55 protein-coding genes and 1 tRNA gene (1 of these 56 only partly in view) are annotated in these 53,218 nt (G+C 51.8%); 35 read left to right on the top strand and 21 right to left on the bottom strand.

What is annotated here, in order from left to right:
• Positions 1 to 86: 86 nt before the first annotated feature.
• Positions 87 to 1,283, bottom strand: a complete 1,197-nt coding sequence (gene tyrS / locus DDY07_RS23505) for a tyrosine--tRNA ligase (RefSeq protein WP_171697654.1) — start codon at positions 1,281 to 1,283, stop codon at positions 87 to 89.
• A gap of 144 nt (positions 1,284 to 1,427) precedes the next feature.
• On the opposite strand from tyrS, the gene DDY07_RS23500 reads away from it, so the two are divergent.
• Positions 1,428 to 2,720 carry a peptidoglycan DD-metalloendopeptidase family protein gene (locus DDY07_RS23500; protein WP_319963137.1) on the top strand — a complete coding sequence of 431 codons (1,293 nt, stop codon included), beginning with the start codon at positions 1,428 to 1,430 and terminating at the stop codon, positions 2,718 to 2,720.
• A 4-nt stretch (positions 2,721 to 2,724) separates the two neighbouring features.
• Positions 2,725 to 3,840: an anhydro-N-acetylmuramic acid kinase gene (locus tag DDY07_RS23495; RefSeq protein ID WP_171697653.1), complete on the top strand. Its 1,116-nt coding sequence runs from the start codon at positions 2,725 to 2,727 to the stop codon at positions 3,838 to 3,840.
• Here the strand turns inward: DDY07_RS23495 and erpA are convergent.
• Positions 3,832 to 4,164: an iron-sulfur cluster insertion protein ErpA gene (gene erpA, locus DDY07_RS23490; protein WP_033159303.1), complete on the bottom strand. Its 333-nt coding sequence runs from the start codon at positions 4,162 to 4,164 to the stop codon at positions 3,832 to 3,834. The genes DDY07_RS23495 and erpA overlap by 9 nt on opposite strands.
• A 237-nt stretch (positions 4,165 to 4,401) precedes the next feature.
• On the opposite strand from erpA, the gene DDY07_RS23485 reads away from it, so the two are divergent.
• Positions 4,402 to 4,899, top strand: coding sequence for a histidine phosphatase family protein (locus DDY07_RS23485; protein WP_171697652.1), 498 nt, complete (start codon positions 4,402 to 4,404; stop codon positions 4,897 to 4,899).
• Between the two features lie 16 nt (positions 4,900 to 4,915).
• On the opposite strand, the gene nirJ is transcribed toward DDY07_RS23485, so the two are convergent.
• From nirJ to DDY07_RS23440, 9 genes are all read right to left on the bottom strand, one after another.
• On the bottom strand, positions 4,916 to 6,055 hold the full coding sequence (gene nirJ / locus DDY07_RS23480; protein WP_171697651.1) for a heme d1 biosynthesis radical SAM protein NirJ: 1,140 nt from the start codon (positions 6,053 to 6,055) through the stop codon (positions 4,916 to 4,918).
• 3 nt (positions 6,056 to 6,058) lie between these two features.
• The gene (locus DDY07_RS23475; RefSeq protein ID WP_171697650.1) at positions 6,059 to 6,538 is read right to left on the bottom strand and encodes an AsnC family transcriptional regulator; all 480 of its coding nucleotides are present in this window, start codon (positions 6,536 to 6,538) and stop codon (positions 6,059 to 6,061) included.
• Positions 6,538 to 6,981: an Lrp/AsnC family transcriptional regulator gene (locus DDY07_RS23470; RefSeq protein WP_171697649.1), complete on the bottom strand. Its 444-nt coding sequence runs from the start codon at positions 6,979 to 6,981 to the stop codon at positions 6,538 to 6,540. Before DDY07_RS23470 ends, DDY07_RS23475 begins: the two co-directional genes overlap by 1 nt.
• 2 nt (positions 6,982 to 6,983) lie before the next feature.
• Positions 6,984 to 7,550, bottom strand: a complete 567-nt coding sequence (locus DDY07_RS23465) for an AsnC family transcriptional regulator (RefSeq protein WP_171697648.1) — start codon at positions 7,548 to 7,550, stop codon at positions 6,984 to 6,986.
• Positions 7,543 to 7,998, bottom strand: coding sequence for an Lrp/AsnC family transcriptional regulator (locus DDY07_RS23460; protein WP_171697647.1), 456 nt, complete (start codon positions 7,996 to 7,998; stop codon positions 7,543 to 7,545). Before DDY07_RS23460 ends, DDY07_RS23465 begins: the two co-directional genes overlap by 8 nt.
• A gap of 1 nt (position 7,999) precedes the next feature.
• The gene (locus DDY07_RS23455; RefSeq protein ID WP_171697646.1) at positions 8,000 to 9,178 is read right to left on the bottom strand and encodes a cytochrome D1 domain-containing protein; all 1,179 of its coding nucleotides are present in this window, start codon (positions 9,176 to 9,178) and stop codon (positions 8,000 to 8,002) included.
• 84 nt (positions 9,179 to 9,262) lie between these two features.
• Positions 9,263 to 9,565 (bottom strand): cytochrome c, encoded by a 303-nt coding sequence (locus DDY07_RS23450; RefSeq protein WP_171697645.1) that lies wholly within the window; start codon positions 9,563 to 9,565, stop codon positions 9,263 to 9,265.
• 3 nt (positions 9,566 to 9,568) lie between these two features.
• Entirely contained in the window at positions 9,569 to 9,880 is a 312-nt protein-coding gene (locus DDY07_RS23445) for a cytochrome c (RefSeq protein ID WP_171697644.1), read from the bottom strand.
• Positions 9,877 to 11,457, bottom strand: coding sequence for a nitrite reductase (locus tag DDY07_RS23440; RefSeq protein WP_171697643.1), 1,581 nt, complete (start codon positions 11,455 to 11,457; stop codon positions 9,877 to 9,879). The genes DDY07_RS23445 and DDY07_RS23440 overlap by 4 nt, the downstream gene beginning before the upstream one ends.
• A gap of 205 nt (positions 11,458 to 11,662) precedes the next feature.
• Here DDY07_RS23440 and DDY07_RS23435 point away from each other — a divergent pair, with 205 nt between their 5' ends.
• From DDY07_RS23435 to DDY07_RS23385, 11 genes are all read left to right on the top strand, one after another.
• The gene (locus DDY07_RS23435; protein ID WP_253734776.1) at positions 11,663 to 12,235 is read left to right on the top strand and encodes a MarR family winged helix-turn-helix transcriptional regulator; all 573 of its coding nucleotides are present in this window, start codon (positions 11,663 to 11,665) and stop codon (positions 12,233 to 12,235) included.
• 86 nt (positions 12,236 to 12,321) lie between these two features.
• Positions 12,322 to 13,299, top strand: coding sequence for a 4-hydroxythreonine-4-phosphate dehydrogenase PdxA (gene pdxA / locus DDY07_RS23430; protein WP_171697642.1), 978 nt, complete (start codon positions 12,322 to 12,324; stop codon positions 13,297 to 13,299).
• A gap of 53 nt (positions 13,300 to 13,352) precedes the next feature.
• Positions 13,353 to 15,068 (top strand): DUF262 domain-containing protein, encoded by a 1,716-nt coding sequence (locus DDY07_RS23425; RefSeq protein WP_171697641.1) that lies wholly within the window; start codon positions 13,353 to 13,355, stop codon positions 15,066 to 15,068.
• A gap of 42 nt (positions 15,069 to 15,110) precedes the next feature.
• Positions 15,111 to 15,902, top strand: coding sequence for a 16S rRNA (adenine(1518)-N(6)/adenine(1519)-N(6))-dimethyltransferase RsmA (gene rsmA / locus DDY07_RS23420; RefSeq protein WP_171697879.1), 792 nt, complete (start codon positions 15,111 to 15,113; stop codon positions 15,900 to 15,902).
• A 163-nt stretch (positions 15,903 to 16,065) separates the two neighbouring features.
• The gene (adk, locus tag DDY07_RS23415) at positions 16,066 to 16,704 is read left to right on the top strand and encodes an adenylate kinase (RefSeq protein ID WP_171697640.1); all 639 of its coding nucleotides are present in this window, start codon (positions 16,066 to 16,068) and stop codon (positions 16,702 to 16,704) included.
• A gap of 96 nt (positions 16,705 to 16,800) precedes the next feature.
• Positions 16,801 to 18,207 (top strand): 3-isopropylmalate dehydratase large subunit, encoded by a 1,407-nt coding sequence (leuC, locus tag DDY07_RS23410; RefSeq protein WP_033159289.1) that lies wholly within the window; start codon positions 16,801 to 16,803, stop codon positions 18,205 to 18,207.
• A gap of 3 nt (positions 18,208 to 18,210) precedes the next feature.
• Positions 18,211 to 18,849: a 3-isopropylmalate dehydratase small subunit gene (leuD, locus tag DDY07_RS23405; RefSeq protein WP_171697639.1), complete on the top strand. Its 639-nt coding sequence runs from the start codon at positions 18,211 to 18,213 to the stop codon at positions 18,847 to 18,849.
• Between the two features lie 21 nt (positions 18,850 to 18,870).
• Positions 18,871 to 19,950 carry a 3-isopropylmalate dehydrogenase gene (gene leuB / locus DDY07_RS23400; RefSeq protein WP_171697638.1) on the top strand — a complete coding sequence of 360 codons (1,080 nt, stop codon included), beginning with the start codon at positions 18,871 to 18,873 and terminating at the stop codon, positions 19,948 to 19,950.
• Between the two features lie 5 nt (positions 19,951 to 19,955).
• The gene (locus DDY07_RS23395; protein WP_033159286.1) at positions 19,956 to 20,978 is read left to right on the top strand and encodes an aspartate-semialdehyde dehydrogenase; all 1,023 of its coding nucleotides are present in this window, start codon (positions 19,956 to 19,958) and stop codon (positions 20,976 to 20,978) included.
• A 69-nt stretch (positions 20,979 to 21,047) separates the two neighbouring features.
• Positions 21,048 to 24,062, top strand: a complete 3,015-nt coding sequence (locus DDY07_RS24370) for a FimV/HubP family polar landmark protein (RefSeq protein WP_171697637.1) — start codon at positions 21,048 to 21,050, stop codon at positions 24,060 to 24,062.
• Between the two features lie 319 nt (positions 24,063 to 24,381).
• Positions 24,382 to 25,884 carry a B12-binding domain-containing radical SAM protein gene (locus DDY07_RS23385; protein ID WP_171697636.1) on the top strand — a complete coding sequence of 501 codons (1,503 nt, stop codon included), beginning with the start codon at positions 24,382 to 24,384 and terminating at the stop codon, positions 25,882 to 25,884.
• A 49-nt stretch (positions 25,885 to 25,933) separates the two neighbouring features.
• On the opposite strand, the gene DDY07_RS23380 is transcribed toward DDY07_RS23385, so the two are convergent.
• The 7 genes from DDY07_RS23380 to flgA form a co-directional block, all read right to left on the bottom strand.
• The gene (locus tag DDY07_RS23380; protein WP_171697635.1) at positions 25,934 to 26,791 is read right to left on the bottom strand and encodes an SDR family oxidoreductase; all 858 of its coding nucleotides are present in this window, start codon (positions 26,789 to 26,791) and stop codon (positions 25,934 to 25,936) included.
• Between the two features lie 241 nt (positions 26,792 to 27,032).
• A complete protein-coding gene (locus DDY07_RS23375) occupies positions 27,033 to 27,539 on the bottom strand; it encodes a hypothetical protein (protein WP_033159282.1) in 507 nt (168 codons plus the stop codon).
• An 886-nt stretch (positions 27,540 to 28,425) separates the two neighbouring features.
• Positions 28,426 to 28,502: transfer RNA gene (locus DDY07_RS23370), tRNA-Arg, on the bottom strand.
• 32 nt (positions 28,503 to 28,534) lie between these two features.
• Positions 28,535 to 29,314, bottom strand: a complete 780-nt coding sequence (locus DDY07_RS23365) for a flagellar brake protein (RefSeq protein WP_171697634.1) — start codon at positions 29,312 to 29,314, stop codon at positions 28,535 to 28,537.
• Positions 29,315 to 29,347: 33 nt separating this feature from the next.
• Positions 29,348 to 29,842, bottom strand: coding sequence for a flagella synthesis protein FlgN (locus DDY07_RS23360; RefSeq protein WP_033159270.1), 495 nt, complete (start codon positions 29,840 to 29,842; stop codon positions 29,348 to 29,350).
• A gap of 4 nt (positions 29,843 to 29,846) precedes the next feature.
• Positions 29,847 to 30,152 carry a flagellar biosynthesis anti-sigma factor FlgM gene (gene flgM, locus DDY07_RS23355; protein ID WP_101052429.1) on the bottom strand — a complete coding sequence of 102 codons (306 nt, stop codon included), beginning with the start codon at positions 30,150 to 30,152 and terminating at the stop codon, positions 29,847 to 29,849.
• 69 nt (positions 30,153 to 30,221) lie between these two features.
• On the bottom strand, positions 30,222 to 30,911 hold the full coding sequence (gene flgA, locus DDY07_RS23350) for a flagellar basal body P-ring formation chaperone FlgA (RefSeq protein ID WP_171697633.1): 690 nt from the start codon (positions 30,909 to 30,911) through the stop codon (positions 30,222 to 30,224).
• 117 nt (positions 30,912 to 31,028) lie between these two features.
• Here flgA and DDY07_RS23345 point away from each other — a divergent pair, with 117 nt between their 5' ends.
• The 14 genes from DDY07_RS23345 to DDY07_RS23280 all read left to right on the top strand — a co-directional run bounded on the left by DDY07_RS23345 (position 31,029) and on the right by DDY07_RS23280 (position 43,479).
• The gene (locus DDY07_RS23345; RefSeq protein WP_020483236.1) at positions 31,029 to 31,961 is read left to right on the top strand and encodes a chemotaxis protein CheV; all 933 of its coding nucleotides are present in this window, start codon (positions 31,029 to 31,031) and stop codon (positions 31,959 to 31,961) included.
• Positions 31,962 to 31,999: 38 nt separating this feature from the next.
• Complete coding sequence (locus DDY07_RS23340; RefSeq protein ID WP_171697632.1) at positions 32,000 to 32,866, top strand: protein-glutamate O-methyltransferase CheR; 867 nt, start codon at positions 32,000 to 32,002, stop codon at positions 32,864 to 32,866.
• A gap of 178 nt (positions 32,867 to 33,044) precedes the next feature.
• Entirely contained in the window at positions 33,045 to 33,440 is a 396-nt protein-coding gene (flgB, locus tag DDY07_RS23335; RefSeq protein WP_033159267.1) for a flagellar basal body rod protein FlgB, read from the top strand.
• 2 nt (positions 33,441 to 33,442) lie between these two features.
• On the top strand, positions 33,443 to 33,859 hold the full coding sequence (gene flgC / locus DDY07_RS23330; protein WP_033159266.1) for a flagellar basal body rod protein FlgC: 417 nt from the start codon (positions 33,443 to 33,445) through the stop codon (positions 33,857 to 33,859).
• 7 nt (positions 33,860 to 33,866) lie between these two features.
• Entirely contained in the window at positions 33,867 to 34,547 is a 681-nt protein-coding gene (locus DDY07_RS23325; RefSeq protein ID WP_101052426.1) for a flagellar hook assembly protein FlgD, read from the top strand.
• Between the two features lie 13 nt (positions 34,548 to 34,560).
• A complete protein-coding gene (gene flgE, locus DDY07_RS23320) occupies positions 34,561 to 35,892 on the top strand; it encodes a flagellar hook protein FlgE (protein WP_033159264.1) in 1,332 nt (443 codons plus the stop codon).
• A 16-nt stretch (positions 35,893 to 35,908) separates the two neighbouring features.
• Positions 35,909 to 36,652 (top strand): flagellar basal-body rod protein FlgF, encoded by a 744-nt coding sequence (gene flgF / locus DDY07_RS23315; RefSeq protein ID WP_171697631.1) that lies wholly within the window; start codon positions 35,909 to 35,911, stop codon positions 36,650 to 36,652.
• Between the two features lie 51 nt (positions 36,653 to 36,703).
• Positions 36,704 to 37,492, top strand: a complete 789-nt coding sequence (flgG, locus tag DDY07_RS23310; protein ID WP_033159262.1) for a flagellar basal-body rod protein FlgG — start codon at positions 36,704 to 36,706, stop codon at positions 37,490 to 37,492.
• Positions 37,493 to 37,507: 15 nt separating this feature from the next.
• Entirely contained in the window at positions 37,508 to 38,212 is a 705-nt protein-coding gene (gene flgH, locus DDY07_RS23305; RefSeq protein WP_051670499.1) for a flagellar basal body L-ring protein FlgH, read from the top strand.
• A 22-nt stretch (positions 38,213 to 38,234) separates the two neighbouring features.
• Complete coding sequence (locus tag DDY07_RS23300) at positions 38,235 to 39,323, top strand: flagellar basal body P-ring protein FlgI (protein WP_171697630.1); 1,089 nt, start codon at positions 38,235 to 38,237, stop codon at positions 39,321 to 39,323.
• Positions 39,324 to 39,368: 45 nt separating this feature from the next.
• Positions 39,369 to 40,418: a flagellar assembly peptidoglycan hydrolase FlgJ gene (gene flgJ, locus DDY07_RS23295; protein WP_171697629.1), complete on the top strand. Its 1,050-nt coding sequence runs from the start codon at positions 39,369 to 39,371 to the stop codon at positions 40,416 to 40,418.
• Between the two features lie 9 nt (positions 40,419 to 40,427).
• Entirely contained in the window at positions 40,428 to 42,095 is a 1,668-nt protein-coding gene (gene flgK / locus DDY07_RS23290; protein WP_171697628.1) for a flagellar hook-associated protein FlgK, read from the top strand.
• Between the two features lie 9 nt (positions 42,096 to 42,104).
• Positions 42,105 to 43,013, top strand: coding sequence for a flagellar hook-associated protein FlgL (flgL, locus tag DDY07_RS23285; RefSeq protein WP_171697627.1), 909 nt, complete (start codon positions 42,105 to 42,107; stop codon positions 43,011 to 43,013).
• Between the two features lie 145 nt (positions 43,014 to 43,158).
• A complete protein-coding gene (locus tag DDY07_RS23280) occupies positions 43,159 to 43,479 on the top strand; it encodes a hypothetical protein (RefSeq protein WP_253734585.1) in 321 nt (106 codons plus the stop codon).
• 218 nt (positions 43,480 to 43,697) lie between these two features.
• Here DDY07_RS23280 and DDY07_RS23275 read toward each other — a convergent pair whose 3' ends face one another.
• Together DDY07_RS23275 and DDY07_RS23270 are read right to left on the bottom strand one after the other, a co-directional pair.
• A complete protein-coding gene (locus DDY07_RS23275) occupies positions 43,698 to 45,122 on the bottom strand; it encodes a hypothetical protein (RefSeq protein WP_171697626.1) in 1,425 nt (474 codons plus the stop codon).
• Positions 45,119 to 46,813 carry a VPA1262 family N-terminal domain-containing protein gene (locus tag DDY07_RS23270; RefSeq protein WP_171697625.1) on the bottom strand — a complete coding sequence of 565 codons (1,695 nt, stop codon included), beginning with the start codon at positions 46,811 to 46,813 and terminating at the stop codon, positions 45,119 to 45,121. Before DDY07_RS23270 ends, DDY07_RS23275 begins: the two co-directional genes overlap by 4 nt.
• Before the next feature lie 481 nt (positions 46,814 to 47,294).
• Between DDY07_RS23270 and DDY07_RS23265 the strand changes: the two genes are divergently transcribed.
• From DDY07_RS23265 to DDY07_RS23250, 4 genes are all read left to right on the top strand, one after another.
• Positions 47,295 to 48,938 (top strand): Mu transposase C-terminal domain-containing protein, encoded by a 1,644-nt coding sequence (locus DDY07_RS23265; protein WP_171697624.1) that lies wholly within the window; start codon positions 47,295 to 47,297, stop codon positions 48,936 to 48,938.
• Between the two features lie 38 nt (positions 48,939 to 48,976).
• A complete protein-coding gene (locus tag DDY07_RS23260; protein WP_235048920.1) occupies positions 48,977 to 49,834 on the top strand; it encodes a TniB family NTP-binding protein in 858 nt (285 codons plus the stop codon).
• Positions 49,835 to 50,191, top strand: a complete 357-nt coding sequence (locus DDY07_RS24525) for a TniQ family protein (RefSeq protein WP_020485767.1) — start codon at positions 49,835 to 49,837, stop codon at positions 50,189 to 50,191.
• A 269-nt stretch (positions 50,192 to 50,460) separates the two neighbouring features.
• Positions 50,461 to 50,697: a hypothetical protein gene (locus tag DDY07_RS23250; protein ID WP_152429037.1), complete on the top strand. Its 237-nt coding sequence runs from the start codon at positions 50,461 to 50,463 to the stop codon at positions 50,695 to 50,697.
• Positions 50,698 to 50,922: 225 nt separating this feature from the next.
• Here DDY07_RS23250 and DDY07_RS23245 read toward each other — a convergent pair whose 3' ends face one another.
• On the bottom strand, positions 50,923 to 51,798 hold the full coding sequence (locus DDY07_RS23245) for a LysR family transcriptional regulator (RefSeq protein WP_171697623.1): 876 nt from the start codon (positions 51,796 to 51,798) through the stop codon (positions 50,923 to 50,925).
• 115 nt (positions 51,799 to 51,913) lie between these two features.
• Here DDY07_RS23245 and DDY07_RS23240 point away from each other — a divergent pair, with 115 nt between their 5' ends.
• The 3 genes in view from DDY07_RS23240 to DDY07_RS23230 are tightly spaced (at most 44 nt apart) and all read left to right on the top strand, a layout consistent with a single transcriptional unit that may run on beyond the window.
• Positions 51,914 to 52,240, top strand: a complete 327-nt coding sequence (locus DDY07_RS23240) for an EthD family reductase (protein WP_064037762.1) — start codon at positions 51,914 to 51,916, stop codon at positions 52,238 to 52,240.
• A 44-nt stretch (positions 52,241 to 52,284) separates the two neighbouring features.
• Positions 52,285 to 52,872: a hypothetical protein gene (locus DDY07_RS23235; RefSeq protein ID WP_020485764.1), complete on the top strand. Its 588-nt coding sequence runs from the start codon at positions 52,285 to 52,287 to the stop codon at positions 52,870 to 52,872.
• 34 nt (positions 52,873 to 52,906) lie between these two features.
• Positions 52,907 to 53,218, top strand: partial view of a PHB depolymerase family esterase gene (locus DDY07_RS23230; protein ID WP_020485763.1) — the 5' portion only. 573 nt of this gene lie beyond the right edge of the window; only the first 312 of its 885 coding nucleotides appear in the window; it begins with the start codon at positions 52,907 to 52,909; the stop codon falls past the right edge of the window.

Raw genomic sequence — 53,218 nt, 5'->3', positions numbered from 1 at the left:
CCGAACTAAGCCGACCGCTTCACCACCAAAACTTAAAAGCCAGAGCAGTGAAGAGCCGCTCATTCTAATCACACAACATACTCGCGTCAAGAAATTATTTCTATTCGCGCAAACTTTCTTTTCCCTACTTGATAAACATGCCTCGCAGGCGCCGAAATTAAAGCTTTGGGATCCTCCAGTTTTTCACCATCAATCTTTACTGCACCTTGTTTGATCAAGCGTAGCGCTTCAGAAGTACTTTCCACTAACCCAGCATTTTTCAACACATTGGCAATCGGCATTCCCTGTTCATCGACTTTAATTTGAACCTCCTCGATAACATCCGGTAGCGCCCCGCGCTGAAACCGGGCCTCAAAACTTTCCAGAGCCGTTTTTGCAGCCTGCAACCCATGAAATCTACCAACAATCTCCTGCGCAAGCGCAACTTTGTAATTTCTTGGGTTCTCACCACTCTCGCACGCAGCCCGCCAACTTTCTATTTCAGTCATTGGCTTAAAGCTCAATAATTTAAAATAACGCCACATGAGCTCGTCGGAAATCGACATGATCTTGCCGAACATCTCGTCAGGCGCGTCCGCAATGCCTATGTAGTTATTAAGTGACTTGGACATTTTCTGTACACCGTCAAGTCCTTCCAATATCGGCATAGTTAGAACGACTTGCGGCTTTTGTCCATAGCCTTCCTGCAATTGCCTACCCATCAACAAGTTAAATTTCTGATCCGTACCACCCAGCTCGACATCCGCTTTCATTATCACCGAGTCATAGCCTTGTATTAAAGGGTACAAGAATTCGTGAATTGCAATCGGTTGACCACCCTTATATCGCTTACTGAAATCATCACGCTCCAGCATTCTCGCCACGGTGTTTCTTGCCGCCAACTGGATTAGCTCAGCACTGGTCATCACCCCCATCCACGCCGAATTAAACTTCACCTCGGTTCTTTCGGGATCAAGAATCTTGAACACCTGTGCCTGATAGGTTTTCGCGTTTTCCGCCACTTCTTCACGACTCAACGGCTTACGGGTGACGTTTTTGCCAGTCGGATCACCTATCATCGCGGTAAAATCGCCGATCAAAAATTGCACGTTATGCCCGGCATCCTGAAATTGCTTCAGCTTATTAATCAGCACAGTATGCCCAAGATGCAAATCGGGCGCAGTCGGGTCAAATCCGGCCTTGATTGTTAGCGGCCGATTTTCCTCCAATTTTTTGACCAAATCAGATTCCAGCAAAATTTCTTCAGCGCCGTAACGCAACTGAGCCAAGGTTTCTTGCAACAATTTATTCTCCAATTAGCCTTAAGTTTTGGCCGCGCATTATAAGTGATGGAATTGTAGGGAAGGATAAAAAATGGCCTTTTGTTGGCCTTATGCACCAAAATTCCCTACAATGAAACGCTCGACAAACAATGAAGTGTGATTACTGTGAAGAACAGAATACTCAAGTCGGTGCTTTTAGGCACCTGCACCGTTGTTGCCGCCAGCGCAAGTTACGGATTGATACCGCATAAAGGTTTTGAAGACGCAAAAACCTTGGAGCAAGATAGACTGATCTCGTCCAAGATCAACCAATACACCAAATACGTAGAACCTCCCGAAGCGCAACACCTCAACATCACCGAGGAACTTGAACACACCGTCAAATCCGGCGAGAACCTCTCCAGCATTTTTTCCGCACTCAATTTAAGCCGGGAAGATTTGCATAAAATCATCCACGCCAACCCTACGGGCAAACAATTCGCGGACGTCGAACCAGGTCAAGACGTCGTCGCTACGTTGAACGCTTCTGGTGAACTGGAACAGTTGACTTACAGCAAAAATCCGTTCGAAACATTGATAGCCACGCGGCATGACGACAATTTCGACGTGGAACTACTCAGTAAAAAAGTTGATTACCAAATTGCCAGCGCCAAAGGCTCTATCGATTCCTCACTGTTCGAAGACGGCAAGGAAGCTGGCCTGCCGGAAAAACTAATCCTGAAACTGGCTGACATCTTTGCCTGGGACATCGACTTCGCACTTAATTTAAGAGACGGCGACCAATTTACCGTCGTCTATGAAAAGCTTTTTGTAGACGGCAAAGAATTCGACACCGGCGAGATTCTGTCAGTTGAATTCGTCAACCAGGGCAAGACTTATACCGCAGTGCGCTTCGAAGACAACCAAGGCAACACCGGTTATTACACCCCCGACGGCAACGGCCTGCGCAAAGCCTTTCTGCAAACGCCGATGGATTTTGCCAAAATCAGCTCGCACTTTGATTTGCACCGCAAGCATCCCATCCTGAACACCATACGCGCTCACAAAGGCGTCGATTATTCCGCAGCCATCGGCACACCAGTTAAAACCACCGGCGACGGCAAAATCGTCTTCCGCGGCGTGAAAAACGGCTACGGCAATGTAGTGGAAATCGAACACGGCCAAAAATACTCAACTTTGTACGCCCACCTATCCGGTTTCAAATCCGGTCAAAAACTCGGTAGCGCCATCAAACAAGGCGACGTGATCGGTTATGTCGGCAAAACCGGCTTAGCTACCGGCCCGCATTTGCATTATGAATTCCGTATCGGTGGCATGCATGTCAACCCGGTTACCGCCAAAATACCGCACTCTATGCCTATGGACAAAGCCTTATTGGCCAAATTCAAAGCACAAACCCAGCCATTTTTGGCGCAACTGAAACAAGCCAAAGGCGACGCAATGGTTGCTCAAAACTAATACAGTGTCCGAGCTTTATATAGGCTTAATGTCAGGGACCAGCGTCGATGGTATCGATGCTGGTCTTGTGGATTTTAGCAACGGCAAAATACAACTTGTCGCATTCCATTACCAACCATTCCCCCCCGAACTCCGGCAAAAAATTCACAAGCTTAGTCAAGCGAATCAACCTGTTTTATTAACAGATTACGGCTCGCTGGATAGCCAGATCGGTCGTTTATTCGGCGAAACCGCGCTGACTTTATTAAGTAACGCTCAGATCCCAGCGAGCGCAATCAAAGCTGTCGGTAGCCACGGCCAAACCGTTTATCACGCCCCGGAGACTGCCAATGGCTTTTCTCTGCAAATCGGCGATCCGAATCGCATCGCCGAAATCACCGGCATCACCACCGTCGCCGATTTTCGCCGCCGCGATATTACCGTCGGTGGCCAAGGCGCGCCGCTGGTTCCAGCCTTTCATCAAGCGGTTTTTAGCGACGAAGCACAAGCCACAGTCATCGTCAATATTGGTGGCATCGCCAACATCACGGTGTTAAACGATAAACCGGTCATCGGCTTCGATACCGGCCCCGGCAATGGTTTGATGGACTGGTGGTGTCAAAAACATTGCAACCAGCCTTATGACCGTAATGGCGATTGGGCAGCCAAGGGCAAAGCCCACCTTGCCTTGCTCGATGCTTTAAGTGACGACGATTATTTCCGGCTAGCGCCACCGAAAAGCACTGGCAAGGAATATTTTTCGCCTGCATGGTTACAGCAAAAGCTCAGCTTATTTCCAGACCTTGAGCCCGAAGATATTCAAGCCACACTCTGTCAATTCAGCGCCGATACTATCGCCGATGCCATTCGCCAATATGCGCCAAATACCTTGCAAACCTTGATTTGCGGCGGCGGAGCACATAACGGCCAATTGATGAAGCTGTTACGGAAAAGTATGGATATGTCTGTAACGTCGACAGCGGAACGGGGAATCGACCCGGACCATGTCGAAGCGATTGCTTTTGCCTGGCTGGCACGGCAAACCCTGAACAATTTGCCGGGAAATCTATGCAGCGTCACGGGCGCAGCTACGCCCGTGGTATTAGGTGGGATTTATCCGGGTAAAAACGGCTTAAGCTGAGAAAGACGAGCCGCAACCGCAGGTAGTGGTCGCATTTGGATTGCGAATCACGAATTGCGCACCAGACAAGTCCTCCTTGTAATCGATTTCGGCACCGCTAAGATACTGAATACTCATCGAATCGATCAGCACTGTCACACCGTCTTTGAGGATTTGCGTATCGTCGTCATTCACCTCTTCGTCAAAGGTAAAACCATACTGAAATCCGGAACAGCCGCCACCGCTGATATAAACTCTGAGCTTAAGATTATCGTTACCCTCTTCCTGAATTAAACCCGCTACTTTTTGCGCTGCACTGTCGGTAAAAACAATAGGATCGGACATATAAAACTCTATAAGCAATTGAAAGATTGAGCGATTATGACTATACCTAGTAATTCAGTCAAGAATTATCCACTATATTTCCCAGGCTAGAGGTTAAAGCCCTAAAGGCGTAACAACCAGGCAACTATTTGCGCTAAATTTAGCTGGAACTTAAACACACTCCGTTGCTTCGCCGAAAGCCCAAACGTGTCGATAACCGAAGATTCCAGTTAAAACTGTCCGACAAGGAGACCAACCATGCTTATCACCTTCCTCAGACACGCTACAGCAGAAGTTGGCGGCTTATCGCTGCCCGACGCGGACAGAGCCTTAATCGATAAAGGCGAAAAGCAGGTAAAACGCATCGCTGCATTTTGTTTGGCCAACGGCTTAATTCCGGAATCAATTTATTGCAGTCCGCTGTTACGCGCCCAACAGACCGCAAGGATTCTCAACCAAAGCCTGCCTGGCAGCCCAGCCCCGCAAACCGTTAGTTGGTTGGCAATCGAAACAGCTACACCCACTATACTCACCGAACTTAGCAAACTCGCCCAGCGCGGCATAAGCGACGCATGGCTAGTCGGGCACGAACCGGACTTTTCGATTACCATTTCCCGGCTTCTGGGCATGACTGCCGACAACATTGTTATCAAAAAAGCCTCTCTGACTCGATTGGATGCCGATTTTTCGGCTCAAGCTTCGGCTAAATTGCTGTGGAGCATCCCATGTGCATTGATGCACCAAGGTCAAACCTAACCAAACTCAAGCCCATCTAAGCAAAAATTTCTTCGTCCAACAGATAACAGCCCGGGTCCTCGGCCCAAAAATCGCCCGTCATTTGCTGCGCGCGAACCCGCGTATTACCGTTGCAGATGCGTTGATAATGACATTCACCACAGCGTCCCTTCAGCGGCCGCGGCGACGCTTTCAATCCGGCCATCAACGGATCATTGACGTCCACCCAGATTTCGGAGAAAGGTCGTTTACGCACATTGCCCAAGCCGTAATGCCACCAAAACGTATCTGGATGGACATTACCGAGATTGTCAATATTGGCGACGTTGACGCCGGAGGCATTGCCTCCCCATTGTTCCAGTTTGGTTCGAATATGCTCTGCGCGCTCAGGAAAGCGGCGCTTGACCCAATGTAGAAAATACACGGCGTCAGCGTCGTTGTTACCGGTCACTACCTCGCGGTGCAAACCTTGCTGCTCCCAATTTAAAGACTTTTCGAACAAGCTGTCCATGACTTTGCGGGTCAACTGAAACTCGGCGTCGTCCTTACGGTTTTTGTTACCGCGACCGCCGTAATTCAAATGCGACAGGTAGAATTTATCTATGTCTTCGTCGTCCATCAATTGCAACAGACCTTCGAAATCGTGGGCGTTGTCTTGAGTTAGCGTAAACCTGACGCCGGCTTTAATATCGTGTTCACGGCATAAACGAATACCGGCCAGCGACGCCTCGAACGAACCTTGCTTCTGGCGGAACGTGTCATGGGTCTGGCCAATACCATCCAGGCTAACGCCGATATATTGGTAGTCAATGGCTGCGATTTGCTTGATGTTAGATGGATTAATTAAGGTGCCGTTACTCGACAAAGCGACATAAAACCCCATGTCGCGAGCACGTTGCGAGATAGCAAAAATATCCGGATGCAGCAGCGGCTCGCCGCCGGACAGAATCAGCACAGGAACTTTAAACGCCTTCAGGTCATCCATCACCGTGTAAATTTCCGGCGTGCTCAATTCGCCGGGGAAATTGATGTCGGCAGAGGTAGTGTAGCAATGCTTGCAGGTTAAATTGCAACGGCGGATCAAATTCCAGATCACCACAGGTCCCGGCGGCTTGCGTGGCGCCGTCAACGGGGTTGGATGCAGCAGTTCGCGCATGTATTGGCTTAGTCTGAACATGCTTTATCCTCCGATTCTTAAACCGGTTTTTTTTAGAATTTTAGTGCTGTACAACACCTCGTGGCTGCGTGCTTGCGCACCCAATAGTTCGGCAATGATAGCCACTTGCTCGCCGGCATCCTGTTCGGTCTTGCCGTGCACCATGGCGAACAGGTTGTAGGGCCACTCCGGCAAATGCCGGGGGCGCTGATAGCAATGACTGACAAACGGTAGCATGGCCACTTTTTGTCCCAGTTCGTCGACGTACCCATCTTCGACATCCCAGACCGTCATACCGTTATAGCGGTAACCCAGTTTGTAATGATTGGGCACCGCAGCAATGCGGCGGATAACTCCGGTCTGTTGCATCTCAGCCAGGTGCAACATGACAGCTTGGACAGATAAGCCAAGTTGCTCGGCAACGGCTTGATACGGTTCGCGAACTAACGGCAATCCAGACTGGGTGGCTTGGATAATTTGGCGGTCTATCTCGTCGATGGGCATTAGGCTTCCAATTGCAGGCCAACGTAGTATTCGCTGATCTTCGGCATGTTGTAGACAGTCAGACCGGTTAGGCGTTCGATTTCCGCGATGACCGTTGCTACCTGTTCGGGTTGCTCGGTCGCCAACACAAACCACATATTTAATAAATGATTGCGGGCATAGTTATGCGCCACTTCCGGGAAGCTGTTGACGATTTCGGTTACTTCGTCGAAGCGCGCCTCCGGTACTTTCAGGGCCGCCAAAGTCAAGGCGCCGCCCATTTGTTCGGCATGATACATAGGCCCAAAGCGCGACAACACACCATCGGCCAGCATGTTTTGCAATCTTGAGAGTAACTCGGCTTCCACAAGCCCCAATTCCTCGGCAACTCGTTGATAGGGTGCTGCGCAAACCGGGAAGCCTTGTTGCAGGCGGTTGATAATGGCTTTGTCTATGGCGTCCATGTTTAGGCGAAGTGCATACCAAAAGACTGCTTGTTTTTAATCTCCTCAGTCCTGCTCTCTCCGGCAATAGAGGGAACGGCCCCATCGCGATTGGGGCGAGCATATAGAGCACCACGCTGTTTAAAACAGCGCCGGCTAAACAATACTTCGAATGGATACTCGCATAGATTGCAGGCATGCCGCAGTTCGGCCCATTGTTCCAACACCACGTCCCGGGTCTTGCCATGAATCATGCAATACAGGTTATACGGCCAGATTTCGCCTTGGCGCGGGCGTTGATAACACAGATTGACGCAAGCTTGCTGACTGATCAACGCGCCGACCCAAGCTACCCGCTCGTCCGGAACATCCATCACAATCATCGCATTGGCCCGGTAACCCAGTTGGCGATGCTTGACCACCACGCCCCACCGCTTGATTAAACCCTGAACCTTCAAGCGGGCCAAACGCTCGATTACATCCTGCTCGCTTATAGCCAATTGCTCCGCTATTGCGGCATATGGCCTCGCCGCAATTGGCAAACCGGTTTGAACGGCGGCAATTAGTTGATAATCGATCGCGTCAATCATGCAGGTTTAGCTCAAATCCCAGGTTGATGAAATAGTCGGCCAGCATCGGTAGCAGCATCGCCGGATAGCCGGTTTGAGTTTCGATATCCGCAATCACAGATTTAAGATGAGCCTCACTGTCCGCAATCAATACAAACCACAAATTGAAGCGATTTTCGCGCTCATAGTTGTGATTAACTTCTGGATAAGCACTAACCAACTCGGCGACCCTCGCCAAATCAAATTCCGGCACCGCCATCGCCACCAGCGCGCTATTACCGATGCTATTGGGCGCGATAACCGGACCGATGCGGCTGATCATCTGCTGTTCGGATAAAGTTTGAAACGCATTTAACACCTCATCCTCGCTGACGCCAAGCTGTTCGGCAATGTCGCGGTAGGGGGTCGGGCTCAACGGAAAATCCTGTTGATAGTCGTTGAGCAAGCGTTTGTGCAAGGGTGCCAACATGTTACCAACCTATGCGATTGGCGCGATCAGTGAAGAAAATCCCACTGGGTTTTTGCGCCGGCAGGCGGGCGGTTTCGGCAAAGGTCTCAGTGTCATAAACCATCACCCGGTCCTCGTCGCGCACCGCCAGCCATACCGATTCGCCGCGCGGACTGAATTCCATGTGCAGCACGGCCTTGCCGGGCTGCAGTGTTTTAAGCACATTAAAATCTTTCAAATCGATCACTTGCACGGTTTGATTGTCCGGAAAGGCGAAATTCACCCAAACTTGCCGACCATCCGGCCGCGAGGTAACAAACACGGGCTGGCCAGCCACCGGAATACGCTTGACCAACTCCCATTCGCGGGTGTCGATCACCAACACCTCATGCAATCCCACTGCCGGCACCAGCAACCAGTCGCCGGCCACGGTCCAACCTTCCAGGTGCGGCATCTTATAGACCGGCATTTGTTCATCGTCTTTGCCGTAATCTTCGAGAATATGTTCGACACCTTTTTCCGGCTGCCACAAATCCAGCAAAGCCAAACCTTTTTCACCAAACAATCCAGCGCCATAGTAATGGCCATCCGGCGTCAATAAGGCGTCGTAAGGTTGTTTGCCGATGTCTTTAAATTTTTTCACGACGGGCTGACGCGGATTTTTAGCATCAATCAGCCAAATTTCGTTGCCTTCGAACAGACTGCAAACGAAGCGTTGACCAGGCGCGTCAACCAAGCCGACCACTTTGGATAATTTATTGTCTTCGCCGTAAATCGCGGGGATTTCGGCCAGTTGTTCCAGCGTCACCGCGTCGAACAGCTTAACGCCGCCGGGTGTGTAATTAGAAACCGCAATCACTTTGCCGTCCTGAGAAATCGCTCCGCCGATGCTGTTGCCGGCCTGGATGATGCGTTTTTCGATTTTGTCTTGCAGCAAATCGATCTTGGTCAAACCGCCATCGCGGCCGAATATATAGGCGTAGCGCTGATCGCGGGAGAACACTATCGAAGCGTGAGACAAATCGCCCAAGCCTTGGATATGGCTCAACGAGGCGGGCTTCGTGGTATTGACGATCTGGATGCTGCCGGTTTCGCGTTCAATCACTACGCCGAGATCGCCGGTGGCTCTGAGCTCCGCATGACCGGGTAGCGCAGACGACAACAGGAAAATCAGGAGACTTCGGGAATAAGAAAGTTTCATAGGGCGCGTGTTATTTAGCGTCGATCATTCAAGAAGTAAATCTGCCCATTAGGCGATTAGGCCTAGCTACTGCGAAAACAGCCTTCAGCGCGTTCTTAGTTGTTGAATCAGCCAAGCAGTTTCATCGACAGTCAAAAAACTCGTCCACGGCGGCATAGCCGTGCCTGCTCGACCGTTTTGAATCGCATCCGCCAACAGAGCGTCGCTTTTGCCAGCCAGCGCTTCCGGCATCAACGACGGCCCCAAGCCGCCTTTCGGCGGCAGGCCATGGCAGGAGCCGCAATCATGCTTGAGCATATTCAACAGCTCCTGCTGCCGTTGCGGATTGGGTTGTTCCGCAACGGCGCAGGTGGATAGCAAGCCGATCAACACCCAGCAATAACGCATTGACTAGGGCTTAACGCTGCCGTAATACGCGGCGATGTCGTTGATTTCGGCATCGGTCAGCGAACCGGCGATCGCATTCATAATGTCGGATTTCCGAGTTTTGTCGCGATATTGTTTGATCGCGGTTTTCAAATACTCGGGATCGCGGCCGCCCAACGGTGGAAACGGCGCGTCGGCGCTGGGCATTCGAATACCGTGACATTGCGCGCACACCGTACCGGCCTTGGCTTGACCGACATACAAACTGGTAGCCTGCGCGCTACCGGCGGCAAGGAGCCCCGCCAGCAGCGACACTGTAAAATGAGTCATCTTCATTTTGATTGCTCCATTTCGTCGGGCGACAAGCCGCGGGTCATGTATTTAACCCGGCCGCGCGAGAAGATACCTGCGGGGCTTTCCATCGGTACGCTGGCGACTTTTTGCAAGGTGTTGGAATCGTACACCACCACTTCGTCGCCGTTGTAACCGGCACTGATATACAGGAATTTGCCATCGGCGCTATATTCCGGGAAGTAGGCGTGGCCGCCGACATCCAGGGTTCTAGCCACTTCCAGGGTTTTCTTGTCGATCAACTGTACAGTGCGGGCGCGTCTATCCTTGCTGATGATGTCAACCGCCACATAAGGGGCGTTGGCATGCGCAGCGGGCGATTCGGTGCCGCCGGAAACCGGTACTTGTTTGACGACTTCCATTTTGTCCAGGTCCCAAACGCTGACCACCGTTTTATCGCAATCACCGAAATTGGTACCAAAGCCCAAAGTACGTCCGTCAACTTTCACCGCAGAACCGCCGCCCACATGGGGCACACAACCGGCTTCCAGTTTTTTAATAATCTCGCGCTTTTCCAGGTCGATGGCCGCAACGATGCTGTCGTCGTAAGAAGCAATCATCAATTTTTTGCCGCCGTGGGTCAGGAAGGCATCATGCAAATGTCGACCGACATTCTCGATCCGGGTGACCGGGAAACCCTCTTTGTTCAAATCAATCACCCAAACCTGTCCGGCATTTTCCAGCGCAATCGCGAAAATGTCCGCATACGGGGTGCCGATGATCATGCCGGAGTCAGAGGAAACGTGCTTGCCGTCGGGATCGGTGCCTTCTAGTTCAAAGGTTTTCAACGGCTCCAGAGTGTCTGCATTCAGAATCACGGCGTTATGCGGAACGAAAGAACCGGCCATGATGTATTTGCCGTCGCGCGAAACGCCCATGCCTGGGCCGTTCCAGCCGGTTTTGATGCTGCGCACCGCTTGCATGGAATACAAATCGACTTTAAAAATCTCGGCGGTATCGGTTTTTACATAAGCCCAGCGCGGATTGGCCGGGTTGAAATCGATAATATGCGCAGCGGTGCCGGTCGGTACTTCGCCGACTTTTTGATGGGTGGAGCTGTTAATAAAGATGGCTTTGGAGCCTTCGCCACGGCCATATTTGCCGCGCGCCGCGACGCCAATCAAGTTTTCAAATTTATCGTCAATTTGAAAAGTCGGCTTGGCCGGTAATGTACTTTCGTCTTTGACATAGACTTTCAACGACTTTTTCATATCGTCTATCGTCCAAGCCGGATTGGGTTGTTTTGGCGTTTCTTGCAGATGTTTGATCACGCCGCGAATTTCGTCGTCGCTCAGTTTGCCGTAGAACGGAGGCATCAAGGTGTCGAAGCTGCCGGCCATTACGATGGTGCGCAAAGCGGTGGGACTGCGGCCTTTCAAAGTCGCCGAGTTCAGCGCCGGCGCCAGATAACCGCCATGATCGGAACCGTGGCAGCTGGCACAATTGTCTTGATAGAGTTTATGAAAGTCGTCGGATTTTGCCATCGCCACTCCGGATGACAACAGCATGGCGATAGAACTCGCCAGTAGGGATTTATTCAGCATTTTTATAGTATTTTTCATTTAAAATTCCTGCCACCCGCAAGTTAAAAAAAAGAGCCAACTTGGTGCATTAAACCATAAAAGATCAGGACGAACAGACACCCGATTTAGCATGGTAAAATAACAGCTTGTTGACTCCAGGCCGATGTCATAAAGTAAAGTTTCGATTCGCTATCAATTTACTCCCTAAACTATCGCCTTGTCAACCTAGTGGGTCACGATGAGAATGCAATTTATGCAACAAACTGATATTTACGAACTTATTGAGTGCATGACTACATTGATCCGCTCCGAAGAGCGGAAAAAATGTACGGAACTGGGCTTGCAGCCGGTACACTTCCAAGTGCTCAATTACCTCTCGCGCTGCAATAAATATAGCAACACCCCAGCGGCTGTCGCCAATTATCTGGGCATGACTCGCGGCACCGTTTCGCAATCGCTAATTATTCTCGAGAAAAAGGGCTATATCGGTAAAACGCCGGATGCCAACGACAAGCGCGTGGTGCATTTGCAGTTGCTGGCGGACGGCGCAGCCATACTCAAACAAGCGCGACCGTCTGATTTATTCCACGGCGCCACGGCCATCCTGCAAAGCAGCGATTCACCGCCTTCAGACGCTAATGTGTTTCAGCAAGCCCTTACCGCGCTGCAAAAAGCAAATCAGTCGCAATCATTCGGCGTTTGCAAAACCTGCCGCAATTTCAGCGAAAAAGACGGCGGCTTTTTCTGCCAGCTAACCCAGGAAAAGCTCAGCACAGCCGATAGCGAGCAAATTTGCCAGGAACACAACCCTGTTTAACTGTCCGGCCAATGCACAGATAGACAATAAACAAGTCTTGGCTCGGTTTACGCTGCATCATTCACCGGTTCGATTTGGGAGTTAATATGTCTATACCTCGCATCGCCTTGACGCCCGGCGAACCGGCCGGCGTCGGCCCGGACTTATGCATACAATTGGCGCAGCAGGAACAAGCTTGCCAACTGATTGCCATTGCCGATCCGGAATTATTGCAGCAACGGGCCGAACAACTGGATTTACCTCTAACAATTCAACTTTTCGACATTGATCACGCTGTCACAAAACAGTCAGCAGGGACCTTAACCGTACTGCCCATCAGCCTAAGCGAACCAGCCGTTTGCGGACGCCTGAATCCCATCAATAGCCGATACGTTCTGGAAACCATCCGCCAAGCCACTCTGGGCTGCATGAGCGGCGTATTTGCCGCAATGGTGACCGGCCCGGTCCACAAAGGCGTGATCAACGACGCAAATATTCCCTTCAGCGGCCACACCGAATTTATCGCCGAACTGACCAGCGGCACCCCAGTCATGATGCTGGCGACACCCGGCCTGCGCGTCGCTTTGGCGACCACGCATCTGCCGCTGTCAGAAGTAAGCGCCGCCATCACCTCGGATGCATTGGCGACCGTTATCCGGTTGCTGGACCGCGACCTGCGCCAACGCTTCAACATTACCGACCCGAAAATCTTGGTCTGCGGCCTTAACCCGCACGCGGGCGAAAGCGGCCATCTCGGCCGGGAAGAAATCGAGATTATCGAGCCGACGTTGGAGCGCCTGCGTTGCGAAGGCATTCACCTATACGGCCCGCTACCCGCCGACACCCTGTTTACACCCAAATACCTGGAAACCGCCGACGCGGTGCTGGCGATGTATCACGACCAAGGCCTACCAGTCCTGAAGTACAAAGGCTTCGGCCAAGCTGTGAATATCACGCTGGGTTTACCTATCGTCCGCACTTCGGTCGACCACGGCACAGCCTTGGAACTGGCCGGCACCGGCAAAGCCAATCTCGGCAGTCTGCGATTTGCATTGCAGACTGCACTGGATATGATTCCAGTATAAATACCGTAAACAACTTAAAATCCAACAGTTGCCAAGAAAATGGAGCCAATGGCATGTCCGCTACTAACTTCAAAACAGAAAACAACACCTACCGCAAACTGATTGGCAACGGCCTCACCTATAACATTCCTCGCTTCCAGAGAGATTACAGTTGGTCTGAGGATGAGTGGGAAGACCTATGGGTGGATATTCTCGGCACTATTCAAGAAGGGGGAGAACCCGCTCATTACATGGGTTACTTAGTGCTTCAATCCCAAGACGAAAAAAGCTTCGATGTTATCGACGGCCAACAACGTCTTACAACTCTAACCTTAATCGTTCTCGCGACGCTTAAAAACCTGAAACGCCTTATCGAAGAAGGCAAGAGTTCAGAACAGAATCAACAGCGACTTGACCAAATACACCAAACCTATATTGGCTATCTTGATCCTGTCACTTTGATATCTCGAACGAAACTAACACTAAACCGAAACAACGATAATTATTTTCAGAATTACCTGGTGCCTTTAGGCCATCTGCCTGTAAGAGGATTTCGTGCGTCTGAACATAGCTTGCGGAAAGCATTTGAATGGTTTGAAAAGCGCGTACGGGATTACTCTAAAAAGACGAGTGTTGATGAAGGAATTGCGCTTGCCACTCTGGTAGAAACCATGAGCGACCGCCTTTTTTTCACCGTTATCAGTGTCACAGACGAACTCAACGCTTATAAGGTATTCGAAACACTCAATGCTCGTGGAGTAAGACTGTCATCGACTGATCTATTAAAAAATTATCTATTTTCAGTCCTTCACAAAGACAATGTTCTGCCAAACGAAATGAAAAATCTGGAGGACCGGTGGGAATCCATGGTTACTCGCCTTGGCAGTGAAAGTTTCCCCGATTTTTTAAGAACCTTCTGGATCAGCCGTAGAACGTTTGTTCGCCAATCCGAGCTATTCAAGACCATCCGTACAAAGGTTTCTAATCGTAAAGCGGTGTTTGATCTACTACGCGGCATGGAAGAAGATATGGATATTTATTTGGCTCTAACCAGTCCGGAAGTATCGCATTGGTCAGCCGAACTCAAGGGCTATGCACAAAATTTAAAAATGTTTAATGTGCGCCAACCCTTTCCAATTATTCTCGCAAGCAGCCGGGTTCTCAGTACTCCAGATCTTACAACAATCATACGCAGTTGCGTGATGATCTCGTTTAGGTACAACGTCATCGGAAACCAGCCAACAAACGAACAAGAAAGGGTTTACTACGCAGCAGCCCAAAAATTAAATAACGGCGATATCAGCACAGCCAACCAGTTACTTGAATCGTTGCGTAGCGTTTACCCCACGGATGAAAACTTCAAGTCAGCATTTGCGGAAAAAGTTATTCGTACCACCAACTCTCGTAACAACCGAATTGCTCGTTATATTCTGTGCGAATTGGAAAAGCAAGCCCATGGTAACGCATATGAATTTGATAGCGACATGTTCAATATCGAGCATGTCTTACCTCAAAATCCTGAACAAGGCTGGGATCAATTTAGCGATGAAGAGGCTGACGCTCTGGCATACCGCATCGGCAATCTGGCCCTGCTTGCAAAAGGAGCCAACAAAGGACTCGGCAATGCAGACTACACCACTAAAAAACCTATACTCGCTAACAGTGACTTTGGTCTGACCCGCCAATTAGCTGAAGAAAATTCAGATTGGACACCTGAGCGAATTGCAGCTCGACAAAAGGCCTTAGCTAGATTAGCTACCTCGGTCTGGCGAATCGCCCAGTTATCATAAAGTGATTTGAACAACAACTTACTACCTAAGTTTTTACAAAAAATGATCCACACCGCCCGCAAACGTTTCGGCCAGAATTTTCTGCACGATCACAGTATCATTTACAACATTCTAGCCAGTGCCCATCCGCAGGCTGGCCAACATTGGGTGGAAATCGGTCCCGGCCTGGGTGCGCTGACTCTGCCTTTGCTGGAATCGGGCGCTAAACTCGATGTGGTCGAGTTGGACCGGGATTTAGTGAGCCGCCTGCAAAAACAGTTTGCCGGCCACAGCAATTTGACCGTGCATAGTGCGGATGCCTTGAATTTCGATTTTGCCGCACTGGCAAAAGCCGGCGAGAAACTGCGCATCATCGGCAACCTGCCCTACAACATCTCCACACCACTAATGTTTCATCTGCTGGAATCCACCGATTGCGTGGAAGATATGCTGTTCATGCTGCAAAAAGAAGTGGTGGACCGCATTTGCGCCGAGCCCGGCAGCAAGACATACGGCCGGTTGAGCGTGATGATGCAGTATTACTGTGAAACCGAATTGCTGTTCGACGTGCCGCCGGAAAGTTTCGATCCGATTCCGCAAGTGATGTCGGCCATCGTCCGCCTGACCCCTCACAGCCAACCGCCGGTCGACATTCCAGACCTAAAAAGCTTTAGCCAATTGGTGACCCAAGCTTTTTCGCAGCGCCGAAAAACCATCCGCAATTCGCTGAAAAACTTCATCTCCGAGCAGCAGATTATCGAACTTGGCATCGACCCCAATCTACGCGCCGAATCGATCAGCCTGGCCGAGTTCGCCCTGCTCAGCACTCACAGCCAAGCAAGCACCGCCAGTTAAGTTCGCAACTCCCCGCGCCGCCGGCTCGACAAGATTTGGCGGCATTCGCATGGCAAGTGCGATAAAATGCCGCATTTTTCCGCCAGGCTCACGAACTGATGCGCTTGAGCCGGCTCTCTTTATATAAGGCAACCAACCTGATTCATACACTGGAGTGATTGATATGCGCATTATCCTGTTAGGCAGCCCCGGCTCGGGCAAAGGCACCCAAGCCCAGTTCATCACGGAGAAGTTCGCGATTCCGCAAATTTCCACCGGCGACATGCTGCGCGCCGCCGTCCGCGAAGGCACCCCGCTGGGTATTGAAGCCAAAAAAATCATGGATGCAGGCGGCCTGGTTTCCGATGACATCATCTTGGGTTTGATTAAAGACCGCATCACTCAGGACGATTGCAAAAATGGCTTTTTGCTCGATGGATTTCCGCGCACGATTGCACAAGCGGAAGGTCTGGCAAAAATGGGCGTAGAACTGGATTACGTCGTGGAAATTGCCGTCGATGACGAAGAGATCATCAAACGCATGAGCGGCAGGCGCGTGCATATGGCCTCGGGCCGTACCTATCACGTGGTGTTCAATCCACCGAAACAGGAGGGCTTGGACGATGTTACAAACGAGCCTTTGATCCAACGCGACGACGATAAAGAAGAAACCGTTCGCAAGCGCTTAAGCGTGTATCACGAGCAAACCAAACCGCTGGTCGGCTTTTATTCCGCCCCCGGTCAAAGCGCCAAATTCGCGTCGATTGCTGGTGTCGGTTCGGTGAGCGAAATCACCGACAAAGTGTTAGCGGTGTTGGCATAAAAACTTCGTAGGGTACCCAACACGTACCTTTTAGCTTTCGGTACGCGATACCCCAAAGGGCATCAATGCGTACACCACCTAAAAAGAGAAATCCAAATGGCAGGTAAAACCTTATACGACAAACTCTGGGACGACCACGTCGTCCATACCGAAGACGACGGCTCGTGCCTGATCTATATCGACCGGCAGTTGCTGCACGAAGTGACTTCACCGCAAGCTTTCGACGGCATGCGCATGTCCGGCCGCCAACCGTGGCGGGTCGCCCGCAATCTGGCCGTCGCCGACCATAACGTGCCGACCTCCGGCCGCGCGCAAGGCATCGCCGACCCGGTTTCCCGTCTGCAAGTACAAACCCTGGAAAACAACTGCGCCGAGTTCGGCATCACCGAATTCGATATGGCCGACATCCGCCAAGGCATCGTCCACGTGGTCGGCCCGGAACAAGGCGCCACCCTGCCCGGCATGACCGTGGTCTGCGGCGACTCGCACACGTCAACCCACGGTGCCTCTGCCGCACTGGCCTTCGGTATCGGCACCTCGGAAGTGGAACACGCCCTGGCCACCCAAACGCTGGTGCAGAAAAAAGCTAAAAACATGCTGATTAAAGTCAACGGCAAAACCGGTCCGGGCGTCACCGCCAAAGACATCGTGTTGGCGATCATCGGCCAGATCGGTACTGCCGGCGGCACCGGTTACACCATCGAATTCGGTGGTGACGCGATTCGCGCGCTGAGCATGGAAGGCCGCATGACGGTCTGCAATATGGCTATCGAAGCCGGTGCCCGTGCCGGTTTGATTGGTTGCGACGAGAAAACCATCGAGTTTTACCAAGGCCGGCCTTATTCGCCCAAAGGCGAGGACTGGAATATGGCGGTCCGTTACTGGGAAAAACTGCATTCCGACGCCGACGCCAAATTCGACAAAGTCATCGAATTCGACGCGGCCGCGATCAAACCGCAAGTCAGCTGGGGCACGTCGCCGGAAATGGTATTACCGGTCGATGCATCCATCCCCGATCCTGTTCAGGAAGCCGATCCGGTCAAGAAGCAAAGCATCGAACGCGCCCTGCAATACATGGGCTTAACAGCCGGCCAAAAAATCACCGACATCAAGCTGGATAAGGTGTTTATCGGTTCCTGCACCAACTCGCGCATCGAAGATTTGCGCGCCGCGGCTGCGGCGATCAAAGGCCGCAAAAAAGCTGCGTCGGTCAAACAAGTGTTGGTAGTGCCCGGCTCGGGTTTGATCAAACAACAAGCCGAAGCAGAAGGCCTGGACAAAATCTTCACCGCCGCCGACTTTGAGTGGCGGGAACCGGGTTGCTCGATGTGCCTGGCGATGAACGCCGACCGTCTGGATGCCGGCGAACATTGCGCTTCGACCTCGAATCGTAACTTTGAAGGCCGTCAGGGCTACGGCGGCCGTACTCACTTGGTGAGTCCCGCCATGGCTGCCGCTGCTGCGATTGCCGGCCACTTTGTCAACGTCGCCGAGGAGGCTTAAATCATGCAGGCTTTTACCACTTTAACCGCCCTGGTGGTGCCGATGGACCGCGCCAATATCGACACCGACGCGATCATCCCCAAACAGTTTTTGAAATCGATCCGCCGCGCCGGCTTCGGTCCATATTTGTTCGACGAATGGCGTTATTTGGATCATGGCGAACCGGAAATGGATTGCACCAACCGTCCGTTGAACAAGGATTTTGTTTTGAACCAACCGCAATACAAAGGGGCGCAAATTCTGCTGACCCGGGAAAACTTCGGTTGCGGTTCATCGCGCGAACACGCACCGTGGGCACTGGAAGACTACGGATTCCGCGTGATCATCGCGCCGAGCTTTGCCGACATTTTCTTCAACAACTGTTTTAAAAACGGCATTCTGCCGATTGTGTTGCCGGCGGAAACCGTGGACCTGTTGTTCAAGGAAGTTGTCGACGGTTACCAATTGACGGTCGATCTGCAAAGCCAAACCATTACCACACCAAGCGGACAAAACATTGCCTTTACTGTCGATGAAAACCGCCGCTACCGCTTGCTGAACGGCCTGGACGACATCGCACTTACCCTGCAACATGCCGACAAAATCAAGAGTTACGAAGCCGAGCGCGCCAAACGCGCACCGTGGTTGTTCAAAGACGCATAAGCGCCACTGAAAGGTAAAAAAATGCCCAAAAAAATAGCAGTCCTGGCTGGCGACGGCATCGGACCGGAAATTGTCGCCGAAGCGCTCAAAGTACTAAGCTTTCTAAATACCGACATGAATCTCGGGTTGGTATTCGAGAACGCCTTGATTGGTGGCGCGGCGTATGACGCTTTCGGCACTCCCCTGCCGCAAACCACGCTGAATCTGTGCAAAAACGCTGATGCGGTGCTGCTGGGTGCGGTCGGCGGCCCTAAGTGGGAGCCGCTGGCCCATGCAGTGCGTCCGGAGCGTGGCTTATTGGGCATTCGCTCCGAGCTAAATCTGTTCTCTAACCTGCGTCCGGCGATTTTGTATCCGCAATTGGTCGACGCATCGACCTTGAAACCGGAAGTGGTGTCGGGCCTGGACCTCATGATCGTCCGCGAATTGACCGGCGGCATTTATTTCGGCCAGCCGCGCGGTGTGCATGTCGCCGAAAACGGCGAGAAAGTCGGCATCAATACCAAGATTTACAGCGAATCTGAAATCCGCCGCATCGCCCATTCCGCATTCAAGATTGCGCAAAAACGTCACAAAAAACTGTGCTCGGTCGATAAAGCCAATGTACTGGAAGTGACCGAACTATGGCGCAGCGTGATGACCGAAGTGGGTAAGGACTATCCGGACGTACAACTGAGTCATATGTATGTCGATAATGCTGCGATGCAACTGGTACGGGCGCCGAAACAATTTGATGTGATCGTCACCAGTAATATGTTCGGCGACATTCTGTCCGACATCGCCGCAATGCTGACCGGCTCCATCGGCATGCTGCCGTCGGCTTCACTGGATGCCAATGCCAAGGGCATGTATGAACCGATTCACGGTTCCGCGCCGGACATCACCGGCCAGGGCATCGCCAATCCCTTGGCGACGATTTTGTCGGTCGCGATGATGCTGCGTTACACCTTTAACCAGCCGGAAGCCGCCGAGCGTATCGAACGCGCGGTGAACAGCGCATTGGATAGTAAAGTCAGAACCGCTGATATTTATTCGGAAGGCATGACCAAAGTCAGCACTTCTGGCATGGGCGATGCTGTTCTTAACGCCTTAAAAGGATAAGCAATATGTCTAAAACTTATGATGTAGCAGTCGTCGGCGCCACTGGCGCGGTCGGCGAAACCATGATTTCCATTTTGGAAGAACGCAATTTTCCGGTGGGCAAAGTCTATGCATTAGCCAGCGAGCGCTCGGCCGGCAAACGTATCCCGTTTAAAGACGGGTCGCTGGTGGTGGAAGATTTGGCGACCTTCGATTTCTCGAAAGTGCAGATCGGCTTATTTTCTCCCGGCGCGTCAGTGTCTGCGGAGTATGCGCCCAAAGCCGCCGCGGCCGGCTGTGTGGTGATCGACAACACCTCGCAATTTCGCTACGACGACGACATTCCGCTGGTGGTGCCGGAAGTCAATCCGGAAAAAGTTGCCGACTACAAAAATCGCGGCATTATCGCCAACCCCAATTGCTCGACCATCCAGATGTTGGTGGCCCTGAAGCCGATCTACGATGCGGCAGGTATCAGCCGCATCAACGTTGCCACCTATCAAGCAGTGTCCGGCACGGGCAAGGAAGCGATTGAGGAATTAGCCACGCAAACCGCGAATTTGTTGAATGCCAAGCCGGTCGAGCCTAGCGTGTATCCAAAGCAAATTGCTTTCAACGTGTTGCCGCAAATCGATGTCTTCATGGATAACGGCTACACCAAGGAAGAGATGAAAATGGTCTGGGAAACTCGAAAAATCCTCGGTGATGCCGATATTCTGGTCAACCCCACAGCGGTGCGGGTGCCTGTGTTTTTTGGACATTCGGAAGCCGTGCATATTGAGACTAAAACCAAGATTTCCGCTGAGCAGGTTCGCGAGCTGTTGGCGTCTGCCCCCGGGGTAACGTTGTTGGACGAACGTGAGAACGGCGGTTATCCGACGGCGGTGACGGAATCATCCGGCAACGACGATGTATTTGTCGGCAGAATCCGCGAGGATATTTCCCATCCGACCGGCATAGATCTATGGGTAGTGAGTGATAACGTCAGAAAAGGTGCTGCGCTTAACAGTGTGCAAATAGCCGAAGTGCTGGTAAAAAGCTACATCTAGTCTACGCTTAGCTCTGTGTTTTATAGTGGGTCAGTAAGTACCGAGGTATTACAAGTGAAGGAAAGCAATGTGAGCAATTTAACTAAAGCCTTAGCGGTTGTATCGTTACTGGCACCAGTCAGTGCCCAACCCTTAGGTATCGGCGAAATTGAATTACATTCTGCCCTAAACCAAAAACTCAATGCCGAAATCAGACTCAGCGTCGCACCGGGCGAAAACCCGGCCGATGTCTCGGTAAAATTGGCCCCGCCGGAAAAATTTGACCAAGCCGGCGTAGTTTGGAATTATTTTCTGTCCAAGATCAAGTTGGAGCCGGTTGTGCAAGCAAACGGCTCCATCATCGTAAAAGTCTCCTCAAGGGAAGCGTTGACAGAGCCGTTTCTGGATTTCCTTTTGGAAGTCACTTGGCCGCAAGGCAGCATGATGCGCGAGTTCACATTGCTCATCGACCCACCGGCCGCTTATAACCAACCGGTCACGCCTGTCGTGGAAACCAGCGGTTACAGTGCCGAACCCATTGAGCCACTAGAGCACCCGGTCAAGAGAACTAGAACCGCACCAAAGCGAGCAGTGCGAGCCGCCCCTGCCGACAACATTACGCCAGAAACACCCACTAGCGGCGAATTCGGCCCTATCCAAAAATCGGATACTTTATGGAGTATCGCCACCCAAGTGGGCCAGGAAAAGAACATTCCGACCCAGAAAATGTTGACCGCTTTGTACAGAGCCAATCCGGACGCATTTAACAACGGCAATATCAATTCGCTGAAAGAAGGCGCCACCTTAAAGATTCCTGAGCCGGATGCAATTATGAATCCGGCGCAAAGACAAGCGCAAAATGAGCGAAAAGCCGCCAATAAGCAGGTCAAACCCGAGACCGCACAAGCAGAAACCACCAAGAAAGCGCTCGAATTGGTAGCACCTACCGAAGCGAAGGCCGCCGGCACGGGTTCAACAAAAACCGAACAAAATTCGGCTGCGTCAGCTAATCCTGCTTTAAATAGTGCTGCCGATCAAGCCAGCGAAGGGAAAGACCTGGAGTTACAAGCTCGCATCGAAAAGCTCGAGCAACAACTAGGCATGATGCAGCAATTGCTGGCCTTAAAAGATCAGCAACTAGCCACTTTACAAAACAATAAACCAGCAACAGCCGAGCCGAGCCCTCAGACCACGCAACCGGCGCCTCAGCCACCCGTTGCCAGCCCCGAGGCCCCAGCTCCGGCAGTAACGCCGACTCCGACTCCGCAACCATCGGTTTCCGAACCTGCAGTGGTGACACCACCGGCGCCCAAGCCTATTGTTCCACCCGCACCCAAAGTCACCCCACCGCCACCTCCACCGGTTGTTGCAGAAGACGAAGGTTTATTTGGCTCGGATGCTTATTACTGGGTTGCCGGCACCTTAGGCACTGGTATTTTGGGCTTGCTGGGCTGGTTGTTATGGCGCAAACGTAAAATCGACGAACGCACCAACACTGAAAGCATGTTCGCATCGGCCAGTCAAATTCGGCTGCCCGATTCTGAGAGCAGCCTTTCCGTGCCGATTATGGACATCAGCAGTACCGATGAATACGACGTCGGCACTGTAGGTGAAAGTTCGTTTATCAGCGACTTTACTCCTAGCGATTTCGATGCCTTCGACACCGATCAAAATGAAGTTGATCCGATCTCGGAAGCCGACGTGTACTTGGCGTATGGCCGCTATCAACAAGCGGAAGAACTGATCCGCCATGCAATAAGCGAACAGCCTAACCGCGACGAATGCAAACTGAAATTACTGGAAATCTATTACGCCAGTGAAAACAAAGACGGCTTTGCCGGTTATGCGCAAGAACTGGCCGACGCCGGCAAACAAGCCGATAAGCCATTCTGGAAAAAAGTCACGGATATGGCTAAAGAAATCGTCCCCGATTTAGCCTTGTTTGGCGGCAGTTTTGCCGCTACCACAGCGCCTATCAGCAAAGACGATACTAGTGTTAGCGCAGCGAGTTCCACCGCGGCTGATACGGAAATTATCGATTTGGATAAGGGCTTTGCGCAGCTCGACGACGATTTGTCGGATCTGAATATCGATAAAGATTTGGCGCTCGAAGACAACAGACTGGATTTTGATTTGGGAAGTTTCGGCGGCAGCGCCAGGTCACCGCTTGAAAGCAAGCAAACCGATGCAAATATCGAAAGTATTGATTTCGATCAGCCACCTGCTTCTAAATCTGCGGCGAAGACTATCGAAACCACGGAAAGTGCCGCAGTTTCCAGCAACGATGACATAGAATCGTTCGACTTCGACTTTGCGCTAGATTCTGACTCGGAAAAAACTGAAGCGGATTCGGCTGCTTTGGCGCTTGAATCTTTGGATTTTGCCAGTTTTGCCGAAATTGCTGCGGATACTGAATCCGAAACGACTGACAACAAAGAGGAGATGGAAACAAAATCTCCTAACTCGATGGATGCTTTGGAAAGTTTCGATTTTAACTTCGATGTCGACAATGCAACTCCGGAAGCAACTGCGGATAAATCTAACGAGGATGCCGCAAAAGCCGAGATATCAACAGATATAGAATCATTCGACTTTAGCGATTTCGATGGCATAAAAAAGACTGCTTCAGACCTTACGGACGGCAGCAAAGAAGCGTTAGCGGACACAGACAGTTTCGATTTCGACTTCGACAGCATCACCTCCAAAGCACAAACTGACGATAGCCTAAGCATCGAACCTGAACTGAATTTAGAATCGCAGTTGAAACTGGAAACATTCGATTTTTCCGATTTTGACAATATCACCCCGAAATCAGCCCAATCTTCAGATCAGGTTTTGGAAACATCTGTGCAACCGAGCGGCGAGTTCGATTTTAACTTCGACTTTGACACGCCAATCATCAGCACTACAGACACCGACGAGTTTGAGTTGGGGGTTTCCGATTTGACCGATATGGACGAATTCGAAACCAAAATCGATTTGGCGAAAGCCTATATCGATATGGGCGACACCGAGGCGGCAAAATTGATAGCCGAGGATGTCTTGTCCAAAGGCTCAAAACAACAACAACAAGCCGCACAGGCTTTACTTGACGAACTTAAATAAGCATCGATTGCAGCAGCCGATTCGTCTAAATTGTTAGATCCCGCTTTTTGGAAAAATCGGTAGCGGCTCAGTTATTTCATAGGCCGTTTAGCACAAGCGTTTTATTCCCAAACTATCGCCGGCCTAATCAGAACTCGGCAACATCGCTCACCCAACCAAGCTGCTACAGCCGGGCATTTTCAGCACAATGCCAGTTTCCACAATAGTTTGCACTAGCGCGTAGCCTGCATTTGCAGACCAGCCGAGAGCAGCTTCCAACACCAAATTGATGCTATGCTGGCGCATTACCGCAATTTAGAAGCCATCCGCCACATCAGACATGCCCCGTATCGTTATATCTACCCTCAACGCCCGATACATTCACACTGCTTTTGGCTTACGCTATCTCTACGCCAACATGGGCACGTTGCAAACAGACACGGTCTTATTAGAATTCGGCATCCAGCAGCGCCCAATCGAAATTGTCGAAAAACTACTGCAACAACAAGCGCGGATTATCGGCCTTGGCGTTTATATCTGGAATGTGGCGGAAATCAGCGCCGTGATAGCCATCCTGAAACAAGTCGCACCGGACATTATCATCGTACTTGGCGGGCCGGAAGTCAGTCATCCGCCCGATTTACCAAGCATTGCCGAATCGGCGGACTATGTCGTCACCGGTAACGGCGAATTAAGTTTTCCGCAATTATGCCGGCAGTTGCTGTCAGGATTTAAACCAACCGAAAAAATCGTGGCTGGCGAGATGGCCGCATTGGACACCCTGGCGTCGCCATATCCACACTATACGGAAACCGACATCCGTCAACGGATTATCTACGTGGAAGCATCGCGCGGCTGTCCGTTCAAATGCGAATTTTGCCTGTCGTCGCTGGACACTACCGCCAAACCGTTCAACTTAAACGGCTTTTTGCGCGAAATGGAAATTCTATACCGGCGCGGTGCACGACACTTTAAGTTCATCGACCGCACCTTCAATCTAAAAGTAGACAACAGCGTTGCTATCCTTGAGTTTTTTTTGGCTCGCTTGAGCGAAGATCTATATTTGCACTTTGAAGTGATTCCGGACAATTTGCCTGAACGTCTGAAGCAGGCCATCAGCCAATTTCCGCCCGGTGTACTGCAATTTGAAGTGGGTGTGCAAACCTTTGATCCTGCCATCCAACATCTGATCAGCCGCAAACAGGATAACCAGAAAACCGAAGCCAATTTAAGCTGGCTCCGGCAACATTCCAACGCCCATATTCATGCCGATTTAATTGCCGGCCTGCCTGGCGACACTCTTGCCGGCTTCGGTGCCAGTTTCGATAAGTTGTTTGCGCTGAATCCCCAAGAAATTCAGGTCGGGATTTTAAAACGTCTGCGCGGCGCACCAATCAACCGACACAATGAAGCGTACCAGCTACGTTATGACCCGCAGCCACCCTACGCCATTCTCAGCACGCGAGATATAAGTTTTACTGACTTGCAACGTATTACGCGATTCGCCCGCTTTTGGGATTTGATCGGCAACTCCGGCCGGTTTGCCGCAAGTTTGCCGCTCATTGTCGCCGAACAACCGTTTACCCGCTTTTTACAATTTAGCGATGCGCTATACGCCTTAACGGACAGTACCTGGCAAATTGCTTTGAAACGCTTATTCGAATTAACCTACTCGGTCATGACTGACACACTATTTGTACCGCCAGCCGAAGCGATGGCAGCGTTAGACGAGGACTATCGAAGGAGCGGCGAAAAAAGTCGGCCGGCGTTCTTACAACAAGCCGCAACAGTGTTCGCGACGAAGCGCGGTGTGGCGAATAAACGGCAAACTCAACACCTATAAACTTGCTTGAGCTTGAATAACATGAAGAGGGCATCAAAAGTCATTGAGCTCAGTCATCCGCGCCCGGCAACGGTCGCACGGTTGCATAACCATCCCGATAACTAGGGTACAAAAAGCGGTAACCCAAGGCCTTGAGCCTGGTGTTGCGACAGCGTTTGTTTTGTGGGGCATCTGGAGCTAATGACAACGGTGAAGGCTGAGGACAAGCAAATTGTTCGGCCAACCAACTCATCACTTCCCAAAGCGGGGCCGGTTCATCGTCGGTCGCCAGATAGCAAGGCTCCAAGGCTACACCTGCGAGTTGTTTTTCCAGTAAAAATAACAACACCGCCACACAATCCTCCGAGTGAATGCGGTTGGTATAACTGGGCGGTTGCTGTTGGATGCCCTCCCCTCGCTCCGCTCGGCGTAATAACCAATCACGACCCGGTCCGTAAATCCCGGAAAAACGCACGACGCAACTGCGGTCACTCGCAATCCACAAGCGTTTCTCCGCCGCAGCCAGCCAGCGGCTCGTGGCGCTAGCCGGCTCAGTGACACTGGTTTCATCGACCCATTCGCCACGATTCTGTTCGTAAACACTGGTAGAAGACACCATCAACCAACTGAGTGATGTTTCAGCTGCCGCAAAATGCGCTAACAAATTGCGCAAACCAACATCATACAGCGCTTGATATTCCTCAGCTTGTCGACTAACGGGAGCTACGATAAATATCACCGCATCAAAGCTGCTTGGTAAAGCAACCAATGACGAGGCCAATCTTATATCGGCAATAAAAATGGGAAACGGGGTCGAGGTAGCCGGCGCGCTGCGCTTCAACCCGGTTACCTGATGCCCCTGCTGGTGCAAGCGCAAAGCCACCGGATAGCCAATATCTCCACAACCGATCACTAGTATTTTCGCCATAGTATTTACCCAAGATAATCTGCACACCGCTTATTATGGCCTGCCGCAGCAAGATAAACGCTATAAAAACCGTGTCTCGAACGCATTCGAAAATGAGCGCGCTGATTTTGGTGCGTTGCCGGATTTGCTCACAACTTTGTGTAAGCACTTATGAACAAACCGGCCTCTGTTCAATAGGCATAAAAAAACCGGGTGGAGTACTGGACTCCAACCGGCCTAAAAGCCCAATGATAGCTTGGGATTAAACGACCTGTTTACGACGACCTATATACAGAAAGCCCATCAACGCACTTGTCATAAACCATACAGAAGCGGGGAGAGGCACGCTAGTGACAGGATTTTGATTAGCGGCTGCTTTCAGATCAAATCCAAACAGAAAGCTTAAGTTGTTGGTAATCACGCCAGGTTTTACAAAGGACAACAAGAAGGTATTAGGAGCGCTCAACTCGTAATTACCGGCTTCACTAACCCAACCGCTTGCTGTCAACAGGCCCAATTTAAAAGGGCTAGCAGAGGCAAAGCTACCTACACCGTTAAAAGTGTACACAGGTGCATCAGCAGCCAGATCAGCGGTAGCAGCAAAGATACCGAAGGTGTCACTTGAAGTAAATGGGAATGCACTAGAGCCGAAGGAGATAAAATTACTATCGCCGTCAGTAGCTTCCCAAATGATGCCTGCTGAGCTTGCAGTCGAAACTGCAAACAGGCAAACAGCAAGCCAAAGTTTTAAAGATAAAAGCATTTTCATGGATTGTTCCCCATTTTCACTTACGTTAACAAACGGCTATCCTTTAGCCACCTTATACTCCGAAGCCGATATTGCATAACAACATCAGCTTTAGCAGAGTTCTGTCTGCTTACTACGAGTCTTCAACTCTCGTAAGCCGCTACTGCCGAACATTCGTTGATCGCAAGGCAATAGCTCAAAATGGTTAATCCCTGAAACAGAGATCAAGTTCAATAGATGAATTGATATATTCAAACGACTTTACTGAAACGGCGCTTTTTACAAAGGCATGGCAACCACTTGAATAACCTGGCTACATAGGGTGCATACCCCTTCGGCTTTCTCCCTAGACTTATCCCTATACAACGGCATAAACCACTGAATGCAAGCCCCGCTACCCACCACCAATCGCCCCCAACTCTACCGCGCAATATAATGCGCCACAATCCATTGCTAAGACAGAAACGCCTTCCATCTTTATGAATAGTCGTGCATCTGTCGGACAAATCGGTTGTTCAAGGCTAAAAACCGCAATTAGAAATTGGGTATGCCGAGATTCTACAGCCGGCAACTTAATCCTTTATTAACAAAATATTAAGTTTTGATTAAAGCCTTTAACGAACGATGCCTTGCTGGCTGGGCTACCACCTTGTAAGACCAACTATTGAAGTTCATCAGCGTGCCAGACTGGCAAGAATCATGGCCGCTACAAAACTCATAATGAAGATAGCGGATGCGCAAAAAATAAGCGCGCACGGGAAAACTATTTCAAAACGCTATCAGCGTTGAGCGCACATGGGATTTGGATTTGCAAAAAACTATGCCTCATGTCCAGACTTTAAACCGGCGTTTGATACAACGATTGCGAGAGCTTTGGTCAGCCAAAAGCAGTTCGTAACGGCTGTTATGGCGTCCCGGAGACGATTCGAACGTCCGACCTGTCCCTTAGGAGGGGACCGCTCTATCCTGCTGAGCTACCGGGACCTTAGAGGGTGATTTTACCACAGGCCAGAAGACTAGGCTTTCTGTTTTCTAATCTCCACGCGCTCAAGTGAAGTGATGAAATAGGACAGCTTGGATTGGCTTTTTGCAGACAGATTTTCGAATAATCCGCCGATTTGCACTTTGGCTGATGCCGCCGACACCGGCTTTACAAAGCGTACGGACAGATCAAAATCCATAACATAATCTTCAAAGGTGATTTGGCAGTTTTTGACGGTATCGCCGCGCTGAACCCGCGCCCTATTAACGGGAACGGTAATCCCCGCTCCGCCTCTGGATAAATCGAACAGACTACCTCCAACCGAAATACCCGTGCGCTGCACAACGCCGGAAAACGGAATATCGATACTGCTAATTTCCAGACGAGGGGTGCGTCGCCGCTGGGGATAAAACACGCGATCAGGGAACGGGGCTTTGTAGTAATTGATTCCCCTTGAATGACCGACTTCGATTCCCGCCAGATTAAACGATAAATGAATACCCTTATGAAAGGTAGAGAGTTTCAGCGAGCGATTAAGCAACAGAAAATCGTTACCGTATTTAGGCATCAGTTCGTCGAGGATAATGACCTTCTTATCCAGTTTGACTGCCAATATTGAAGAACTAAAGTCCTCGCCCTCAACCTGAACGGTACATAGCGGCGAACTATTTTCAATTTCCCCCAGTAATTTGGCAATCTTGTCGGAATCGGTAATAAAGTTGGGGTTCTCAAAACTCAATAGCTCGTCATCGTCATCGTGAGCGGGCTCCGTCGGCAACGGTTTTGAAAATAAATGCTTGAGTTTTCGCAGCATATAAGCGACCTGTCTGGTTATTCGTCGCTCAGTCTACACCGAAATTAATGTATGCGAAAACAGCTCGTTGCGGGTAACGCCATCAGGCCCATAGGTAGCAGCTAACGGCGACTTGCCTCTTAAGATTTGCAGTGATCTTTGCGTATGTCGACTCAATAACGCAATGCTGGCACCGTTTTGTTCGTTAATTGTACGACAGGTTTGGGAGAGCCTAACGATGTGATTCCAATAATTCCAGGACTCGGAAATATTGATACCGGCGGATTTAGCTTTGACCAGATAGGCTTTCATGCCATCGTTACTCACCACCAGTTGCTCGGTGGCGAGTACCTGCCCAAGTTGCTTGGTGAATTGCTCAAGCTGGGCAACCAGATCTTTTTTGTGGGTAGCGATTGCCGATATGGCATCCGCATCGGTTTTTTGTTTCAGGTTTGCGGCTTCGGCGTTCAGCAGCTCGTGCAAACTTTGCGTTGCTTTTAAACCGTTATTTAGTAGTTTTTCGGTGATTTGATAAGTTTTCTCTATCATGACGTCATGTGCTATTGGTTAGTTGACCTTCAAATTGCAACATTTTCTCGGCAACGCGCTCGGCGTTGACTTGATAGCTGCCGTCCTGCACAGCGGCTTTTATGGCCGCCACACGGTCTTCGTTCACCACGGGGGCGGTAGCGCTTGCAGCAGTTGCCGATTTAATGTCCAGAGCGGTCGCTGTGATGTTGACTGTGTCCGTGGAGGCGCCGCTGACGGGCTTCTCTTTAAGTTCGGCCGAGTCCTTAACCGCTGGTTTTGCCGGTAGCGGTGTGCTAACAGATTTGCTGGTGATAGGGTCGATAGCCATGACGGTATTCCTAAATTAGTTTTATCTGTAGCATTTAGCGGCATCATCATAAATTCCTTTAACGCTTTATCAAAAATAAACCGATACCTGACCGGAATCCACCACGGTGGCCTGGATTACCCGTTGCGAAGACAAGTTTTTTACATTGATTTTCTGACCTTTTGCACCATCCGCCATCGCCGTGCCGACCGCGCTAATCAGCACTCCGGCCTTGCCCGATTGAATATTCACCCGCTCGCCCCGCTTGACCAACGTCAACTCGGTAACGTGCAGCTTACTCAACACACTTCCGGCGGGAATATTACGTACCGCCTGCTTATCAACGACATCATCCAAGTCAGTCAGATAACCTTGTTGCAACAAGCCAATATCGCGAGTTTCCGCAGTCAAATACTCGGCACGAATCACATCATTGCGCTGTAATGAACGATTCAGGACCAGTACGTCTTTAAACGACCTTACCGATACCATGCTGTAAATCGTCCAGCCTCTTTCGCCTTGGCATCGCACCCCCACCGTATTCCTGCCCGGCTTTATTTCGCCGGATTGTGTAAATACTTGTAATGGTTGTTCGCACTGCGGCAATTGCAAACGCGGATCAATTTGCGCGCCGCCTATTTCGTACTTGCCGCCTGGAGCAAGATTGGTGCTGATGTATTGGTTAACCGCATCCTGGATTAACGGCACCGACTGCATCGGCCCCGCTAACGCTGTTTCGCAGACCAACAGCCAAATCACTCTCAAATTTTTGATCTTCATTGCAGTCGCCATTTTTTTGACTTTTGCAAGAATACAGCACGAAACATACCAGTAATTTTATAAAGTAAAAAAAAGCAAAGTGTCTATAATTGCAAGCAGTATATTTCAGGGGGTTTTATGGCCGGAGTCTTAGACGGAGTCGATCAGCGCACCAAACTGGCGGGGCACAACAGATTCGAACTCTTGTTGTTTAAACTTGTTAGTAAACAACGCTTTGGGATTAATGTTTTCAAAGTTCAGGAAGTGATTCAATGCCCGCCCTTAACGCAAATTCCCAATTCGCATTCGGTGATTTGCGGCGTTGCTCACCTGCGCGGTAAAACCATTCCCGTACTCGATTTGTCGATGGCTATCGGCATGAGACCCTTGGTCCGCGACGCCGGCTGCTACGTCATCGTCACCGAATACAACCGTTCCATTCAAGGCTTTCTGGTCGGCTCGGTAGACCGGATCATTAATATCGGTTGGGAACAAGTAAAAGCCCCACCTACCGGCACCGGCAAAGAAAGCTATCTAACCGCAGTGACTGAAATCGACGGTGAGCTGATAGAGGTGATTGACGTCGAAAAAGTGATGAAAGAAGTCATCGGCGGCCGCGAAGAAGCTTCTGCAGAAATCATTGACATGGAAGTAACCAGCAAAAACGATCATATCTTGGTAGTGGACGATTCATCGGTGGCCAGGAACCAAGTTAAACGGGTCTGCCAGCAAATCGGCATCGAATGTACGCTGCTAAAAGACGGCCAAGAAGCCTGGGATCATTTAAACGCGCTGGTGGCCGACGGCATCGATATTCAGGACAAATACTCGATGATCATTTCCGATGTAGAAATGCCGCGCATGGACGGCTATACCCTAGCTACCAAAATCAAGGCCGACCCCAACATGAAAAAAATCTATTTGATTTTGCATACTTCATTAAGCGGCGTGTTTAACACATCAATGGTCCAAAAAGTCGGCGCTAACGAATTTCTGGCCAAATTTGACCCAGACTCGTTGATGAATTCCATTCAGCATCAGCTCAAACTTTATCATGCAGCCCATTCCTGACCGATACTCGAGACGCCGTCCAGCCGCAAAGCTTAGACATGTTGAACCAGGCTGAACCGGGTAGTCCGGCGGGTAAAATTATCGACATTTCCGCCGCGGAGTACCAAACCATACAACAATTCCTCAGCCAGAGCTGCGGCATCGAGTTGGGCGACAGCAAACAATACCTGGTAAAAAGCCGATTATTGCCCTTGATGGGCAAATTTGAATTCACAAGTTTCGCTGAACTAGCCAATAGCCTGCAATCCGCGTCATTTTCCGCGCAAAAAATCAAAAGCGCCGTCATCGACGCGATGACCACCAACGAAACTTTCTGGTTTCGCGACGAACGGCAATTCGTCGAACTCAAAGACCAAGTCCTACCCAACTTGCTAAATCGCAAAAACGGCAACATCAGAGTTTGGTCCGCCGCGTGCTCATCCGGCCAGGAACCCTACTCGATAGGCATCTGCGCCCTGGAAGCCATCAGAGCCTCCAGCAAATCCCGCTCCGTGCAAATTATCGGCACGGACATCTCGGAAGCTATCCTCGAAGAAGCCAAGCGAGCGGTTTATTCAGAAGCCGCACTATCTCGCGGCCTGGATAGCGCGGCAAAAGCCCGGTATTTCCACAAAAATTACGACGGCTACTTACTTAGCCCGGAAGTCAGCCAGCTCGTGCGTTTTCAACAATTCAACCTGCTCAAATCGTTCACTGCCTTGGGCCGTTTTGACCTGATCTTCTGTCGCAACGTCCTGATCTATTTCTCCGATCAAGTTAAACGCGACATCCTCTCCCGTATGGCTGACAGCCTGGAACCCGGCGGCTATCTGTTTCTAAGCAGTACCGAAGCGATGCCGACAGGCTTAAACAGCTTTGAATTGGTTCGCTCCGGCTTAACCAGCTACTTCAAAAAAGTCGGTTAAGTCGCTCGTCAGTTTATTGACGACTTAACACAACGGCAGCATTTTGCCGCCCCGCCCGAAACACTGTTTTTTGACACTCTCGCCATCCCTCAAATCCGCTACACAAATGAAATAACAGCACATTTATTTTATGGCACATATACTGCTTTAAGGTTTAAAAAACCCAAAGGTGGCAATTATGGCTATTAATTTCGACAGTGCCTTAGGCATTCATCCGCAAGCATTAGCGTTGCGCGAAAAGCGCAGCGAGATTCTGGCGTCAAACCTGGCCAACGCCGACACGCCCGATTACAAAGCCCGCGATCTGGACTTCAAGTCGGTGTTTCAACAAACCCTGGCCGGGGCAGGATCAGAGCTGAAACGCAGCCAGCAAGGCCATCTGTCTAGCCAGAATAATGTACTCGGCGCAGACCTGCTGTACCGCAATCCGCAACAAGCCTCGCTGGACGGCAATACCGTCGAATCGCACATCGAACAAGCCAAATACGCAGAAAACGCCGTGCAGTACGAAGCCAGCTTACGGTTTATCAACAACAAGTTTTCCGGCCTGATGTCGGCCATTAAAGGAGAATAACCATGTCTGCATTTCGCATCTTCGACGTCGCCGGCAGCGGTATGAACGCGCAAAACCTGAGACTCAATCTGGTCGCCAGCAATATTTCCAACGCCAACAGCGTCAGCAGCAGCATTGATCAGGTCTACAAATCCCGTCAACCGGTGTTTGCCGCCGAACTGAAAAATGCAATGGACAAGAACAGCACCGCCAGCGGCGTCAACGTGCTGGGCGTCGTCGAAAACCAAGCGCCGCCGGTGATGGAATATGCCCCCAATCATCCGTTGGCGGACGCGACCGGCTACATCTATAAATCCAACGTCAACACCGTGGAAGAAATGGCCAATATGATGTCCGCTTCCCGCTCCTACGAAAACAATGTAGAGGTGTTGAATACTGCTAAAAACCTGATTTTGCAAACCCTGAAAATGGGACAGTGAGGCATTTATGACCAGCGCAATAGACACCTTTAAAAGTCTCGGCTTGGCCACTACCAGCTCCGACACATCAAGCGGCGTAAAAAAACAAAGCTTGGGGCAAGACCAGTTTCTGAAACTGCTGACCACGCAAATGACGCATCAAGACCCGATGAAGCCCATGGACAACGGCGAATTTCTTGGCCAGATGGCGCAATTCAGCACCGTATCGGGTATTCAAGATCTACAGGCTTCGTTCAAAGAGTTTGCCAGCTCGCTCAGCTCAGACCAAGCCCTGCAAGCAGCCGGCTTGGTTGGCCGCCATGTTTCGGCACCCTCCAAGGAAGCATTGCTGGGTGCCGGCGGCAGCGTCTCGGGCGATTTCGAAATGCCCAGCAGCTCGCCGAATGTCAGCGTGAAAATCATAGACCCGCAAACCGGCGCCACCATCAGAGAAATCGATATGGGCGCACAGTCGGCGGGCACTACCACCTTCGAATGGGACGGCAAAGACAGCAATAAACAATTTGCCGACCCTGGCGTCTACAAAATTCAAGCGGAAGCCAAAATTGACGGCGTCAATACGGTATTAGCCACCAATATTAAATCGCTGGTGAAAAGCGTGACGATGGGCAGCGGCAGCAGCGGCCTGCAAGTCAATCTGGACGGCGTCGGCACCGTAAAATTCAGTCAAATTAAACAAATCTTGTGAAGGAGAAGGCATCATGGCTTTTACAACAGCATTAAGCGGCTTAAACGCCGCATCCAACAATCTGGCGGTGACCGGCAATAACATTGCCAACGCCAACACCGTAGGCTTTAAAAAGTCGCGCTCGGAATTTGCCGACGTTTACGCCTCCAGTCTGGGCGGAGTCAGCAACACCACGGCCGGCGCCGGCGTCAGAGTTGCCAACGTCGCCCAACAATTCAACCAAGGCAGCTTGTCGTTCACCGACAACAATCTGGATTTGGCGATCAGCGGCGAAGGCTTCTTTACCATGGCCAAAAGCCCAACAGAAACCAATGACATCACTTATACCCGGTCCGGCGAATTCAAACTGGACAAGGACGGCTATCTGGTTAACAACCAAGGCAAATCACTGATGGTATATAAACCCAACGGCACTGCAGTCTCCGACGGCTTCAGTACCGGGGTGACGCAACCGGTGCAGATCAATACCCTCACCGGCTTACCCAGCGCCACAGACACTGTCTCTCTGGCGGTAAATCTCAACGCCAACGAAACCGTTCCCAGCGTAACTCCGTTCGACCCAACCAACAATAACTCCTACAACTCGCAAACCTCGGTGACTGTTTACGATTCGCTGGGTTCGCCGCATATTCTCTCCACCTATTATGTAAAAGGCGCCTCGACAGCCTCCACTACGAATTGGAGTGTGTATCATTTTATGGCCGAGCCAGCCACCCCAAACGCCCGAACCTCCATCAATGCCGGCACCTATGGCACGGCAGTCGCCGCCCCGGCCACGACCACCACTTTGCCGACGCCGGCCGTGATGACTTTTGATTCCTCCGGCAAATTACAATCCCCGGTGTCCGGACGCTTCGCCTTGAGTGATTACACCATACTGCCGGCGACCGGCGCGGCCCCTGTGAAGGTAGGCACCATGGACTTCTTCGGTTCCACCCAGGTTCAGGAAAAATTCAGCGTGAATACGATGACGCAAAACGGCTTACCGGCCGGACGCTTGACGGGCATTGATATTGACGACGAAGGGGTGATATTTGCCCGCTTCAGTAACGGCGGCTCGCAAACCATGGGTAAAGTGGCATTGACCCGCTTCGCCAATACCAACGGCTTGGCCAAAATCGGCGACACCGCTTGGGGACAAAGCGCCAACTCCGGGGAACCGATTCCCGGTGAGGCCGGCGCGAATAACTTCGGCCTGATTCAGGCCGGCGCGCTTGAAAGCTCGAATGTCGAGCTATCCGCGCAACTGGTCAACCTGATCGTCGCCCAACAGCATTACCAGGCCAATGCGCAAACCATCACCACCGAAAACAGCATTATGCAAACCATACTGCAGATTCGGTAATTAATGGGGAATAACCATGGACCGTAGCCTATACATTGCGATGAACGGCGCCAAGCAGACCTTGCTGGCGCAAGGCGCCAACGCCAATAATCTGGCCAACGCCCAAACCACCGGTTTCAAGGCCGATTTCGAGCAATTTCGCGCGATGCCGGCTTTCGGTCCCGGTTATCCATCAAGGGTCTATTCGATGACCGAACGCCCCGGCACCAACATGGCCAGCGGCAGCATCCATACCACCGGCCGCGACCTGGATGTCGCCATCAACGGCCAAGGCTGGATCGCGGTGCGTAATGCAGAGGGCCAGGAGGCCTATACCCGAGCCGGCGATTTGCGCCTCACCCCGGAAGGCTTACTGCAAAACGGCGCAGGACTCTCGGTGCTTGGCGAAGGCGGCGAAGCGATCACGATTCCGCCCGCCCAAAAACTGGAAATCGGTACCGACGGCACCATCTCCATCGTCCCGCAAGGCGTCAATGCCACCAATAGCGTGATTGTTGAACGGATCAAGCTGGTCAACCCCGATCCGGCCAATCTGGAAAAACGCGAAGACGGCTTGATGCACGCCAAGCAAGCCGGCGCCATACCGGCCGACGCCACTGTCACACTGATTCAAGGCTCGCTGGAATCCAGTAACGTCAATGCTTTGGCGGCGATGGTGGAAATGATAGAGCTGTCTCGAAACTTCGAATTGCAATCCAAAGTCATGAAAAACATTGATGACACATCAGGCGCCAGCGCCAAGCTGATGCAAGTGGCATAGTTTCTGCTTTACTCCTGATAAGACAAAAAATTGTCAGATTAGGAGATTGTCATGACAGAACGAGCATTATGGGTCGCAAAATCCGGTTTGGATGCCCAACAAACCCGCATGGCGGTTATTTCCAATAACCTGGCCAACGTCAACACCACCGGCTTCAAGAAAGCCAGACCGATTTTCGCCGACTTGATGTATCAAAACGTCCGTCAAGCCGGCGCACAGTCTACCCAAAACACCCAATTACCCACCGGCTTACAGCTAGGCACCGGGGTGCGCACGGTGGCGACCGAAAAACTGCACACCCAAGGCAATATTCTACAAACCGGCAACTCGCTGGATATAGCGGTCAGCGGACGCGGGTTTATGCAGATTTTAATGCCCAACGGCGACATCAACTACACCCGTGACGGCTCGTTCAAAATGGACTCCACCGGCCAAGTGGTCACCTCCAACGGCATGCCGCTGGAACCGGCCATCACCATTCCGCAAGACGCGCTGAGCGTCACCATCGGCCAGGACGGCACGGTATCGGTAACCCAACCCGGCGCGGCGGCGGCGAATCAAGTAGGCCAAATTCAAATCGCCGACTTCATCAACACCGCCGGCTTGGAGCCGATTGGCGACAACCTGTTCCGGGAAACTGTAGCCAGCGGTGCGCCGATTATCGGTGCGCCCGGCGAGAACGAACTCGGCACCATGATTCAAGGTTCCTTGGAAACCTCAAACGTCAACGTCGTGGAAGAGCTGGTCAACATGATAGAAACCCAGCGTGCTTATGAGATGAACTCCAAAGCCATTTCCACCACCGACCAGATGTTGTCCTTTGTCACGCAACAACTTTAATTCAGGACAAAGCTCATGAATACATTCATCACCCGGCAAGCAGGCGGCAAAATTTTGCTGGTAGCGGCAATCGCCTTGCTGGCAGGCTGCGATACCTTGCCAAAACGCGACCCCGACTTCGCCCCGGTACAACCCGCCGATCTGCGTCCGCCCCAACAAAGCAACGGCGCGATTTACCAGGCCGGCTACGACATGCGTTTATTCGAAGATCATGCCGCGCGCCGGGTCGGCGATATTTTGACGGTAACCTTCGACGAAAACACCAACGCCACCAAGCAAGCCAATTCCAAGGCCAGTAAAAACTCTGACATCAATATCAAAGGCTCCGCCCCAACTCTATTCGGCGTCGCCAGCGAGGCTTTGCTTGGACATGACCTAGCCTCATCGCTCGAATACAGTACCGACCGCAGCAGCGAAGGCAAAGGCGACTCCCGGCAAAGTAACCGGCTGACCGGCAGCATGAGCGTGACCGTGGTCGATGTGTTGCCCAACGGCAATCTGCGCGTGCGCGGCGAAAAACGTGTGACGCTGAACGACGGCAGCGAATATATCCGCCTGTCCGGCATCGTAAGGCCTATCGACATCAACGTCGCCAACACCCTGGCCTCCAGCAAAGTAGCCGACGCCACAATTATGTACACCGGCGACGGCGCCTTGGCCGACAGCAGCAAGCCCGGCTGGATCTCGCGAATTCTTTCCAGCCCCTTGTTTCCTTTCTAGCCGAGGCTGACGGAGAAATCTGATGAACAAAATACTCTTTTCAATCGCCTTGCTGCTCTTGGCAAATACCGCGCAAGCGGAACGCATCAAAGACATCGCCGCCATCGCCGGCGTGCGCACCAACCAATTGGTGGGCTACGGTCTGGTAACGGGTCTGGATAAAACCGGCGACAAAACCAAATTTACCGGCCAAAGCCTGCGCAGCATGATGGGCAAGCTGGGTCTGACTTTGCCGCCCGATACCGATCCCAAAGCCAAAAACGTCGCATTGGTCAGCATTCACGCCGACCTGCCCGCTTTCGCCAAACCCGGTCAAAAAATTGACGTCACGGTCTCCTCGATAGGCGATGCCAAAAGTTTGCGCGGCGGCTCGCTGTTGATGAGCCCTTTACGCGGTGCCGACGGCAATGTGTATGCGGTGGCGCAAGGGAATTTAGTGGTGGGCGGTTTGGCCGCCGGCGGTCAGGACGGCTCGAAAGTGACCGTCAACAACCCCTTGGTGGGCCGGGTGCCTAACGGCGCCACGGTGGAACGGGCCGTACCTAGTTCATTCGATCAAAGCGCTGACTTGGTGTTTAATTTGAACTCGTCGGATTTCACCACCGCGCAGCGCATGGCGGACTCGATCAACAAGGCTTTAGGCGCCGACACCGCGCAAGCCGTCGATGCTACTTCGGTCAGCGTCAGAGCGCCGGTTAATCCCAATCAACGGGTCGGTTTTGCCTCGGTTATCGAAAACCTGGAACTGGCCCCCGACGATGCCCCAGCCAAAGTGATTGTCAATTCGCGCACCGGCACCGTGATTATCAACAGCAAGGTCAGAGTACAACCGGCCGCGGTGTCTCATGGCAGCCTGACGGTGACGATCAGCGAAAACCAACAAGTCAGCCAGCCCAACCCCTTATCCGGCGGCAGTACCGTAGTCACACCGCAATCCAACGTCTCGGTCAAAGAAGACAAGAACCACATGTTTGTCTTCAACCCCGGCGTATCGCTGGACGAGATCGTCCAAGCGGTAAATGGCGTCGGTGCAGGCCCCAGCGACTTGGTGGCGATTTTGGAAGCCTTGAAATCCGCCGGCGCGCTCAGAGCCGAGTTGATAGTGATTTGAAGAACGTAACACAGCCGCCAATTGCATGATTTTTTGGAGATTCCCATGTTAAACGTAGACAGCGCTTCGGTTTATACCGACTTCAACGGCCTGGCGAAACTTAAACAAGGCGCCCGCGAGCAATCGCCCGAGGCGATCAAGGAAGTCGCCAAACAATTCGAGTCGGTGTTTTTAGGCATGATGATGAAAAACATGCGTCAGGCCAAATTGTCCGAAGGCATTTTGGATAGCCAACAAACCCAGTTTTATCAAGACATGTACGACCAACAAATGTCCGTGCACCTGGCCGGCAAACCCGGCATCGGTTTTGCGGATTTGATTGCTCAACAACTGTCGCCCAAACAAAACAAAGACGAAGAACAAGACAAACAACTGTCCACTGGCGATTTCTTGAATCGCGCGGCCGGCACCGGCGCTAGCAACAACCCCGACAAACACCAATCGCTGCGGGCCGGCAGCGAAGAGGCGGAAGAGCAGATGCCGCTGGATGCCTCCGGCTTAAGCAGCCTGGAACGCAGTTTGGCCCGATTGGAACGTAGCCAGAAGGCCCTGGCCGACCAATGGCAAACCCTGGACGACAAAGTCAGCAGCGAAAATGATCGGCCGCTAACCTCCAGGGACGAGTTCGTTAACCAATTGCGTCCGCATGCCGAACAAGCCGCGCGCAGCCTGGGAGTGGATCCCAATGTCTTGCTGGCTCAAGCGGCATTGGAAACCGGCTGGGGCCAAGGCATGGTGAAAAATCCCCAGGGCGACAACAGCTTTAACTTGTTCAATATCAAGGCCGATAGGTCCTGGCAAGGCAAACAAGCCAAAACCATGACGCTGGAATATGCCGGCGGTGTCGCCAAAAAAGAAATGGCCGGCTTCCGGGCTTACGATTCCTATAAAGAGAGCTTCGACGATTACGTGAACTTTATCAAAACCAATCCGCGTTACAGCGAAGCTTTGAAAAAAGCCGGCAACGCCGGACACTATTTACACGAGCTGCAACAAGCCGGTTATGCCACCGATCCGCGGTATGCCGAAAAAGTCATGACCATCTACCACAGCCAAACCGCGGCCCAGGTAGCAGCTCTAAAAAGCGCGGGTTAGGAGGCGACCATGGCCATTGGCATTCTCGGAAACGCATTGTCGGGGCTGACGGCGTTCCAACGCTCGCTGGAAACCACCAGCAACAACATCAGCAACGCCAACACCGAAGGCTACAGCCGGCAGCGCGTCGAACTGGCTACACGTCCCGAGCAATTTACCGGCAACGGCTATATGGGTAACGGCGTCGAGGTTGCCAACATCACTCGCAGCTACGACCAGTTCATCAGCAATCAGGTCCGCTCCAGCACCGCGACGTTTCACGATATAGACAGTTTTTACACCTTGTCCTCGCAAATCGACAATATCACCGCCGACGAAACCACCGGTCTGGCACCGGCCATGAAAAGCTTTTTCGATGCGGTCGACAGCGTTGCCAACGATCCCAGCTCGGTGGCCGCCCGCCAGGTAATGCTGACCGAAGCTGAATCGCTGACCCAGCAATTTAACACCATGAGCGCCCGCTTCGGCGATTTGCGTAAGCGTGTCAACGATAACATCACCAGCTCGGTACAAGAGCTAAACGGCTTTGCCAAAACCCTGGCCGAATTGAATGTGAAAATCGTGTCGGACATCGGCCGCTCGTCCGGCAAGCAAATGCCCAACGAGTTGATGGATCAGCGCGATCTATTGCTGACTAAAATTGCCGAAAAAGCCGATGTTTCCTATGTCGCCCAAGCCGACGGCTCTTACAACGTGTTTATCGGCAAGGGCCAACCACTGGTGTTGGGCAGTGCGGCGTCCACGCTATCGGTAGTAGGCGACAGTAACGACGTCAATCAAAAGCTGATCATGCTGAATGGCCAGGATATTTCAAAACAGTTATCCGGCGGCGAAATCTCCGGCAATTTGCGCTTTAGAGATCAAGTTCTTGACCCCGCGCAACAACAGCTGGGTTTGCTGGCAACCGGTTTGGCTACGGAATTTAACAATATTCATAAAGCCGGCTACGACATCAACGGCAATACCAATGTGGCGTTTTTTGATTTGAATTCGCCGACTCCGCAAGTGAAAGCCACCGTCAGCGACAGCACCTTGGTGGTTTCCAGCGCATTTGTTGCCCCAACATCAGCATCCGGCTTGGGCGCCGCTTACCGGCTTGATGTGACCGCAACGGTACCGGCGGCCACTTTCAGCCTGACCAATTTAAGCGACAATACCACTACCACAGGCTTAAGCGCCGCTACTCTGGCGACCACCGCCGCCACTAACGGTTTTAGTATCAGTTTTAGCGGCGGCTCGTTGACCAGCGGCGATTCCTTCCAGATCAGCCCCAACTTTAATGCCGCCGCCAAAATCAAAGTGAACGCGGCCATCACCAATCCCAGACAAATTGCTGCCGCCAGCGCCACCGGCCTGCCCGGCGACAACAGCAATGCGCTGAAATTGGCTAACCTGGAAACCCAAGCAAAAATGTTCGGCGGCAAAGCCAGCTTTACCCAAGTGTATGGGCAAATGATCTCGGATGTGGGTTCGCAAACGCATGCCGCCTCGGTGGGTCGCACCGCGCAGGAAACCCTGCTAAAACAAGCCACCAGCGCCAAGGAAAACGTATCCGGCGTCAACTTGGATGAAGAAGCGGCCAATCTCATCAATTTTCAAAATTCGTATCAGGCAGCAGCCAAAGCCGTGTCGGTGGCTAACTCACTATTCGACACGCTGATCGGGGCATTTCGCTAGGAGATTATTATGCGCATTTCAACTTCATGGAATCATCAGCTCGGCCTTAACGCGATGTTGGATCAGCAATCCAAACTCAGCGAGACTCAGCTAAAACTATCGTCCGGCAAGAAATACCTGAGCCCCGCGGAAAATGCGGTCGCCGCCACCAGTATGATCGACCTGAATCAAAACATTAAGGAAAATCAGCAATACCAAGTCAACATCGGCGCGGCGCGGCAAAGGCTCGACCTGGAAGAATCCGGCCTGGATAATGCCGGCAGCGTGTTGCATAGAATCAGGGAATTGACCGTACAAGGCTTGAACGACAGTAACACCGCCACCAACCGCAAACAAATCGCGATGGAAATCGATGAGCTAAACAAACAATTACTAAGCATCGCCAACACCAAAAATGCCAACGGCGAGTATATTTATTCCGGATACAAAACCGACCAGGCCGCATTTACCGACACCCCGGCTTACGCCTATCAGGGTGACGCCAACCAACGTAGTATCGCGATAGGCCCCAGCCGGCAAGTGACCGACGGCGACCCCGGCGAGTCTGTATTCGGCAGTATTCAAGTCGCGCCGCTGACAGCAGGCAGCATCAGCAACGTGTTTCAAGCAGTCGCGCAAATATCCGCCGATTTAAAAACCAACACCCCCAACAAGAACTCGCTGAACGACATCGATACCGCTCTGGTGCGCTTCGATACGATACGCGCCTCGGCCGGCGCCCGTTTAAACGCCTTGGACGATCAGGAAAATTTAAACGCCGACTACATTCTGGACAACAAATCCACCGCCTCGGACATCGGCGACCTGGATTACGCCGAAGCTTTGAGCAAATTCAATCTGCAACAAATATCGCTGCAAGCCGCGCAGCAAGCCTTTACCAAGGTACAAAATCTGTCGTTGTTTAATTACATTTCGTAATTTTTTTGGCACCGGGATTATCCATCCCGGTGGGCACCTGTATGGTCTGCATTGCCTTCCGATGTTAAGATTCTTGCAGCTGAGCAAAATCAAGCAGCAACACGAGTTAGGTCAATTAAGTTGATTTAGTGACGGAAGGCATGAAATGGCAAAAACCATGAGTTGGCACCGCATCACCCTCTCCCGCCAGGAATACGAATCCGGTGAAATCTACGTGCTGTTAGGCGCTTTCCGAGCCGCCTACGTGGCGCGAAACGGCCCCGAGGGCATGGCGATGTTCGGCGGCTGGTCCGACGACGAAACGGCCTTCCTGGTTTACACCACGCCCAGATCGGTACGCCACATCACCCCAATCCTGGACGCCTACTCGGCCAAACAAAGCAAAATACCCGATCCGTCCGGCCTGTCGTTGATATACGGCGACGAGTCCGGCTTCTCTTCCTTCGAGATAGGCTTTGAAGCCTGATGTTATTTCGGATTTTTGTGAATTGTCTTTAAGACTATCGTAAACCCGATTTTCCGGTAGGTGTTCTGGATTGGGTTGATGGGCAAATTTCGGCCATGAGCGGAAGTTCGCTTAGCGGCGATGTAGGTCCGCTTGAGGCCGACTACTGCCGCTCGGATTTGACGACAAATGATGCGCATTGATTGATGTATGCTTAAGGCCTGTTGCACCCGAGACTCTCAGTTACTGGAGAACGTGGATGGTCCAAAAGTTTTATCGTACCTAAGGCTTCGATAGAGCGTGCCGTCCTCCCATATCGGCTTATAGAGCGGGAGCTCCCAAAGCCATTCTGGCTCGCCGGCCGCTACGGCTTCGGAGTGGGCAATAAGTTGATATATTGAAATTAGTTTGAATCTTTCCGACATCGCAGGCGTGACATCTGAATGCCAATTTCTTTCAATGGCGGCAGCGCGCACCTGTAGTTTCGCAATCCATTCGGCACGCGCTTGGGAGTCCAAGCATTCGGTCAAATATCCTATAACCGGGAAATCAAAAGAGCTCTTTGCCACACTGAAAAGGCTTCTGGAATGCTCTGTGCATCCAAAATCCCATCTCTCCCATCTTTCAAACGCTGCGATCCACAGCCGCTGCCGCTTGCATGCCGGAGCCTTCTCCCGAAAGATGGTCAGCGCAGTTGCAATTTCGGCCCGCCCGAAATCAGAAACTCCCGATATGGACGATACATATGCGTCGAGCGCCTCATCTGGAGCGCTGGCAAGGGTGTTCCCAAGAGCTTCTTGAAGTTGTGGATAGCGTCCAGGGTATTCATTCAGGACGGCTAGCCATCGTGTCCACTCGTCCGGGACTTTAGCTGCTTCAGACAAAAGAATTTCCCACTCCATTGGGTAGCTCTCGCTGCCTCTTGACGCGCAGTTCGCTGAGTGGTGAAGCGCCCAGAATTTGAACGTCCAGTTCGTGCTTACGGTGGCAAGGTGCAGGGATTGGGCCGCAGGAGTGTGTAAGACGTAGGCAGCAATCTCAAAGAAGTCGTTCTCCCCTTCCAGGATGACTTCTAGGCATTGGCGGTCAAGTCGATACAGCGCAACCGACGCATGCTGTTTAGCTGGTGACCAAACTTTCCACCACAGATGATTCACTGCCCACTCCACCGACTTCCAATCCTTCGATGCAGCGTTGGCAAGAAATGCCTCAATATGACTGGTACTGTAGCGCTCGCCCTCGAGAATTTTCTGACCGTCAGCCCGGCATTGTTTTATTATTTTTTCGAGGGTAACGATCAGCGGCTTCGGCACATTCTGGACTGCCTTTACCAATTCATCCCACAACTGGGCATCACACTCGAGTAGCGCGGCGAGTGCCAGTATATTCGTCAAGCATTGCTCTGGATTTGTGGCGTCTTTGGGAAATGTACGAAGTTGTTCCGCAAGCCAAGCAAACAAGCCGTCAAACTGCTCAAGCTCGGAATCCTCCATGTTCTCGCTGCCTGAACATAGAAACGGAAACTCTTCGCGTAGCTTCCTCGAAACCGTATCAAACGCCTCTACTCCCCGCTCAACGAGGGATAGGTTCAGGGAGGTCGGTTCGTATGGTTGCGCTCCTGAGGCCCTTTCGACAATTCCAACGAGGACATCGAGTTGCTTCATGAGTATTTCCAGATTAGGTGTTCGGGCTGATCACTTTGATCCCAGAAAGCTTTGAAGGCCTGTAGCACGGGCTCCGGGTAAGCTACTTCCTGAACGATGCAATGCTGCGCGCCAATATGGTTGATGGACGCCCCCAGGGACCAAACTCGCGTTCGGTCGCGACCCAGTCCAGGAAACATCAGGAAGCGGTCGTGGAAGCTCCCCTGAATACCCCAGCTCATGCGGAACTCGAGCTTCATGTTAGACGGACCGATGAACGCCGTATTCAGCGTATCCTGTTGAGCCTTGATCCAAGCTCCCCGGGCGGTCACCTCGATGTCCTCCGTGCCGTCGTCATTCTCGTCGTCAGAAGCCCCTTTCTTCGACGGCTTTGCCGAAGTTAATGCCCAGAGCTCCGTTCCTGCGTCCGAGCAGAACGCAAGTGTATTGAGAACATCGTTCGCTGAAAGGTACGGGTCCCACAGGTATATAGCGCCTTGATTTGCAGTTCGAATGAGCTGGCGGATGTCCTCAAGGGCGCGCCGATGCTCCTCTTGCGGACTTGCATTGCCGTTGCCGTACTGCACGAACCTTCGGGACGCCACGAGCTGCTTCATCCTGGCCTTGAGCTCTCGCCTTGCTCGCCAGTCGACTTCCTCCTGACGCCGTGGCTGCCAATGGCTACACCAACCGCCAGCAGGTTCCGTTAGGCCGATTTCATGCGACTCGATAGTGTTGGCTGGCCCCTTTACCTCGAATCGGCGCGGCTGCTCAAGTCCAGTACTGGTAGACGATTCGACCCGCCATTTTCCGCCAGGAGCATAGAGCGGGGCCGTCGCGGCCAGCAGGAGCTGCTTTTGCGTGTCCCAAACAGAGAAGCGAAGGTCACCAGACGTGGAAGGAATATCCAGGCTCGCGGCCCCCACGGGAAACTCAAAACGTGCAATGGAAGTGATTAACCCATCCTGTTCGACACGGTATTCTCCAACCACCGGCCTAGCAGCGATTTCGGGGTTCCAGGCCATGCGGAGGTCCACTGGCATGCCGGGGCGCCGCCGGAACTCAGCAATCAGGGCATTTGATGGAATCTGGAACAATATATCGCCGATGCGGTCAGGCACGCGCGCAATGTTCAATGGCAGCATCGTGGTGAGCCATTCGGACAGTTCCTCGAAAAGGGCATCTTCCCGAACGAGGTCTGTCAACGTCGATTTGCCCTCATCTTTGAGTTCGATTACATACGAACCGGACCAGAAGTTGTTTTTCAGGACTGCGTTAAGGGGGACCTCGTCGCGCGAATCGGGGGGGCAGAACATTGGCGGCGCAGCCACGAGTCTGCCTACCTGGAGGGCTTTCTGATCTGGGGGAATCCAAACTCCGGTGCGGCCGTAGCACTCGATACACGCGAGAAGCTCTGCGATTCCTACAGGGCGTTTGGTAACTCTAAAGCTCCATCCATCCAAGCCTTTGAGCTTCTTGGATTTTCTGTCCAAGAAGATCTGTTTTGAGTCTGAAGGTTGCTCGCCGGGCTCAGCGACATAGATGGAAAAGATGTTTCGCACGAGCACCTCATCGGTGGCCTGCGTGGAACTGAAGGCAATGACCTCAACTGCCTCAAACCAAGTGTAGTTCCCTAGCAAGCCTGGCTCAAGAAGCTCTTTAAGCGTAGTTACTGTGTCGAGCATGTTTTTTCGCCGCTTGGAATGATCCATCCCTGCCTCCCAGTCACATCTATAAGCGTTGCTTTAGCGATACATTTCTTGATTCTCAATCCCCTGTTGGGTCCTGTCAACCTGCGGAGAACTGATGTAAGTGTTCGGTCATTTATATATCGCCAGCAAAAAGACCAAAGCTGTTGCTATGCAGCGTCCGCAACCTGCTGCGAAGCGGTCAAATATGATCGAAAGCTGACTGCCCGCAACGGGTCGGCTTTACCCGCTTAATCCTGACCGAGCAAGGTCCGCCAATTTGCACCTGCTGGAGCGCTAACGTTTCCAAGCGGATTGCCGAAGTCGATTAAGCGCAACTGCTGTGACTTTCCGAAGCCGTTGTCAGCAGTCATTAGCAAAGCTCGCGTATTACCTTGCTATCCACAAACTAAAATGTCATAGTCGATGACAGCAGCCATCTAACCCGATGTCAGTAAGCTGCAAATTGTTAAAGTCGACGTCAGCACGTCGCAAAGGGGGCACTATGACTGACCTTTCTCAGATTGCAGAATGCGAATGGAATGAAGCGTATCGCCGTGCTGTCGTCTTGCGTCCGTTGTTTGAAATCCAGTATTGTTCTCGCGAGAAAGCGCATGAAGCCGCCGTTGAATTGGGGTTATCCGAAAGGCAGGTGTACCGGCTAATTCAACGGTTACGCGAGTCCGGCGGCGAACTCACTGCGCTATTGCCGGGTGGCTCCAATGGTGGGCGAGGTAAACAGCGACTTGCCGCACCTCGCGAAAATTTGCTCCGTGGCCTGATAGCCGAAATTTTTCTTACGCGGCAAAAACGGTCAGCAGCCGAACTCGTGTTTGCAATCCGGAATCAATGCTTAAAAGCTGGATTAGCGCCGCCTTCTGAGAGTACTATCCGCCGCCGCTTGAAAACCTTATCTCCGGCTGAACACTGTCAACGCGGCGAGCCCCATCCTGAAATCAAGCCGATTTACGGCATCACGCCAACCTCTGATATTCCCCTTGACTGGCTACAAATAGACCATACGCCAGTCGATCTGATTATCGTCGATCCAGTGGATCGTTCACCGATTGGCCGACCATGGCTAACGGTGGCCATTGACGTTTTTAGTCGCTGCATTGCCGGGTTCCATCTATCCCTTGAGGCGCCCTCGGCCACCAGTGTTGGCCTTTGTCTGGCCCTGGTAGCCAGTGATAAGGCGCCGTGGTTAGAACAGCGTGATATTGAAGCATGCTGGCCCGTCAACGGTAAGCCGCGTCGTATCGGCGTCGATAACGCCTCAGAATTTCATTCGCTAGCATTTGAACGGGGCTGTGCTCAGCATGGCATTGCCATCGAATGGCGACCACCTGGCCTGCCTCATTACGGCGGAGTCGTCGAGCGCGTTATTGGCACGTTGATGCAGCTAGTTCATGCTTTGCCCGGTACAACCTTTTCAAATCCAACCCAACGCGGTGGCTATGATAGTGACAAGACGGCCTGTCTAACACTTGAGGAACTTGAACGCTGGTTTGCCGTCGCGATTACCAAGTATTACCACCTGCGGCCGCACGAAGGTATGGATGACGATATTCCCTTGCATCGCTACCAGCAAGGTCTCCAGTCGCTTATTGCCGCCAACAAAACGATACCAATACCACGTGACCCACGCACCTTCCTGATCGACTTCCTGCCAGTAGTGCGCCGCTCTTTACAACGGGACGGTATTACGATTGATCACATTACTTACTACAGCAATGCGCTACGTCCATGGATACAGTTGCGCAATCAGCCAACTCCTTTGCTGATTCGCCGCGATCCCCGCGATTTGTCACGAATTTTCGTGCTTGATGAAGAGCATAATGTCTACCTGGAAGTACCGTATCGCATGTTGTCTCGACCGGCTATCAGCCTATGGGAGCACAAACTAGCGCGAAAACGTCTGCGTGAACAGCGACGCACTGCGGTCGACGAAGCCAGTTTGTTCGCCGCCATTGATGAAATGCGTGAGATTGAGCGTAAGGCCGAGACGCTTACGCGCACAGCCCGCCGCAACCGGACGCGCCGCCAATTGGGTTCGAAGCTAGAGAGGGAGTCATCTCAAATTGAGAATACCACGTCGACAGTTGATATTGGTCCAGTACGCCCGTTTGATGACATCGAAGCATGGTAAGCCTTAGCCATTTAGGTCCAGAAGCGCGCTCACTGGCCATGTTACCCAGTGCAGAGCGTCTAGCTCGCCTTCGAATCGAGCGATGGATCGGCTACACCTGTGCCCACCAAGCATTGTTACAACTTGAAGCGTTACTTTCCGACGAGCCTGGCAAACTGCGTCCGAAAAACATCCTTATAGTAGGCCCAAGCAACAACGGCAAAACCATGATTGCCGAAAAGTTTCATCGCGCGCATCCCCAGCGGATGTCAGAGGACGGTGAACACGAGGTCATTCCGGTCCTCATGCTACAAATGCCAGCCGAGGCAACCGCTAACCGACTACACACCGCATTGCAGGCTACACTGGGTACGCCAGTTGGCTTTTATGGTCGGCACGACGTGCGTGAGGCCTTGACATTACGACTGATGCGAACCGTCGGCGTCCGCATGCTGATAATTGACGAGGTACACAATTTACTCGGCGCAACGGCTAGGCGGCAACGCGAACTGTTGAATCTGCTCCGTTTTATTGGCAACGATCTGCGCATTCCTATCGTTTGCCTGGGTATCCGTGACGCTTATCTTGCGATTCGTAGCGACGACCAGCTTGAAAATCGGTTTCATCCTCTGTTACTACCACTCTGGGAGGCTGGCGAGGAATTAGCACGTCTGCTGGCCAGCTTCGAAACTGTTTTGCCCTTGCGTGAACCCTCACATTTAGCAACTGCACCGCTGTGCGAGCTGATTTTGCGGCGATCTGAAGGTACTATTGGTGAAATTACCGCACTCTTGAACAGTGCCACGGTAGCTGCGCTATTGCAGGGAGAAGAACGCATTAATTGCGCCGTCATTGAGCGCGCTGATTATCATCCTCCTAGCGTGCGTCGGCGCATGGTTGAGCGGGAATTGCGTTGAGTGCAAAAGCGCTGGCCGTTGCATCCGAAACCTCATGATGCCGAAACGTTAGAACACTATGTCCGCCGACTGGCTGAGTGTTACGGTGTTCGTTATGAACTCTTTTGCCTTCGCGCTCTTGGTATCCCTGTCGCCGATAGCCGAGCGAGACAATTTCAGGCTCCCACACCGGAACTACTCCAGCGACTATCCAATGGCACGGGAATTTCTGTTGAACTGCTTGAGCAGATGACTTGGCGGCGTGTTTGGGATCGACTTATGGACAAAGTGCGTCAATATGTAGAAACTGCTGAAGGCAAAGCTGCGTTAGAACTTGTCGCGAACAGGCGGTTGGTAGGAAATCCACCGCATAAATGAATAATCAGCATCATTCAACAATATCCGTGAGGCTGGCATGGCTAAAGACGTTCAAATGTCCATCAAGATGGAGCACGAATTACGCGACCGTTTCATGGTCATTGCAGCGGTTCACCGATGCCCAACCGCTCAGATCGCAGTTTCGGCCACTTGTTGACGGTCGAAGTTTTTGAAATCCCTCAATTGACTGGCTGATTATCCCGTCACTGCTGCCCGTGTTATATCGGGATAGTTAGCGACCATTTTAATTAATCCTGAACTTTAGAGAAGTGGCTATCGCTTCTCGAGATCGTGTCTATGATGATTGGGTAACTTGTGGGATTGTTGAAAGGGTAACTATTGACGATGCCAAATTGCTTTGGCAGAAAACGCCAGAAGAAAGAAAAAACGAGATTCTCTGGGAAGTGCCCGACACCCTTCGTGAACAAGTTGCAGGTATTCAGGAACCAGATTTTGCTGACTTTTTAGCAAGCCACTACCAGCATCCCAATTCGAAAAATTGTTGAAACTCGGCTGTAACTGTTTTTCAAAGTAATCCGATAGTATTTTGGGCTTTGTGTCTAAGCTCCCCCGGCTTGTTAATGAGTGACACCAGTGATTAAAACAGAGGTGGTGCCGGAGCGTGGGAACGATGATTAATCTGGGTTCACCCGGCTAAGCGGCGGCGGTTTGGTTTGCGCGCAAATTAACACAATTGCTTAGCCAAGACGCGGATAAGCTAATCGCTCCCGTCAAAACCCAACTTTTAACTTTTCCAGCAACTGGTTTACTTCCGGATTTGTCGCCGCCGAGTCCTGGTAAACCGCAAAAATCGTGCGCCAAATTTCCGGATCGGATAAATACCGGGTTTTGAGCTTATCGCCCCGCTTCGGCACACTGAATTCCGGCATCAACGCCACGCCTAACCCGGCCCGCACCATGCTCAATATCCATTCCTCGCTGTTGCTTCTATAAGCCGCATAGAGATTGATCTGCCGGCCCAGGCAAACGCCGCGCAAGGTTTCGCGTAATTCGCAGTTTAGGCGATCCAGATAAGGCTCGGATTGGATGGTCGCCAAATCGATGACCTCCAATTGATTGAAGCGATGCTTGTCGTTAAAAACCACTACATAACGCTCCTCGTACAGCTTTAAGGACTGTAAATGCGCCGGCAGCGGCGAGGTCGGCGCACTGACCATCAAATCCAGCCTTCCCTCATCCAATTGCTGCGCCAGATTACACTCGTTATCCACCACCAGTTCCAATTCCACATGCGGCCGTTCTTGCTGGAAGTCGGCAAAGAACGTGCTGAGATGTTGCGCGGCAATAGTAGCCATCACGCCTATGCGCAGCGGCACGGTGTTCAAGCGGCTGAAGCGGACAGCCTCGGCCTTGATGGTTTGCGCCTCGTGAAAAATCTGCCTCAGGGTCGGCTCCACCAAACGCCCCAGCGATGTCAAACGACAGCCGCTGCGTTCGCGGCTGAATAACTCCCCGCCCAGTTCGTCCTCCAGCTTTTTAATTGCTTGCGTCAACGACGGCTGCGCAACAAAAGCCGATTGCGCGGCCCGCGTAAACGATCCCTTATCGCATACCGCCAGAAAATAGCGTATTTGTTGCATTTCCATATCTACCCCAATTGAATAGGAAAAACCTATTGTTTCATAGAAAACCGGTATTTTACTAATTGGAAAAATAGGCGTTTCATAGCATCTACTTTTTACAAAAACATTCGAGAAACCTATGAAAGCAGCAAAATTAATTGTGATGTACCCAGTACCGACCGATCTGGAAACCTTCGAACGCCGCTATGCCGACGAACACGTGCCGATGGCCGTGGAAAAGTTGGCTGGGAAGACCCGCTTCGTCGCCTCTCTGATCAAATCCAATGCCGACCAAAGCGCCGCGCAGCTTCATCGTATCGCCGAAGTGTACTTCCCATCGATTGGCGATTTACAAGCCTGCCTAAGTTCGCCCGGCGGCCAGGAAACGGCGGCGCATGCGGTGGATATTTCCAGCGGCGGCGCGCCGACGTTTTTGATTTCCGAAGTGGAAACCTTCGATTTCTAATTGCGTTGATCAGCTTAAGTTAAATGCTTTGCTGGAGGAAACCGATGAACACCGGACATAACCGTTATAAAAGCCAGGGCGCAAAGATAGCCTTGATCTTGGCGCTAACGTGCCTACCCTTGGGCAATATCCACGCTCATCGCGGCGCGGCCGAAGTGGTCGACAACTGCAATGCGCGAGTGGGCTTTGAACGCGTGCATCTTACGGCGTATACCCCGACATTGTCCGGCAACCTGGAATACTGCAACATCATTCCAGGCGTCGGCCCCACCAAGTTAGTGTTCGATTACGAGGGCAAAAGCCTGCGCCATGTCAGCGTCGAATTCGAGATCACCAAAGAGCCGGATGGTACTCGGGTGTTTTATCGAGAACCACAAAAAGTCAAAACCGGCACGGCGAACCTCTCGGTGGACTTTAGCCGTTATGGCGCCGGCAATTACTTGGCGCATATTGCTATCGTTGATAAGGATAAGCGCCTGGATACCCATATTCCGTTCTCCGTCGGGCTGGAGTCGGTGCCGGGTAAAAACTATACGCCGCTGCTGATAACGATAGCCAGCCTGTCTTTGCTGGCTTACGGCTTGTTCCGGGCCGCGTTAAAGCATACGCCCGAGCAAAATCCGGAAGCCTAAACCCAGCGCCGAACCCATCAAGGGAGCCATCAAAATGAATATTGCACAGTTAAAGTCCTATCTTCTTGAAAGCAATCGTTGGCAAAAAGTCTTGTTCGGATTGCCGGTAATAGCGCTGGCCGGCATGCTTTGGCTGGATCATAGCGGCGTTCCGGTGGAACTAGGGCAAACCGTTTACCGACCGGATATGCCGCGCGGCACTTGCCAGCCTGACCTATTGAGTGGCGATACCGGAGAAACGTACGGAGAAGAAACCGAAAACGGCATAAATTACAACGTCCGCACCCCTAAGAATTATGATGCATCGATAGCCCATCCTTTATTACTGGTATTTTCACCGGCGGGT

The sequence above is a fragment of the Methylomonas sp. ZR1 genome (assembly GCF_013141865.1).
In the GTDB taxonomy this organism is placed as follows: Bacteria; Pseudomonadota; Gammaproteobacteria; order Methylococcales; family Methylomonadaceae; genus Methylomonas.
Note: the sequence above shows the minus strand (reverse complement) of the source record. Positions and strands in the feature narration are given on the sequence as shown.

What these genes read in the sequence shown, in the direction of transcription:
- flgC (WP_033159266.1), top strand. Translation starts at nt 33,443, where the DNA reads ATGTCTGCATTTCGCATCTTCGACGTCGCCGGCAGCGGTATGAACGCG.
- DDY07_RS23375 (WP_033159282.1), bottom strand. Translation starts at nt 27,539, where the DNA reads ATGAAAATGCTTTTATCTTTAAAACTTTGGCTTGCTGTTTGCCTGTTT.
- DDY07_RS23465 (WP_171697648.1), bottom strand. Translation starts at nt 7,550, where the DNA reads ATGATTGACGCGATCGATTATCAACTAATTGCCGCCGTTCAAACCGGT.
- flgA (WP_171697633.1), bottom strand. Translation starts at nt 30,911, where the DNA reads ATGAAGATCAAAAATTTGAGAGTGATTTGGCTGTTGGTCTGCGAAACA.
- flgK (WP_171697628.1), top strand. Translation starts at nt 40,428, where the DNA reads ATGGCCATTGGCATTCTCGGAAACGCATTGTCGGGGCTGACGGCGTTC.
- DDY07_RS23325 (WP_101052426.1), top strand. Translation starts at nt 33,867, where the DNA reads ATGACCAGCGCAATAGACACCTTTAAAAGTCTCGGCTTGGCCACTACC.
- DDY07_RS23235 (WP_020485764.1), top strand. Translation starts at nt 52,285, where the DNA reads ATGAACACCGGACATAACCGTTATAAAAGCCAGGGCGCAAAGATAGCC.
- flgM (WP_101052429.1), bottom strand. Translation starts at nt 30,152, where the DNA reads ATGGCTATCGACCCTATCACCAGCAAATCTGTTAGCACACCGCTACCG.
- DDY07_RS23485 (WP_171697652.1), top strand. Translation starts at nt 4,402, where the DNA reads ATGCTTATCACCTTCCTCAGACACGCTACAGCAGAAGTTGGCGGCTTA.
- DDY07_RS23360 (WP_033159270.1), bottom strand. Translation starts at nt 29,842, where the DNA reads ATGATAGAGAAAACTTATCAAATCACCGAAAAACTACTAAATAACGGT.
- DDY07_RS23300 (WP_171697630.1), top strand. Translation starts at nt 38,235, where the DNA reads ATGAACAAAATACTCTTTTCAATCGCCTTGCTGCTCTTGGCAAATACC.
- DDY07_RS23265 (WP_171697624.1), top strand. Translation starts at nt 47,295, where the DNA reads ATGACTGACCTTTCTCAGATTGCAGAATGCGAATGGAATGAAGCGTAT.
- DDY07_RS23395 (WP_033159286.1), top strand. Translation starts at nt 19,956, where the DNA reads ATGTCTAAAACTTATGATGTAGCAGTCGTCGGCGCCACTGGCGCGGTC.
- DDY07_RS23270 (WP_171697625.1), bottom strand. Translation starts at nt 46,813, where the DNA reads ATGGATCATTCCAAGCGGCGAAAAAACATGCTCGACACAGTAACTACG.
- DDY07_RS23245 (WP_171697623.1), bottom strand. Translation starts at nt 51,798, where the DNA reads ATGGAAATGCAACAAATACGCTATTTTCTGGCGGTATGCGATAAGGGA.
- flgJ (WP_171697629.1), top strand. Translation starts at nt 39,369, where the DNA reads ATGTTAAACGTAGACAGCGCTTCGGTTTATACCGACTTCAACGGCCTG.
- erpA (WP_033159303.1), bottom strand. Translation starts at nt 4,164, where the DNA reads ATGTCCGATCCTATTGTTTTTACCGACAGTGCAGCGCAAAAAGTAGCG.
- DDY07_RS23385 (WP_171697636.1), top strand. Translation starts at nt 24,382, where the DNA reads ATGCCCCGTATCGTTATATCTACCCTCAACGCCCGATACATTCACACT.
- rsmA (WP_171697879.1), top strand. Translation starts at nt 15,111, where the DNA reads ATGATCCACACCGCCCGCAAACGTTTCGGCCAGAATTTTCTGCACGAT.
- DDY07_RS23340 (WP_171697632.1), top strand. Translation starts at nt 32,000, where the DNA reads ATGTTGAACCAGGCTGAACCGGGTAGTCCGGCGGGTAAAATTATCGAC.
- DDY07_RS23240 (WP_064037762.1), top strand. Translation starts at nt 51,914, where the DNA reads ATGAAAGCAGCAAAATTAATTGTGATGTACCCAGTACCGACCGATCTG.
- DDY07_RS23260 (WP_235048920.1), top strand. Translation starts at nt 48,977, where the DNA reads ATGTTACCCAGTGCAGAGCGTCTAGCTCGCCTTCGAATCGAGCGATGG.
- DDY07_RS23445 (WP_171697644.1), bottom strand. Translation starts at nt 9,880, where the DNA reads ATGAAGATGACTCATTTTACAGTGTCGCTGCTGGCGGGGCTCCTTGCC.
- flgG (WP_033159262.1), top strand. Translation starts at nt 36,704, where the DNA reads ATGACAGAACGAGCATTATGGGTCGCAAAATCCGGTTTGGATGCCCAA.
- DDY07_RS23275 (WP_171697626.1), bottom strand. Translation starts at nt 45,122, where the DNA reads ATGAAGCAACTCGATGTCCTCGTTGGAATTGTCGAAAGGGCCTCAGGA.
- flgB (WP_033159267.1), top strand. Translation starts at nt 33,045, where the DNA reads ATGGCTATTAATTTCGACAGTGCCTTAGGCATTCATCCGCAAGCATTA.
- flgH (WP_051670499.1), top strand. Translation starts at nt 37,508, where the DNA reads ATGAATACATTCATCACCCGGCAAGCAGGCGGCAAAATTTTGCTGGTA.
- flgE (WP_033159264.1), top strand. Translation starts at nt 34,561, where the DNA reads ATGGCTTTTACAACAGCATTAAGCGGCTTAAACGCCGCATCCAACAAT.
- flgF (WP_171697631.1), top strand. Translation starts at nt 35,909, where the DNA reads ATGGACCGTAGCCTATACATTGCGATGAACGGCGCCAAGCAGACCTTG.
- DDY07_RS23380 (WP_171697635.1), bottom strand. Translation starts at nt 26,791, where the DNA reads ATGGCGAAAATACTAGTGATCGGTTGTGGAGATATTGGCTATCCGGTG.
- pdxA (WP_171697642.1), top strand. Translation starts at nt 12,322, where the DNA reads ATGTCTATACCTCGCATCGCCTTGACGCCCGGCGAACCGGCCGGCGTC.
- leuD (WP_171697639.1), top strand. Translation starts at nt 18,211, where the DNA reads ATGCAGGCTTTTACCACTTTAACCGCCCTGGTGGTGCCGATGGACCGC.
- adk (WP_171697640.1), top strand. Translation starts at nt 16,066, where the DNA reads ATGCGCATTATCCTGTTAGGCAGCCCCGGCTCGGGCAAAGGCACCCAA.
- leuB (WP_171697638.1), top strand. Translation starts at nt 18,871, where the DNA reads ATGCCCAAAAAAATAGCAGTCCTGGCTGGCGACGGCATCGGACCGGAA.
- DDY07_RS23435 (WP_253734776.1), top strand. Translation starts at nt 11,663, where the DNA reads ATGCAATTTATGCAACAAACTGATATTTACGAACTTATTGAGTGCATG.
- DDY07_RS23460 (WP_171697647.1), bottom strand. Translation starts at nt 7,998, where the DNA reads ATGTTGGCACCCTTGCACAAACGCTTGCTCAACGACTATCAACAGGAT.
- leuC (WP_033159289.1), top strand. Translation starts at nt 16,801, where the DNA reads ATGGCAGGTAAAACCTTATACGACAAACTCTGGGACGACCACGTCGTC.
- DDY07_RS23345 (WP_020483236.1), top strand. Translation starts at nt 31,029, where the DNA reads ATGGCCGGAGTCTTAGACGGAGTCGATCAGCGCACCAAACTGGCGGGG.
- flgL (WP_171697627.1), top strand. Translation starts at nt 42,105, where the DNA reads ATGCGCATTTCAACTTCATGGAATCATCAGCTCGGCCTTAACGCGATG.
- DDY07_RS23365 (WP_171697634.1), bottom strand. Translation starts at nt 29,314, where the DNA reads ATGCTGCGAAAACTCAAGCATTTATTTTCAAAACCGTTGCCGACGGAG.
- DDY07_RS23280 (WP_253734585.1), top strand. Translation starts at nt 43,159, where the DNA reads ATGGCAAAAACCATGAGTTGGCACCGCATCACCCTCTCCCGCCAGGAA.
- DDY07_RS23455 (WP_171697646.1), bottom strand. Translation starts at nt 9,178, where the DNA reads ATGAAACTTTCTTATTCCCGAAGTCTCCTGATTTTCCTGTTGTCGTCT.
- DDY07_RS23450 (WP_171697645.1), bottom strand. Translation starts at nt 9,565, where the DNA reads ATGCGTTATTGCTGGGTGTTGATCGGCTTGCTATCCACCTGCGCCGTT.
- DDY07_RS23475 (WP_171697650.1), bottom strand. Translation starts at nt 6,538, where the DNA reads ATGCCCATCGACGAGATAGACCGCCAAATTATCCAAGCCACCCAGTCT.
- DDY07_RS23440 (WP_171697643.1), bottom strand. Translation starts at nt 11,457, where the DNA reads ATGAAAAATACTATAAAAATGCTGAATAAATCCCTACTGGCGAGTTCT.
- DDY07_RS23425 (WP_171697641.1), top strand. Translation starts at nt 13,353, where the DNA reads ATGTCCGCTACTAACTTCAAAACAGAAAACAACACCTACCGCAAACTG.
- nirJ (WP_171697651.1), bottom strand. Translation starts at nt 6,055, where the DNA reads ATGTTCAGACTAAGCCAATACATGCGCGAACTGCTGCATCCAACCCCG.
- DDY07_RS23470 (WP_171697649.1), bottom strand. Translation starts at nt 6,981, where the DNA reads ATGGACGCCATAGACAAAGCCATTATCAACCGCCTGCAACAAGGCTTC.